The organism is Glycomyces sp. YM15 (assembly GCF_016918015.1).
Lineage (GTDB): Bacteria > Actinomycetota > Actinomycetes > Mycobacteriales > Micromonosporaceae > Glycomyces.
This window is the reverse complement of record NZ_JAERMK010000009.1, coordinates 1-56,951: the sequence shown is the minus strand read 5'-3', so window position 1 is coordinate 56,951 and position 56,951 is coordinate 1. Positions and strand designations below refer to the sequence as shown.

At 69.8% G+C, this 56,951-nt stretch carries 48 protein-coding genes and 1 pseudogene (1 of these 49 running past the window's edge); 25 read left to right on the top strand and 24 right to left on the bottom strand.

All coding sequences use genetic code 11. The features are described from left to right. The 4 genes from JHY01_RS11770 to glnII form a co-directional block, all read right to left on the bottom strand. Positions 1–878, bottom strand: the 5' end (the start) of a protein-coding gene (locus JHY01_RS11770) for a glycosyltransferase (RefSeq protein ID WP_205325839.1). It extends 2,266 nt beyond the left edge of the window; the window shows 878 of its 3,144 coding nt (coding positions 1–878); the start codon lies at positions 876–878; its stop codon lies beyond the left edge, outside the window. 222 nt (positions 879–1,100) lie between these two features. After that, the gene (locus JHY01_RS11765; RefSeq protein WP_205325838.1) at positions 1,101–2,414 is read right to left on the bottom strand and encodes a glycosyltransferase; all 1,314 of its coding nucleotides are present in this window, start codon (positions 2,412–2,414) and stop codon (positions 1,101–1,103) included. Next, positions 2,411–3,781, bottom strand: a complete 1,371-nt coding sequence (locus JHY01_RS11760; RefSeq protein ID WP_205325837.1) for a glycosyltransferase — start codon at positions 3,779–3,781, stop codon at positions 2,411–2,413. The genes JHY01_RS11765 and JHY01_RS11760 overlap by 4 nt, the downstream gene beginning before the upstream one ends. Before the next feature lie 227 nt (positions 3,782–4,008). Continuing rightward, a complete protein-coding gene (glnII, locus tag JHY01_RS11755; RefSeq protein WP_205325836.1) occupies positions 4,009–5,028 on the bottom strand; it encodes a glutamine synthetase GlnII in 1,020 nt (339 codons plus the stop codon). 299 nt (positions 5,029–5,327) lie between these two features. Between glnII and JHY01_RS11750 the strand changes: the two genes are divergently transcribed. The 5 genes from JHY01_RS11750 (at position 5,328) to JHY01_RS11730 (ending at position 8,458) form a co-directional block, all read left to right on the top strand. Further along, the gene (locus JHY01_RS11750) at positions 5,328–6,338 is read left to right on the top strand and encodes a hypothetical protein (protein WP_205325835.1); all 1,011 of its coding nucleotides are present in this window, start codon (positions 5,328–5,330) and stop codon (positions 6,336–6,338) included. 204 nt (positions 6,339–6,542) lie between these two features. Beyond that, positions 6,543–6,884 (top strand): hypothetical protein, encoded by a 342-nt coding sequence (locus JHY01_RS11745; RefSeq protein WP_205325834.1) that lies wholly within the window; start codon positions 6,543–6,545, stop codon positions 6,882–6,884. Between the two features lie 72 nt (positions 6,885–6,956). Further along, positions 6,957–7,298: a hypothetical protein gene (locus tag JHY01_RS11740; protein WP_205325833.1), complete on the top strand. Its 342-nt coding sequence runs from the start codon at positions 6,957–6,959 to the stop codon at positions 7,296–7,298. A gap of 90 nt (positions 7,299–7,388) precedes the next feature. After that, positions 7,389–7,901: a hypothetical protein gene (locus JHY01_RS11735; protein ID WP_205325832.1), complete on the top strand. Its 513-nt coding sequence runs from the start codon at positions 7,389–7,391 to the stop codon at positions 7,899–7,901. Between the two features lie 59 nt (positions 7,902–7,960). After that, entirely contained in the window at positions 7,961–8,458 is a 498-nt protein-coding gene (locus tag JHY01_RS11730) for a hypothetical protein (protein ID WP_205325831.1), read from the top strand. A gap of 68 nt (positions 8,459–8,526) precedes the next feature. On the opposite strand, the gene JHY01_RS11725 is transcribed toward JHY01_RS11730, so the two are convergent. Next, positions 8,527–10,812, bottom strand: a complete 2,286-nt coding sequence (locus JHY01_RS11725) for a glycoside hydrolase N-terminal domain-containing protein (RefSeq protein ID WP_205325830.1) — start codon at positions 10,810–10,812, stop codon at positions 8,527–8,529. 369 nt (positions 10,813–11,181) lie between these two features. On the opposite strand from JHY01_RS11725, the gene JHY01_RS11720 reads away from it, so the two are divergent. The 3 genes from JHY01_RS11720 to JHY01_RS11710 all read left to right on the top strand — a co-directional run bounded on the left by JHY01_RS11720 (position 11,182) and on the right by JHY01_RS11710 (position 15,094). Next, a complete protein-coding gene (locus JHY01_RS11720) occupies positions 11,182–11,883 on the top strand; it encodes a hypothetical protein (RefSeq protein WP_205325829.1) in 702 nt (233 codons plus the stop codon). 396 nt (positions 11,884–12,279) lie between these two features. Then, positions 12,280–13,287 (top strand): LPXTG cell wall anchor domain-containing protein, encoded by a 1,008-nt coding sequence (locus JHY01_RS11715; RefSeq protein ID WP_205325828.1) that lies wholly within the window; start codon positions 12,280–12,282, stop codon positions 13,285–13,287. Between the two features lie 433 nt (positions 13,288–13,720). Beyond that, positions 13,721–15,094 carry an NCS2 family permease gene (locus tag JHY01_RS11710; protein ID WP_275889758.1) on the top strand — a complete coding sequence of 458 codons (1,374 nt, stop codon included), beginning with the start codon at positions 13,721–13,723 and terminating at the stop codon, positions 15,092–15,094. 90 nt (positions 15,095–15,184) lie between these two features. Here JHY01_RS11710 and JHY01_RS11705 read toward each other — a convergent pair whose 3' ends face one another. The 3 genes from JHY01_RS11705 to JHY01_RS11695 form a co-directional block, all read right to left on the bottom strand. Beyond that, positions 15,185–16,372 carry an ABC transporter permease gene (locus JHY01_RS11705; RefSeq protein WP_205325827.1) on the bottom strand — a complete coding sequence of 396 codons (1,188 nt, stop codon included), beginning with the start codon at positions 16,370–16,372 and terminating at the stop codon, positions 15,185–15,187. Continuing rightward, positions 16,369–17,238 carry an ABC transporter ATP-binding protein gene (locus JHY01_RS11700; protein ID WP_205325826.1) on the bottom strand — a complete coding sequence of 290 codons (870 nt, stop codon included), beginning with the start codon at positions 17,236–17,238 and terminating at the stop codon, positions 16,369–16,371. Before JHY01_RS11700 ends, JHY01_RS11705 begins: the two co-directional genes overlap by 4 nt. A gap of 84 nt (positions 17,239–17,322) precedes the next feature. Beyond that, complete coding sequence (locus JHY01_RS11695; RefSeq protein WP_205325825.1) at positions 17,323–18,528, bottom strand: NarK/NasA family nitrate transporter; 1,206 nt, start codon at positions 18,526–18,528, stop codon at positions 17,323–17,325. Between the two features lie 191 nt (positions 18,529–18,719). Here JHY01_RS11695 and JHY01_RS11690 point away from each other — a divergent pair, with 191 nt between their 5' ends. From JHY01_RS11690 to narI, 4 genes are read left to right on the top strand one after another with little or no spacing between them, the layout of a single operon-like run. Further along, complete coding sequence (locus JHY01_RS11690) at positions 18,720–22,403, top strand: nitrate reductase subunit alpha (protein WP_205325824.1); 3,684 nt, start codon at positions 18,720–18,722, stop codon at positions 22,401–22,403. Continuing rightward, on the top strand, positions 22,403–24,103 hold the full coding sequence (gene narH, locus JHY01_RS11685) for a nitrate reductase subunit beta (RefSeq protein ID WP_205325823.1): 1,701 nt from the start codon (positions 22,403–22,405) through the stop codon (positions 24,101–24,103). The genes JHY01_RS11690 and narH overlap by 1 nt, the downstream gene beginning before the upstream one ends. Further along, positions 24,100–24,732 carry a nitrate reductase molybdenum cofactor assembly chaperone gene (gene narJ, locus JHY01_RS11680; RefSeq protein ID WP_205325822.1) on the top strand — a complete coding sequence of 211 codons (633 nt, stop codon included), beginning with the start codon at positions 24,100–24,102 and terminating at the stop codon, positions 24,730–24,732. The genes narH and narJ overlap by 4 nt, the downstream gene beginning before the upstream one ends. Beyond that, positions 24,729–25,469, top strand: coding sequence for a respiratory nitrate reductase subunit gamma (gene narI / locus JHY01_RS11675; RefSeq protein ID WP_205325821.1), 741 nt, complete (start codon positions 24,729–24,731; stop codon positions 25,467–25,469). The genes narJ and narI overlap by 4 nt, the downstream gene beginning before the upstream one ends. On the opposite strand, the gene JHY01_RS11670 is transcribed toward narI, so the two are convergent. Beyond that, positions 25,470–26,438, bottom strand: a complete 969-nt coding sequence (locus JHY01_RS11670) for a hypothetical protein (protein ID WP_205325820.1) — start codon at positions 26,436–26,438, stop codon at positions 25,470–25,472. Positions 26,439–27,672: 1,234 nt separating this feature from the next. Continuing rightward, positions 27,673–28,572 (bottom strand): hypothetical protein, encoded by a 900-nt coding sequence (locus tag JHY01_RS11665; RefSeq protein WP_205325819.1) that lies wholly within the window; start codon positions 28,570–28,572, stop codon positions 27,673–27,675. Positions 28,573–28,730: 158 nt separating this feature from the next. Here JHY01_RS11665 and JHY01_RS11660 point away from each other — a divergent pair, with 158 nt between their 5' ends. Beyond that, complete coding sequence (locus JHY01_RS11660; RefSeq protein ID WP_205325818.1) at positions 28,731–29,384, top strand: hypothetical protein; 654 nt, start codon at positions 28,731–28,733, stop codon at positions 29,382–29,384. 34 nt (positions 29,385–29,418) lie between these two features. Continuing rightward, positions 29,419–29,841 carry a hypothetical protein gene (locus JHY01_RS26625; protein WP_240192675.1) on the top strand — a complete coding sequence of 141 codons (423 nt, stop codon included), beginning with the start codon at positions 29,419–29,421 and terminating at the stop codon, positions 29,839–29,841. Here the strand turns inward: JHY01_RS26625 and JHY01_RS28125 are convergent. Beyond that, positions 29,830–30,111 (bottom strand): annotated as a pseudogene (locus JHY01_RS28125) (DNA polymerase beta superfamily protein); the annotation flags it as partial. The gene JHY01_RS26625 and the pseudogene JHY01_RS28125 sit on opposite strands and share 12 nt — an antisense overlap. Positions 30,112–30,301: 190 nt before the next feature. On the opposite strand from JHY01_RS28125, the gene JHY01_RS11650 reads away from it, so the two are divergent. Further along, a complete protein-coding gene (locus JHY01_RS11650; protein WP_205325816.1) occupies positions 30,302–31,549 on the top strand; it encodes an NAD(P)/FAD-dependent oxidoreductase in 1,248 nt (415 codons plus the stop codon). Here JHY01_RS11650 and JHY01_RS11645 read toward each other — a convergent pair. Next, complete coding sequence (locus JHY01_RS11645; protein ID WP_205325815.1) at positions 31,538–31,969, bottom strand: SRPBCC family protein; 432 nt, start codon at positions 31,967–31,969, stop codon at positions 31,538–31,540. The two genes, JHY01_RS11650 and JHY01_RS11645, sit on opposite strands and share 12 nt — an antisense overlap. Positions 31,970–32,126: 157 nt before the next feature. Here JHY01_RS11645 and JHY01_RS11640 point away from each other — a divergent pair, with 157 nt between their 5' ends. Further along, positions 32,127–32,579 (top strand): Hsp20/alpha crystallin family protein, encoded by a 453-nt coding sequence (locus JHY01_RS11640; protein WP_205325814.1) that lies wholly within the window; start codon positions 32,127–32,129, stop codon positions 32,577–32,579. A gap of 49 nt (positions 32,580–32,628) precedes the next feature. Here the strand turns inward: JHY01_RS11640 and mgrA are convergent, their stop codons facing one another. The 4 genes from mgrA to JHY01_RS11620 all read right to left on the bottom strand — a co-directional run bounded on the left by mgrA (position 32,629) and on the right by JHY01_RS11620 (position 36,522). Then, positions 32,629–33,624, bottom strand: a complete 996-nt coding sequence (gene mgrA, locus JHY01_RS11635; protein WP_307814394.1) for an L-glyceraldehyde 3-phosphate reductase — start codon at positions 33,622–33,624, stop codon at positions 32,629–32,631. 113 nt (positions 33,625–33,737) lie between these two features. Next, positions 33,738–34,424 carry a response regulator transcription factor gene (locus JHY01_RS27740; RefSeq protein WP_205325813.1) on the bottom strand — a complete coding sequence of 229 codons (687 nt, stop codon included), beginning with the start codon at positions 34,422–34,424 and terminating at the stop codon, positions 33,738–33,740. Between the two features lie 12 nt (positions 34,425–34,436). Further along, positions 34,437–35,681, bottom strand: coding sequence for a cell wall metabolism sensor histidine kinase WalK (locus tag JHY01_RS26620; protein WP_205325812.1), 1,245 nt, complete (start codon positions 35,679–35,681; stop codon positions 34,437–34,439). A gap of 88 nt (positions 35,682–35,769) precedes the next feature. After that, on the bottom strand, positions 35,770–36,522 hold the full coding sequence (locus JHY01_RS11620; RefSeq protein ID WP_205325811.1) for a phosphoglyceromutase: 753 nt from the start codon (positions 36,520–36,522) through the stop codon (positions 35,770–35,772). Between the two features lie 344 nt (positions 36,523–36,866). Here JHY01_RS11620 and JHY01_RS11615 point away from each other — a divergent pair, with 344 nt between their 5' ends. Beyond that, entirely contained in the window at positions 36,867–37,286 is a 420-nt protein-coding gene (locus JHY01_RS11615) for a hypothetical protein (RefSeq protein ID WP_205325810.1), read from the top strand. Then, a complete protein-coding gene (locus JHY01_RS11610; protein WP_205325809.1) occupies positions 37,279–38,280 on the top strand; it encodes a hypothetical protein in 1,002 nt (333 codons plus the stop codon). Before JHY01_RS11615 ends, JHY01_RS11610 begins: the two co-directional genes overlap by 8 nt. Before the next feature lie 3 nt (positions 38,281–38,283). On the opposite strand, the gene JHY01_RS11605 is transcribed toward JHY01_RS11610, so the two are convergent. After that, positions 38,284–38,760: a YbjN domain-containing protein gene (locus JHY01_RS11605; protein WP_307814393.1), complete on the bottom strand. Its 477-nt coding sequence runs from the start codon at positions 38,758–38,760 to the stop codon at positions 38,284–38,286. 448 nt (positions 38,761–39,208) lie between these two features. Further along, positions 39,209–40,441: a D-inositol-3-phosphate glycosyltransferase gene (gene mshA, locus JHY01_RS11600; RefSeq protein WP_240192681.1), complete on the bottom strand. Its 1,233-nt coding sequence runs from the start codon at positions 40,439–40,441 to the stop codon at positions 39,209–39,211. Positions 40,442–40,843: 402 nt separating this feature from the next. Here mshA and JHY01_RS11595 point away from each other — a divergent pair, with 402 nt between their 5' ends. From JHY01_RS11595 to JHY01_RS11585, 3 genes are all read left to right on the top strand, one after another. Further along, positions 40,844–41,515, top strand: coding sequence for a TetR/AcrR family transcriptional regulator (locus tag JHY01_RS11595; protein ID WP_240192674.1), 672 nt, complete (start codon positions 40,844–40,846; stop codon positions 41,513–41,515). 105 nt (positions 41,516–41,620) lie between these two features. Continuing rightward, on the top strand, positions 41,621–43,801 hold the full coding sequence (gene tmk / locus JHY01_RS11590) for a dTMP kinase (RefSeq protein ID WP_205325806.1): 2,181 nt from the start codon (positions 41,621–41,623) through the stop codon (positions 43,799–43,801). Next, positions 43,798–44,946, top strand: a complete 1,149-nt coding sequence (locus JHY01_RS11585) for a DNA polymerase III subunit delta' (RefSeq protein WP_205325805.1) — start codon at positions 43,798–43,800, stop codon at positions 44,944–44,946. The genes tmk and JHY01_RS11585 overlap by 4 nt, the downstream gene beginning before the upstream one ends. Positions 44,947–44,967: 21 nt before the next feature. On the opposite strand, the gene JHY01_RS11580 is transcribed toward JHY01_RS11585, so the two are convergent. After that, positions 44,968–45,540 (bottom strand): hypothetical protein, encoded by a 573-nt coding sequence (locus tag JHY01_RS11580; protein ID WP_205325804.1) that lies wholly within the window; start codon positions 45,538–45,540, stop codon positions 44,968–44,970. A gap of 160 nt (positions 45,541–45,700) precedes the next feature. On the opposite strand from JHY01_RS11580, the gene JHY01_RS11575 reads away from it, so the two are divergent. After that, entirely contained in the window at positions 45,701–46,366 is a 666-nt protein-coding gene (locus tag JHY01_RS11575) for a hypothetical protein (RefSeq protein WP_205325803.1), read from the top strand. 106 nt (positions 46,367–46,472) lie between these two features. On the opposite strand, the gene folE is transcribed toward JHY01_RS11575, so the two are convergent. Continuing rightward, positions 46,473–47,114 carry a GTP cyclohydrolase I FolE gene (folE, locus tag JHY01_RS11570; protein WP_205325802.1) on the bottom strand — a complete coding sequence of 214 codons (642 nt, stop codon included), beginning with the start codon at positions 47,112–47,114 and terminating at the stop codon, positions 46,473–46,475. Between the two features lie 113 nt (positions 47,115–47,227). Continuing rightward, positions 47,228–49,207 (bottom strand): ATP-dependent zinc metalloprotease FtsH, encoded by a 1,980-nt coding sequence (gene ftsH / locus JHY01_RS11565; RefSeq protein ID WP_205325801.1) that lies wholly within the window; start codon positions 49,205–49,207, stop codon positions 47,228–47,230. A 281-nt stretch (positions 49,208–49,488) separates the two neighbouring features. On the opposite strand from ftsH, the gene hpt reads away from it, so the two are divergent. Continuing rightward, complete coding sequence (gene hpt / locus JHY01_RS11560) at positions 49,489–50,124, top strand: hypoxanthine phosphoribosyltransferase (RefSeq protein WP_205325800.1); 636 nt, start codon at positions 49,489–49,491, stop codon at positions 50,122–50,124. Between the two features lie 258 nt (positions 50,125–50,382). On the opposite strand, the gene tilS is transcribed toward hpt, so the two are convergent. Together tilS and JHY01_RS11550 are read right to left on the bottom strand one after the other, a co-directional pair. Beyond that, a complete protein-coding gene (gene tilS, locus JHY01_RS11555; RefSeq protein WP_205325799.1) occupies positions 50,383–51,492 on the bottom strand; it encodes a tRNA lysidine(34) synthetase TilS in 1,110 nt (369 codons plus the stop codon). After that, positions 51,485–52,600 (bottom strand): zinc-dependent metalloprotease, encoded by a 1,116-nt coding sequence (locus JHY01_RS11550; RefSeq protein WP_205325798.1) that lies wholly within the window; start codon positions 52,598–52,600, stop codon positions 51,485–51,487. Before JHY01_RS11550 ends, tilS begins: the two co-directional genes overlap by 8 nt. Positions 52,601–52,902: 302 nt before the next feature. Between JHY01_RS11550 and JHY01_RS11545 the strand changes: the two genes are divergently transcribed. Next, a complete protein-coding gene (locus tag JHY01_RS11545; protein ID WP_205325797.1) occupies positions 52,903–54,687 on the top strand; it encodes a carbohydrate-binding module family 20 domain-containing protein in 1,785 nt (594 codons plus the stop codon). 58 nt (positions 54,688–54,745) lie between these two features. On the opposite strand, the gene dacB is transcribed toward JHY01_RS11545, so the two are convergent. Then, positions 54,746–56,185 (bottom strand): D-alanyl-D-alanine carboxypeptidase/D-alanyl-D-alanine-endopeptidase, encoded by a 1,440-nt coding sequence (gene dacB, locus JHY01_RS11540; protein WP_205325796.1) that lies wholly within the window; start codon positions 56,183–56,185, stop codon positions 54,746–54,748. 55 nt (positions 56,186–56,240) lie between these two features. Here dacB and JHY01_RS11535 point away from each other — a divergent pair, with 55 nt between their 5' ends. After that, positions 56,241–56,738 carry an inorganic diphosphatase gene (locus JHY01_RS11535; protein ID WP_205325795.1) on the top strand — a complete coding sequence of 166 codons (498 nt, stop codon included), beginning with the start codon at positions 56,241–56,243 and terminating at the stop codon, positions 56,736–56,738. Positions 56,739–56,951 lie beyond the last annotated feature (213 nt).

Here is a 56,951-nt window from a genome sequence, read left to right as displayed (position 1 = left end):
TTGGGCGCTGCCGCGAGGCGGTAGCGGCGCTGGAGCATGTCGGCGATGTGCGGTGACACCGTCACGACGTCGTCGACCTGCTTGATGTAGCCCGCCTCGTAGGCCTCGAGCGAGGTGCGGAGGCGGGTCGCGAAGTCCTCGAGGCCGTGGATGTACTCGTGCGCGTCGTAGACGACCACGGTATCGCGTCCGCGGAATCGGAGGTGGTTGGCGCACCGCACGGCGATGCCCAGCGGTCGGATGTCGTGTGAGTGGATGACGTCGGGTGCCAGTTCCAGGACCTTGTCGCGGAACGCGAGTTCGAACCGGTGCGCCGTCACGTCGAGCCGGCGCCAGAACGTCTTGGGGCGCAGTGCCCGCCAGAAGGCGACTTCGAACTTCTCGACGTTCGCCTGGCCCGGCGAGGGCTCGGGGGATTTGCGCATGGCGGTGAACTGCTCGGTCGACTGGGCCCGCCGCCGGAGCCATGAGCGGTACAGGGCGCTGGCGGCCTTGGCGCCCAGGTAGCGGGGCGAGAGCAGGCGGCGGGTGCGGGACGGGTAGGCCGCCGCGCGCTCTTCGAGGTCGATCCGGTTGAGCTCGATCCGGTTGCAGGCGTCGACGGCCTGGTACTCGTGCTGGTATGCCAGCGGGTACTTCCGTTTGGGGAGCTGCTGCGCCCAGATCGTCGCGGCCATCCGGGGCACCGGCAGGCGGTGGACCGTGACCTCGTCCATCCGGTACTTCTCGGCCTTGCCCGAAGGCGATACCCCGATGAGGTGGACGTCCCAGCCGGCTTCGCTGAGGCTGCGCGCCGACTTCTGGACACGTGAATCGCCGTCGATCTTGTTGGCGACGAGCATCACAACGCGTCCGCGGTGCTCCACTTGCTGCTTCACTCGGGTTCTCTTTCTTCGGGGGACGACGGGGTTACGGGCACGAAGGGTTCGAGGCACCGTCGGCGGGGGTGGCGGCGGAAGCGGTCGTGGCCGGGCACGGGCGGTGCCGTCGACGCATTCCGAGCAGTACTGTCCATGTTACTGAATCAGCCGCCCAGGTCGGTGCAGCGGCGGTGGCGATCGTGTGGGCGGCGACCTTCGGAGGGCGGGCCGCCCGGCCGGTCAGGGGAGCCGGGCGAGGAGTTCACGGCACTGCCGCTCGAGGGCGTCGACGGCCCGGTCGCGGGTGAAGCGGCGGGCGTAGTCGCGGGCGGCGGCGGTGCGTGCGGGGTCGGGATGCCGCACGGCGTCCGCGGCCTGTGCGAGGGCTTCGGCGACGCGGGGCGCCTCGAGGGATTCGGGCTTGAACCACAGCGGGTACCGCTCCAGGTACTCCTCGGCCGCCGAACCGTCCTTGTGCACGGAGACGATCGGTTTCCCGGTGGCCATGTACTCGAAGATCTTCCCGGAGGTCACGTACCGCGAGCCGCCCGCGAGGAAGACCAGCACGTCGGTGCGCGCGTAGACCTCGCCCACGGCGGTCTTCGACACGGGGCCTTCGTAGCTGATCAGGTCGGGGTCCGGTTCGTCGGCGCTGAGGAACGGCCCGATCCCGAGTTTCCGCTGGAGTTTCTCGGCGCCGTCCGCGAAGTAGCCGAGGTGGCCGTGGATGAGCAGCCGGGGAGTGAACGGCAGGTCCCGCGAGCGCAGTTCCCGGAAGCCCTCGGCCATGCGGATCACCGGCTGCTGGGCGGTGACGGTGCCCACGTATCCGAATCGGACGATGCCCGCGGGTGCGGGTTCGGCGGCGGTCTCGGTCAGGACGTCGGGGTCCCAGCCGTTCGGCACGACCGACATCCGCTCGGCGGCGTCGGGGTAGCGTTTCGCGTGCCAGTCGCGCAGCGCCTCGTTCACGAAGGTGACCGTGGCGGCCGAGCCGATGAAGTCCGCCTCCCACCGGTACGCGGGGTGGTCCGCGGGGAACGCGGGCTTGTTCGTGAACAGGTCCAGGGTCCACGAGTCGCGGTAGTCCAGCACGTACGGCAGCCCGGTCCGCTGGGCGAGGACTTCGGCCGCGGCGAACGCGGAGAACGGGTTCCCGGTGGCGACGACCAGGTCGAACGGCCGTTCGCGGTGGAGCCGGAGGGCTTCGCGGAGCGCGTTGCCCGACCAGCCGGCGTACTTCTCCGGGAAGGCCCCGTACCGGCGCATCGGATCGGCGGCCCCGCGCAGCGGACCCGGCAGCAGCCGGGTCCAGCCTGCGGCGCCTTGGAAGGCGGGGCGCACGACCCGGACCGCGGGGTCGACGGTCGCGGCGAGCGCGTCGTCGAGTCCGCTGCTCGCCGCCGCGAAGTGGTCGACGGGGCCGGACAGGACGGTGACGTCCCAGCCGGTGCGGGCGAAGCGGTTGGCGACGGCGCGGCTGCGGTACACGCCGCTCGCGCGCGAGGGCGGGAAGAAGAACGCCAGGTAGAGCAGGCGGGGCGGGGTCGTCATCGGCCGCCCGCCCGCCCGACGCGGCTGCGGAGCCGGGAGATCAGGCCGCGCCGCGGCTCGGGCTCGGGTTCGGGTTCCGGCATGAGGGACTGGACCAGCCGCACGAGATGAGCGCTCGAGAACGATGCGCGGACCTTCGCGAGTCCGCGGTCCGCCTGTGCGGCATAGGCTTCGCGGTCGGCCACGAGTTCCCGCACGACCTGCTCGACCGCTTCCGGCGCGGCGTAGACCGCGGCGTCGCCGAACGTGGGTTCGAGCCTCGGGTCGAGGACGCACGGCACGCCTGCGGCCATCGCCTCCATCGGCGCTCGGCCGAACGCCTCGACGCCGTCGTCGGCGAGGTGGTAGACGAACACGTCGATCGACGCGAGGAACGCCTCCACGGACAGGGCGTCGAATTCGTGGACGGTCCAGTTGGCGGGGAGGTCGCCGAGGATCCGCCGGGGGGATTCCGCGCCGCCGAGCACGGTGACGCTGAAGTCCTCCGAAGCCGGGAGGCACCCGAGCAGGTCTGCGGCGCTCGACGGCCACTTGATTTTGGAGTCGCGGGAGTGCCGGCCGATCCTGATGGGTCCGCTGCGCGGACGTTCGGGTGCCTCCGTGGCCCAGTGCTCGGGGTCGGTGATGTCGTGCCAGCACTCGGCGCTGATGTCGATCGCAGCGGTCTCGTCGGCGTGGTGGGCGGTGAGCAGGTCCGCGATGACGGGGCTCGCGCAGTACCAGGTGTGCTCCCCGAACCAGGAGGTCATCTGCTCGTGGACCTCGGGCACCCGCCACGAGCGCCGCTGCGGCTCGGCGCCGTAGTAGTAGTACGGGGCCTGGTTCACGACGAGCACGGTGCGGTCGCTCGCGACCTCGGGCCGCTGGTCGACGAGCCGGGTCATGCACGGCGGGAACCGCACGATCGTCAGCCGCGCGTGCACGCGGTCGCGGCTGCGGACTAGGCGCACGCCGTCGTCCTCGGCCGCGAGCGCGAGGATCTTCGCGTTGACGCCGCGGAGGGCGTCGAGCTCGTAGCTGGGGTGGTGCAGGAGCGCCACGGTCAGCCCGGCCTCGCGCAGCGCGCACACGTCGGCGGCGTTCGAGGCCGTGGTGCCGCCGGGCAGGGACAGGTCGGAGACGATGAGCACGTCGACATCGTGGGCGACCGGCTCGGGGCGCGGCTTCGCATTGAGCTCGTGCCACCGCACCAGGGCCTGGAGCAGCGCGATCCGGTAGGCGGGGAGCTCGGTCTCGTCCTCGGAGGAGCGCTTGATCACCTTGCGCGCCTCTTTGTGGAAGCCCCTGAACAGGCGGGAGGTCCACCGCGCGCCGGAGAGCCGCTTCTTCTCGGGGATCTCCGGACCGAACCATTGCGGTGCCGGCATCCGATCGCGATCCATTCGACGACCTCCGGGGCTGACAGGACTGTGGTGCCGCCGTCTACGAGGGGTTCCGCGGCAAGCGCGACGATACCAAGTGTCTCCTGCGGACTTGCGACGCGGAGTGATGAACCTGCTTCGGAAAAGTACGCGATATGCCGCTGAACGGGAGTTATCGGGGGAGAAAACCGTTAGGGGCCCGCGCTTTCGCGCGGGCCCCTAACGGTTCGAGATCAGACGAGGCCCTTCTTCTCCAGGGCGGAGCAGACCGTTTCGACGATCTTGCCGGTGACCAGGTAGGGGTCCATGTTCGCGTTGGGGCGACGGTCCTCCAGGTAGCCCTTCTTGTCCTTCTCGACCTGCCACGGGATGCGGATCGAGGCGCCGCGGTTGGAGACGCCGTAGGAGAACTGGGTGTAGTGGGCGGTCTCGTGCGCGCCGGTGAGGCGGTCGGCGATGCCGTCGCCGTACACGGCGATGTGCTCGGCGGGCTTGTTGTCCTGGCCCAGCGCCTCGCACGCGGCGATGATGGGCTCGTAGTCCTCGCGCATCGCCTTGGTGGAGAAGTTGGTGTGGCAGCCGGCGCCGTTCCAGTCGCCCTTGGCGGGCTTCGGGTCGATGGTGGCGGAGACGTTCCACTCCTCGGCGGTGCGGTAGAGCAGCCAGCGGGCCAGCCACAGGGCGTCGGAGACCTCGAGCGCGGTGGCCGGGCCGACCTGGAACTCCCACTGGCCGGGCATGACCTCGGCGTTGATGCCGGAGATGGGGAGGCCCGCGGCGAGGCAGTTGTCGAGGTGCTTCTCGACGATCTCGCGGCCGAAGATCTCGTCGGCGCCGACGCCGCAGTAGTAGCCGCCCTGCGGGGCCGGGTAGCCGCCCTCGGGGAAGCCGAGCGGGCGGTCGCCCACCATGAAGGTGTACTCCTGCTCGATGCCGAACCAGGACTCCTGGCCCGCGTACTGCTCGGCGAGCTCGGCGGTCTTGGCGCGGGTGTTGGTCGGGTGAGGGGTGAAGTCGGTGTCGAGGACCTCGCACAGGACCAGGATCGAGTCGCCGCCGCGGATCGGGTCCGGCACGACCTTGACGGGGCGCAGCACGCAGTCGGAGGAGTGGCCCTCGGCCTGGTTGGTGCTCGAGCCGTCGAAGCCCCAGATCGGGGGCTCCTGGCCCTCGTCGAGGATCTTGGTCTTGGAACGCAGCTTGGCCGTCGGCTCGGTGCCGTCGATCCAGATGTACTCGGCCTTGATAGCCATCAGGTAGGAGCCCTTCAAACGGTGACGCGGTCCAGCCTGGCTCGATCCGCGCCGTGAAGCAGGGGAGCCGTGAAGCTGTGCTGCCACGCTCCCAAGAAGCAATTTCTCGCTCGTTGAAGTCATGTAAACAGTGTGTTAACCGCTGCTGTGCGTGAGCAATGAAACGCTGTGAGTCCGGCTCACCCTATTTTCGGGGATAAAATCTGTTTCACCCCGTATCCCCGATCAGTCCCTTTTCGTTCTAACAATTGCGAGCGGCGAGAACGCTCGCGCTCAGGATCAGGACGACGGGGGAGACGATGGGACGCATCGCCGGAGGCAGCGAGGTCACTCGCCGCTTCAGCGTGCTCCGATTCTTCCTCGGCGCCGCGCTCACCGCATTCGGCTCCCTGCTTCTAGGGGCCTTCGCGTTGGCTGCATCCGCTTGGGCATCAGACGATTCCACAGCATCGCAGGGCCTTGCCGCGATGACCGACCCCCTCTCCGCAGAGGTGTCCGACATGTCGCGCCTGGCCGCGCGACTGGTCCCGCAGAACCAGCAGGGACATCGGGCGACGGCGGTGCAGGGGGAGGTCTCGAGGCTGGTGTCGGGCCTGGACGAGCCGGTGGGATCCCTGGTGGACGAGGCGGATGGGGCCGTACGCACTGCGTTGCAGGGCGATGCCGTGCCTGGCCTACTCGACTTGGATGACGAGTCCGTCGGAGACCGCACTGCCGAAGTAGTGGCACCGCTGGTGGGAAACCTGGTGAAGGGAACGGCCTCCATTGCGGACGGCCCGGCCCCCGCGGTGCCCGGTGTCTACGAGACTGTCGCGCCCTCGACCGATCCGGTCGACGTACTGGCGCGACTGGTGACCGATGGCCTGCGCCTCGACGATGGGACGACGCCCGGGAGCGTCCCCGTCGGAGCCGCAGGACAACCGAGCTTCACCTCGCTTGCGGCACAGCAGGTCTCCAACGAGGTGGCGGCGTCGCTCCCAGGAGCGAACAGCGGCCGGCCGGCCGCCGCCGCCGAGTGCTCCGCCGAACATGAGCGGGGGACGGAGCGATCCACCGTCGAGGACGTGCGCGGTCTGCCGCGCACCTCGGCCAGACCGTGGCTGTACGACGGCCCCGGACTGCCTGACCTGAAGATCATCCCCGGTGGAGCCACAGGCTCGACCGCAGGTATCAGCGTCGACAGCGGCCACACCGCTGTCTGCGTCTCCCCGTCCGCCGCGGGGGAAGAGGTGTCACTCTCCCGCACGGTGATCGGGGAATTGGGGCGGCCGTTGGACCGCGCCGCCGAGCTGTCCGTCGCCCCAGACTAGGGCCTCCGCGCGTCGGTGCGCGGGGAACTTGAAGTCCGCCTTCAAACTCTCCCTCCGGTTGCAGTGCATGGGGTCTCGATCCCACGCCCTCCGGCGCTCCGACGCGCGGAAGCCAGTCGTACCACCGCTCCGAACGGGGCGGGAAACCAGATCGCAGACGTCCGGGTCCCCGGGCGCGCAACCAAGAAGGAAACGAACAGCATCATGCGCAAAGTTCTTACCGCTGCCACGTTCGCCGCCGGCGTCGCCGTTCTCGGTGCCGCGGCTCCCGCCATGGCCGCTCCCGGCGTCGCCGCGGGCGACCTCAGCCTCGCCAACATCGACGCTTCGGACGCGGCGCACTGGCAGATCTGCGGCCAGAACGTGCTGGCCCAGCCGGGCGGGCAGGACTGCGACAACACCGACGCCGGCAGCGGCGACTCGGGTGTGGACAGCGGCGACCTGTCGCTGGTCAACGGCGACGCCTCGGACGCGGCGCACTGGCAGATCTGCGGCCAGAACGTCGGCGTCTCGCCGCTGGTCGGCCAGATGTGCGGCAACAACTAGACGAGCCGAGGGAGCGGGTCCGCTGCGGCCCGCTCTCGCTTCGAAATCGACCTCAGGAACAAGGGGATCACCATGCGTAAGTCAATCGCTCTCATCGCGGCCGCCGCAGGCATCGCCGCTCTCGGCGCCGCGGCTCCCGCCATGGCCGCTCACGGCGTCGACGCCGGCGAGCTGTCGCTGGTCAACATCGACGCTTCGGACGCGGCGCACTGGCAGATCTGCGGCCAGAACGTGCTGGCCCAGCCGGGCTGGCAGGACTGCGACAACACCGACGCCGGCAGCGGCGACTCGGGTGTGGACAGCGGCGCCCTGTCGCTGGTCAACGCCGACGCTTCGGACGCGGCGCACTGGCAGATCTGCGGCCAGAACATCCTGACCCAGGTCAGCGGCCAGCCCTGCGGCAACGGCAACTGAACTCGCTCGCCGGTGCGCAACCGGCATTGTTCTGGGGACGGGCCGAATCCCGGTCCGTCCCGCCACATCATCGAAAGGAACTGCAACATCATGCGTAAGACCACAGTCGCCGTCGCAATCGCCGCCGGCTTCGCCGCACTCGGATCGGCCGCGCCGGCCATGGCGCAGGTCAACGCGGGCGACCTCAGCCTGGCCAACATCGACGCTTCGGACGCGGCGCAGTGGCAGATCTGCGGCCAGAACGTGCTGGCCCAGCCGGGCGGGCAGGACTGCGACAACTCCGGTTCGGAGGCGGGCGGCTCCGGTGTGGACGGCGGCGCCCTGTCGCTCGTCAACGCCGACGCCTCGGACGCGGCGCACTGGCAGATCTGCGGCCAGAACGTGCTGGCCCAGCCGGACGGGCAGCCCTGCGACAACAGCGACGGGGCCGACTCGGGCTCCGGCACGGGCTCCAGCGACCTGTCGCTGGTCAACGGCGACGCCTCGGACGCGGCGCAGTGGCAGATCTGCGGCCAGAACGTGCTGACCCAGATCAGCGGCCAGGACTGCGGCAACGGCGAGCAGGACGGCCCGAGCAAGGGCGACGACCAGGGTGACTTCTAGCCCGCACGGTCCGAATCCTTCGTCCGTTCGAGCCGGATCCGAAAGGTTAGGTCAGAGGCATGCAATACAAGCCCATGGTCGTGGCTTCGGCTGTCGCCGCCGCCGCTGCGGCGTTCTCCTGCGCGCAGGCCTCGGCTTCGACGCCGGACTGGCTGACAGTGGCCTCGGTCGAGACCGGGCCGACGGCGTTGACCGCCGTCTGCGAGGAGGAAGCCGCCGGGACCTTCGCGGACCCCGCCTGTGCGAGCATCCTCGGCACCGGAGGATCCCCCGGTGCCGAGGCGTTCGATGCGGCGAATGCCGAAGCCTCGGCGGACAACGCCGGCATGTCGGCGGTCAACGTCGACATGCGCGACTTCGCGAAGTGGAACGTCTGCGGCGTCGCGGTCGCGGCCGCGCCCGATGACGTGGAATGCGACAACTCGATCGCGGACAAGCGCGAACCGATGGCGACCGGAAGCGGGGTGTCATTGGTGAACGTCGACGCGACGGGCGCGTTCGACTGGAACGTCTGCGGTGTCGCGGTGCTCCAGAGCGGTGCCGCGGTCGACTGCTGATCCGCTAGGCGACCTTCATACCCATGCGGCCGGAGCCATCAGGCTCCGGCCGCTCCCTTATGTCCTGATCAGATCTCCGCGGACCAGGACTCGCCCTCGGCCAGGCGGACCGCCTTGCCGAGGACCCACACCTCGGTGTCGCATGTGGACACCAAGGTCAGCGCCGTCACCTCGCCGCCGCTCCAGGCCAGCCGCTCGACCGTGACCCCGCCGCGGGCCCGCAGGCCGCGGACCTCCCCTTCGGGCCAGGCGCTCGGGAGCGCGGGCAGCAGCTCGATGACGGGCGCGCCCCCCTCGGTGCGGTGCGACTGGACGAGCATCTCGGCGATCGCGGCGGTCGTGCCGAAGTTCCCGTCGATCTGGAACGGCGGGTGCGCGCACAGCAGCGAGCTGTAGACCCCGCCGTCCGCGTACTCCGCGCCCTCGCCCCGGAATCCCACGGGCGTCAGGAACTCGCCGAGCAGGCGGTGCGCGCGGTCGCCGTCGCGCAGGCGCGCCCACAGCGCGGTCTTCCAGGCGAGGGACCAGCCGGTGCCCGCGTCGCCGCGCGCCTCGAGGCTCCGCTTCGCGGCTTCGAGAAGTTCGGGGGAGTCGGCGAAGGAGTCGCCGGGGTAGACCCCGTACAGGTGCGAGACGTGCCGGTGGTGCGGCTCGGACTCCTCGCGCTCGTCGGCCCATTCGAGGAGGCGGCCGTCGGCGCCGATCTTCGGGCCGGCCAGGCGCGGCATGACCTCTTTGATGCTTTTGACGAGCTGGAGGTCGTCGCCGTGGAGGACCTCGGCGACCACGTCGGCGGCTTCGAGGATGAACGCGAAGAGCTCGCGCACGAGCGTCGCGTCCATCCCGGTGGACTCGTCGACCGCCGAGTTCCCCTCCGGCGTGACGAATTCGTTCTCAGGGCTGGTGGCCGGGCTGGTGACGAGCGTGCCGTCCTTGCCCTCGGAGAGCCGGTCGAACGCGAACCGGGCCGCGCCCAGTGCGAGCGGCAGGTGGTCGGCGAGGAACTCCTCGTCGCGGGAGAAGCGCCAGCGTTCGGCGAGGTGCATCGAGAGCCACAGGCCGGCCATGGGCCAGTTCTGCCAGCACGCCCGGTGCTGCACCGGCGTGGTGATGCGCCAGTAGTCGGTGTTGTGGTGGCAGCACCAGCCGCCCGCGTCGTAGAGGCGGCGCGCGGTCTCCACGCCGGTGCGCGCGAGGTCGCCGACGAGGCTGAACAGCGGCTCGTGGAACTCCGGGAGCGCACAGGTCTCGGCGGGCCAGTAGTTCATCTCCACGTTGATGTTCGTGGTGTAGTCGCAGTTCCACGGCGGGGTGACGTGGTGGTTCCAGATGCCCTGCAGGTTCGCGGGCTGGGTGCCGGGCCGCGAGGAGCCGACGAGGAGGTAGCGGCCGAACTGGAAGGCGAGCACGGCGAGGTCTTCGTCGGTGCCGCCCGCGGCGCGGCGGCGCAGGCGTTCGGCGGTCGTCGCGTCGTCCACAGGGGCCTGTGGACGGAGGTCGAGGCTGACGCGGTCCATGATCTCGCGGTGCGCGGCGACGTGGGTGTCCAGGACGCCGGACCAGCCTGCGGCGGCGGCCCGGCGGGCATCGTCGCGGGCCGCCTCGAGCGCGGTCCGCTCGTCGAAGTCGGAACGGAGGCCGATGTAGACCTCGACGCTGCGGGCGCCCTGGATGCGGTGGCCGCCTTCGGTTTCGGCGATGTCGCCGTCGCAGCGCACCTGGGTGTTGAGGCCGAGCCGGCGCACGCCTTCGCTCTTGGAGTAGTCGGGGTCGCCGCCGACGACGCTGACGGGCGCGATGCCGGTGAAGTCGAATTCGGTGGCGCCCGCGGCGGCGGTGCCGCCTTCGTGGGGCCACTCGAAGCGCAGTTCGAGGTCGAACGGTTCGTCGGCAGTCCAGCGCAGGGCGATGACCTGGTAGTCGGCGGAGGCGAAGGCCTGGTGGGCGACCCGACCCCGCGTGATCGTGGCGAGGCCGTCGCGGAGGTCGAGTTCGCGCCGCTCTGCCGATGGACGGCTCGCAAGCGTCGCCGAGTCCGGCCCGGCGTCGTCGGAGTGGGTCACGACGAAGGCGCCGGCGGGCTGGTAGGCATCGGCTTCTTTGCCGGTCATGCCGGTCACGAGCTGGTCGGCGGCGAAGTAGTCGCCGCGGCGGACCGCTTCGGCGGCCTGGGCCGCGAGGCCTTCGGCGCCTTCGGGAACGCTCCAGGAGCCGTCGCCCGCCCAGAAGCCGTCCTCGTTGAGTTCGATGCGGGGCCCCCACAGCATCGCGCCGATGCGGCCCTCCCCGATGGGAAGGCCCTCGTGCCAGGCGCCGGGAGCGGTGTCATACGTGAGCTTCAATGCTGCTGACATGTACACGATCCTATAGGATCTTTCCGCCGAGGGTCGGAGCGCGACCCGACCGGCGCCGCCGTTCGCAGTCGCGAACGCGCTCGCGGCACACCTGCCCCGGCAAGCAGCATGGCGGGAGTCCAACTCCGCGTTAGCGTTTCGCGGCAACGAGGAGGCCGATCGCCTCCGCGTGACGATCACGGCAGCCGACGCCCCCGCGGCCTTCCTCGCGGGGCGCCGCCGTCTCCGCTCCCCCACTCCTCCGTTCGGCTGCCTTTCGTTACCTGAATGTGCTGCAACCTCATGTTCTCCGGGCGCGTTATGCAAATGCCCATCACGAATCCGGCACGTTCGCTCCTTTGGCAGATGAATAACGGAGAGCTCACTCAAATGAAACTCAAGCAACCCTTCGCGACGTCCGGCGCCATCGGCGCCGCTGCGGCAGCGGGCCTCCTCGGCTCGCTGGCTTTCGCCGGCACCGCGCAAGCCGCCGAAGTCGTCATCTCCATCAACCCCGGCAACGTGCCCACGACCGCCGCGGGTTTCGAGGACGTCTCCTGTGAGAACCTGCCCGACGACCTCACCGCCGATGTGGACGGTTGGGTGTTCGTCCTCCCCGCGGCCGCCGGAGCCGAAGGCAACTTCATCTCGGTCACCGCGACCTACGAGGACGGGAACGGCGATGTCCAGGTGCTGAGCACCGACACCGACGGTGCGATCGTCTCGGGCTCGGGCGACAACAAGGCGTACATCATCACGCCCGCCGGCTGGACCCTCACGGGCGCCGAGGCCCTCGTCAACGACCCCGACGAGGGTGCCAAGTTCAACCTCACCCACGCCTGCCCCGGCAAGCCGGGCGAGGAAGAGCCCAGCAGCCCCGGCGAGGAGCCGTCCTCCCCGAGCGAGGAGCCCTCGTCCCCGGGTGAGGAGTCCTCGACCCCCGGCGAGGCCTCGACCTCCCCGGTCGGCTCGAACCTGCCGGTCACCGGCACTCCGCTGACGGTCGCCCTGGTCTCGGCCGCGGCGCTCGCCGCCGGTGGTGCCGCGCTGTACATGATCCAGCGCCGCCGCCGCGAGGCCCAGGACTGGTAGTCCGCCGCCCCGCAGCATGTCGACCGGCGGTGCACCGACCTGGTGAGGACCAGCGGTCGGTGCCCGAACCGGCAACTCCGCCAACGGGTCACGACGGCCCGGGTCCCACAGCCCGGCCCGGACAGCTCTGACGACGCCCCCGAGACCGGGTCTCGGGGGCGTCGTCGCGTCCGCCGCCGGTTGCCCGAATCCACCACGTTTGCGCAGGTCAACCGTTCGGCTGATGCCGTGATCATCCGAATGCGGCGCAACGCGGACCCCGCCGCGGGCGTGGATGCAATGCCCACTTCCCGGTCGGGCACCTCCCTTCCGTCCGAACCGGACACCGTCGCGCACGGGCGTCATCGAGACCGGCATCTTCGATCACTCCGGCCACCCATCACTGAGAGCAAACCCATGAACCTCACACGCCGTCAGAAGCGACTCGGCATCCTCGGAGCCGCAGGCCTCGCTGGAGCGACTGCGCTCGCGATCAGCATCCCCGCCTTCGCCGGCAACGGCGGCGGTGGCGGCGGTGCTGAAGACATCGACAGCACCGTCACCCTCGACCTCAAAGACGCGCACACGAACAAGGCTGCCGACGACGAGGAATTCGAGACCAAGTGCGGCGAGGACCACCAGATCCCGGGCGACAAGCCCGCCGACTACGACGGCTGGGTCTTCGTGCTCCCCAACAAGGCCGGCGACGAGTTCGTCTCGGTCACGGCCGTGTTCGAGGACGAGGACGGCGACGAGCACACCGAGCAGGCCACGATCGTCTCCGCTGGAAACAGCGGCAGCGCCAAGCACGCCTACGTGGGCGTGCCGGCAGGTTGGATCCTCGTCGACGCTTGGGCTGAGGTGAAGAACGGGGACGAGGACGAGAACTTCAACGTCACTCACACCTGCCCGGGCGAGACGGAGGAAGAGCCCACGACCGACGCCCCGACTTCGGACGCACCGACTTCGGACGCGCCGACGTCCGATGCGCCGACCTCTGACGCCCCGACCTCGGATGCCCCGACCTCCGACGAACCGACGAGCGACGCGCCGACCTCGGATGCGCCTACGAGCGACGCCCCGACCTCCGACGCTCCCACGTCCGATGCCCCGACCTCTGACGCACCCACTTCGGAGCCCGAAACCAGTACCTCCCCGGCAGAGTCCAGCCCTGCGGAGTCGAGCCCCGCCGAGTCCAGCTCCGCGGCACCGTCTTCCGAGGCGCCGTCGTCTGCAGCGCCGTCGTCTGCAGCACCGTCGAGCTCCACCCCGGGCCAGGCCTCGACCTCCCCGGCCGGGAGTGCGCTGCCCACCACGGGTTCGTCCCTGACCTACGTCCTCGCCGGCGCGGGCGCACTGCTCGTCGCGGGCATCGTCCTGCTCGTGCTGATGCGTCGCCGCGCCGAGGGCACCGAAGGCGCCTGACCCGGGATCGGCGCGGGGCCCACGGCGGTCCCGCGCCGAAACCCGGGCCGTTACCCAACTGTTATGCAACCGGTCGAGCCGCCGTCGCGTTTAGCAGTTGTCTCAAGACAAGAAGCCCGATTCGTCGGGTAGAGGCACCTCGACTACCGCCCGCTGCTTGACGGTGCGGTCCTTGTCGGGCCCCCGGAATCCTGCCACCGGGGGCCCGACCCTAAGTCGACGCCCCGGAGCCGTCCCCCCCTTGGCTCCGGGGCGTCGCCTGTTTTCCAGCTCATAGCGAGTGCGTAAAACTCACATTCGCGAGGCCCGAATACTTTCCTTCAGCCGGCGGACCCGGTACATTACCGGCAGGTTCAGACCTGCCCCGTTACCCTGTTTCCCGAGGTGCCAGCTGCCCGGCATCGCACCGCGCCCGCACAGGAGTGCCCGCCACATGGCCACTGACGCCACAGAGAAGAAGGACGCGCCCACCGGCCGCGTCGACAAGTTCTTCGGCATGACCGAGAACAAGACCAACTGGAAGCGCGAGGTCCTCGCCGGGACCACGACCTTCCTCGCGATGGCGTACATCCTCGCCGTCAACCCCGGCATCCTCAGCTTCGGGCTCTCCGACGCCGGGGTCGACGCGCCCAACCCGGGCGCGGTCTTCACCGCGACCGCGCTGGCCTCCGCGCTCGGCTGCCTCGTCATGGGCCTGTGGGCCCGCTACCCGATCGCCACGGCTCCGGGCATGGGCCTGAACGCGTTCTTCGCGTTCACCGTGGTCCTGACCCTCGGCATCCCGTGGCAGACGGCGCTGACCGGCACGCTCGTCTCCGGTGTGCTGTTCCTGATCCTCGCCGTCACCGGTGCGCGCGAAGCGATCATCAACGCGATCCCGGTGCAGCTCAAGCTCGCCGTCGGCGCGGGCATCGGCCTGTTCATCGCGTTCATCGGCCTCAAGGGCGGCGGCATCGTCGTCGACTCCCCGGCCACGCTGGTCACCATCGGCAGCTTCAGCGGCGAGGGCTCGGGCCCGGTGCTGCTCACCGTGTTCGGCCTCATCGTCACCGCCGTGTTCATGGTCCTGGGCTGGAAGGGCGGCGTCTTCTACGGCATGCTCGCCACGCTGGCCGTCGGTCTCCTGACCGGCGTCATCGACCTGGAGCTCACCGACGGCTTCACGCCGAACCTCGACTCGTTCGGCGCGGCCTTCACGGGCTTCGAGGACGCGTTCACGGTCCACATGATCGCGGTCATCCTGACCATGCTGTTCGTGGACTTCTTCGACACCGCAGGGACACTGTTCGCCGTCGCGGGCCAGGCCGGGCTCACCAAGGACGGCAAGCTGCCCCGCGCGGGCCGCGCCCTCGCCGCCGACTCGATCGCGACCTCGGCCGGCGCGGTCCTCGGCACCTCGACCACCACGGCGTACATCGAGTCCACTGCGGGCGTCTCGGTCGGCGGCCGTACCGGTCTCACCGCGGTGACGACCGCTTTCTGGTTCGTCGTGTCACTGGTGGCGTTCCCGGTGTTCGGCCTGGTCGCCAACAACCCCGAGGTCACCGCGCCCGCGCTGATCGTCGTGGGCGTGCTCATGGCGAAGTCGCTCGGCCAGATCGCCTGGGACAAGCTGGAGTACGCGATCCCGGCGTTCCTCATCGTCGCCGCGATGCCGCTGACGTACTCGATCTCGAACGGCATCGCCCTGGGCCTGGTGTTCTTCCCGGTCATGATGGCCGCCAAGGGCCGCTGGCGCGAGGTGCACCCGATCGCGTGGGTGCTCATGCTCGCCTCGATCGGCTACTTCCTGTTCTTGACGGAGTAGCACCGCCTCACGGAACAGCACCGCTTGACCGAGCAAGCGGGACAAGCGAACAGGGCCCGGGATCGAATCCCGGGCCCTTGCTGTCGTGGTCTACGCCGCGCGGCGGAGCGCCTCGCTGAGCTTCATGCGCGAGCCCGTGTACAGGACGCTGCGCTTGTACAGCTGCGAGCCGAGCGCGAGCGCCCCGCCCGCCGCGAGCGCCAGGAGCACGCCGGAGAGGACGATCTGCCAGGCGGGCACCTCGGCGATCGCCATGCGGGTGGGCATCGCGATCCCCGAGAACGGCGGGACGATCGAGAGGACCTCCGCGAACGTGCTCGTGGGGGCGTTCAGCAGGAAGATCGCGCCGAGATAGCTGAGCGTCAGCGACATGATGAGCGGGGTCAGGACCGACCCGGACTCCTCTTGGCGCGAGACGAGCGAGCCGACGCCGCCGGCCAGGGTGCCGAAGAGCGCGAACGCGAGCAGCCACCAGCCGATCGTGGAGACGGCCGCGGAGGAGGTGCCCGGCGGCAGGTCGGCGAGCATGCCGGTGGCGGCGGAGACGCCGAGGCCCACGGCGATCATGGCGACGAGGTTGACCAGGGAGATGACGCCGAGGCCGATGACCTTGCCGCCGAGAAGCTGCCACGGTTTGAGGCTGGTGAGGAGGATTTCGACGATCCGGCTGGACTTCTCCTCGACGACGCCCATGGCGATGTACTGCACGGGGGTCATGAGCATCATGAACATGATGATGGAGATGATCAGGCCGGTGAAGTAGTCGAGCGGGCCGGTGACGCCGCTCGCCGACTCCAGGGTCACGAATTCGAGCGGCTGCACGGTGAGCGCGCCGGTGATCTCCTGGTCGCTGAGTCCGGCGGCCGCGAGGTTCGTCTGCACGCTCGCGGCCTGCCAGGCGGCGTCGATCTTCGTCTCGACCTCGTTGGCGACCCCGTCGAGGCTGTAGAGCGCCCCGTCGGTCACGGCCGCTTCGACGGTCTCGTCCTCGACGGCCTGCTCGGCCTCCGCGGCGGAATCGTAGATCGTGATGTCGAAGCCGCCCATGGCGTCGAGCTGGGCCTGCATGGCGGGTGCCGTCGACCCGGCGAGGCCGATCTTCTCGTCGCTGTCGTCCCCGCCGATGAGGCTCGGGAGGGCGGCGAGGACGCCGACGATGACGACGGTGACGATGAGGCTGATGAGGTTGGCCTTGGAGAGGCCGCGGACGCGGATCTCGCGTCCGGCCACGAGCAGGAGGCCGCGCATGCGGGAGGCCTGGGGAGTCTGGGCGCTCATCGGGTCACGGCCTCTCGGAAGATCTCGGCGATGGTGGGCTGGTCGTAGGCGAAGTGGGTGACGCGGCCGGCGGCGACGGCGACGCGCAGCACCTCCTGGTCGTCCGCGTCCTCCACGAGGTAGTCGTCGCCGTCGCGGGTGACGGTGCCGGGGAGGGCGTCCGTGAGGTCCTCGGGGGTCTGGACGCTCACGCGCAACTGCTTGACCTCCTTGGCCTTCAGCGCTTCCACGGACCCGGCGGCGATGATCCGCCCGCTGCCGATGATGACCACGGAGTCGCAGAGCCGCTCGATGAGGTCGAGCTGGTGGCTGGAGAAGATGACGGGCGCGCCGTTCGCGGCGCGGTCCTTGAGGGCGGTGCCCATGACGTCGACGGCGATCGGGTCGAGGCCGGAGAACGGCTCGTCGAGGATGAGCGCTTCGGGGTCGTGCACGAGCGAGACGGCGAGCTGGACGCGCTGCTGGTTGCCGAGGGAGAGGTCTTGGACGAAGTCGCCGGCGCGGTCGGCGAGGTTGAGCTGCTCCAGGAGTGCGGCGGCGGCGCGTTTGGCCTCGGCGCGGCTCATGCCGTGGAGCTCGCCGAAGTAGGCGATCTGCTCGGCGGTCTTCATCTTCGGGTAGAGGCCCCGTTCCGAAGGCATGTAGCCGAATCGGCGGCGCGTCTCGACGTCGAGAGGGGTGCCGTCGTAGACGATCTGCCCGCTGTCGGCGGCGAGGACGCCCATGGCGATGCGCATGGTGGTGGTCTTCCCGGCGCCGTTCGCGCCGACGAATCCGACCACTTCTCCGGGGGCGGCGGTGAGCGACACCCCGTCGAGGGCCACGGTGTCGCCGAACCGCTTGTGCAGGTCCTTGATTTCGAGCATGGTGTCACCCTAGGACGCGGATCGGGCCGGATCCTCCGCCTTGAGGGGGATTCCGGCCCTGCCGCGTTCATTCGCGAGGAGTAATCAGGTCGGCGCGGGGGCCTTCCGGAACGACTTGAGGGTGAACAGCCCGACCAGGAGCGCCGTGACCGAGAGCAGCAGCAGCCCGATCGTGTAGTCGCCGTTGGCCTGGTAGTTCGCGCCCATGATGAGCGGCGGGAAGTAGCCGCCGAGGCCGCCGGCCGCGCCCACGATCCCGGTGACGCCGCCGACGCGGGCGGGGTCGACCAGTTCGGCGACGAGTGCGAACACGCCGCCGGTGCCGAGGCCGAGGAACAGGGCCATGAGGACGAACGAGGTCCCGGCCGGGATCTCCAGCGGCGGTTCGAACGCGAGGATCACCGCCATGAACGCGGCCCCGAAGAACGAGGTGAGGCAGACCTTGAGCGGTCCCACGCGGTCGGAGAGGATGCCGCCCGCCGGGCGGGCGATGACGGCGGCGAGGCTGAACCCGGCGGCGCGCAGTCCCGCGTCGGTCTGCGCGAGGTCGTAGGCGGACACCAGCATCGTCGGCAGGTAGGTCGAGAACGCGACGAAGCCGCCGAACGCGATCGCGTACAGCAGCGACATCTGCCAGGTGACCTTGAGCTTCATGACGGCTTTGAGGCGCGGCAGCGCCGGTTCGCTCGAGGCCCGCCACTGCGGGGCGTTGCGCGCGAACGTCCAGGTGATGAGGCCCATCGCGCCGAGCGCGGCGCACATGAGCAGGTGTGTAGGCAAGAGCCCCATGCCGTCGACGAGCCGCGGGGTGAGGAACGCCGAGAGCGCGGTGCCGCCCATGCCGGCGCCGAAGACCCCGGTCGCGAAGCCGCGCTTCGCGGGCGGGTACCAGGCGTTGACGAACGGGATGCCGACCGCGAACGAGGTGCCCGCGACGCCGAGCAGGAAGCCCGAGACCAGCAGTGCCGCATAGGAGTTGCCGGAGAGGCCCACGAGGAGCACCGGGACGATCGCGACGAAGCAGGAGGCGGTGAGCATGACCCGGCCGCCGAGCCTGTCGGTGAGGATGCCCGCCGGGATGCGCCCCACCGCGCCCACCAGCACCGGGAACGCGACCAGGATCGAGACCTGCGTCGGGTCGAGGTCGAGGCGGTCGGCGTAGGTCTTCGAGAGCGGGCCGATGAGGTTCCACGCCCAGAACGTCAATGCGAACGCGGCGGTCGCCAGGGCGAGATTGGACCCGGCCCCGCGCTGCGCGGCGGTGGTCCGGTCCGGGGTGGCGATGCTCATCTGGCCTCCTAGTCGCGGCGGATCGTCAACCGCCGCAACTCTCCCAGCGTTTGCGATGCGCTGGACCGGGTATCGGGTCCCTGGACAGTATGCCGATTAGTCCTCTTCGGCGGGACCAAAGACCCTAATCTGAGCAGCGGACTCCTGCTTCGATACAGAAGTCAGCCAGACGCTCGAAGGGAGCCAGCCGCATGCCGCGAACCGACGAGGCCGCCTCCGCCTCCGATCTCCTCCTGCGCACCGGACTCTTCCTCACCCGCTCCGAATCCACAGAGGACCTGCGGACGGTGTTCAAGGAGGGCGGCCGCGAAGGCGACGTGTTCTACCGGGACCGCTGGAGCCACGACAAGGTCGTGCGCTCCACCCACGGCGTCAACTGCACCGGCTCGTGCTCGTGGAACGTCTACGTCAAGGACGGCATCATCACCTGGGAGACCCAGGCGACCGACTACCCCTCGGTGGGCCCCGACCGCCCCGAGTACGAGCCGCGCGGCTGCCCCCGCGGCGCGGCCTTCTCCTGGTACACGTACTCGCCCACGCGGGTGCGCTACCCGTACGGTCGCGGCGTCCTCGTCGAGATGTACCGCGAAGCCAAAGCGCGCCTTGGCGACCCGGTCGCCGCCTGGGCCGAGGTCACCACCGACCCCGAGAAGCGCCGCCGCTACCAGTCCGCGCGCGGCAAGGGCGGCTTGGTGCGCATCACCTGGGACGAGGCGGTCGAGATCGCCGCCGCCGCCCACGTCCACACCATCGGCGCCTACGGGCCCGACCGCATCGCCGGGTTCAGCCCGATCCCCGCGATGTCGCAGGTCTCCCAGGGCGTCGGGGCGCGGTTCGTGAACCTGCTCGGCGGCTCGATGCTGTCGTTCTACGACTGGTACGCCGACCTGCCGGTCGCGTCCCCGCAGGTCTTCGGCGACCAGACCGACGTCCCGGAGTCGGGGGACTGGTGGGACGCCGCGTACCTCATGCTCTGGGGCTCCAACGTGCCCGTCACGCGCACCCCGGACGCGCACTGGATGGCCGAGGCCCGCTACCGGGGTCAGAAGGTCATCACCGTGGCGCCCGACTACAACGACGCCGCGAAGTTCGCCGACGAATGGCTCGCCCCGCACCCGGGCACCGACGGCGCCCTCGCCATGGCGATGGGCCACGTGATCCTCAAGGAGCACTTCGCGGACGAGCGCACGGAAGCCTTCGACGCCTACGTGCGCAAGTACACCGACCTGCCGTTCCTGGTCGAGCTCGTCGAGCGGGACGGGAACCTCGTGCCCGGCAAGTTCCTGCGCCGCGACGCCCTGCCCGGCGAGGAACCGTACGCCGAATGGAAGCCGGTCTTCATCGACGCGCGCACCGGCGAGGCCCGCGCCCCGCACGGCACCCTCGGCCACCGCTGGGACGAGGAGCGCCAGGGCAACTGGAACCTCGACCTCGAAGGCGCCAAACCGCTGCTCAGCTTCCATGAGGAAGGCTGCGAGAGCGAGACGATCGCCCTGCCGCGCTTCGACGACCCCGCCGACGACCCCGATGGGGACGTCTCGCTGCGGGGCGTCCCGGTCCGCCGGGTCGAGGGCCGCCTGGTGACCACCGTGTTCGACCTCCTCCTCGCCCAGTACGGGGTGGCCCGGCCGGGCCTGCCGGGCCGGTGGCCCACCGGCTACGACGACGCATCGCAGCCGTGCACCCCCGCCTGGTCCGAGTCGGTCACCTCGGTGAAGGCCGACCGGACGATCCGCATCGCCCGCGAGTTCGCCGCCACCGCAAGGGATTCGGGCGGCCGGGCGATGATCGTGCTCGGCGCGGGCACGAACCAGTGGTTCCACGGCGACACCATGTACCGGGCGTTCCTCACCCTCCTGCTGCTCACCGGCTGCCAGGGGAAGAACGGCGGCGGCTGGGCGCACTACGTCGGCCAGGAGAAATGCCGCACCCAGACCGGTTGGGCCACCTACGCATCGGCGATGGACTGGACCCGGCCCGCCCGGTTCATGGCCGCGACCCCGTACTGGTACCTGCACACCGACCAGTGGCGCTACGACACCTACAAGTCCGACGCCCTCACCTCCGCCACCGGCCCCGGCCGCCTCGCCGCCACCCACACGGCCGACCTCGTCGCCGCCTCCGCCCGCATGGGCTGGATGCCCTCCTACCCCACGTTCAACCGCAACCCCCTGCTCATCGCGCAGGAGGCGCGCGAGGCCGGGCTCGAGCCGGCCGCCTACGTCGCCCGCGAACTCGCCTCGGGCGACCTGCGATTCGCCTGCGAGGACCCGGACGCGCCCGAGAACTGGCCGCGCCTGCTCACCGTCTGGCGCGCGAACCTGTTCGGCTCCAGCGCGAAAGGCGACGAGTACTTCCTCAAGCACCTGCTCGGCACCCAGAACTCGGTGCAGGGCGATGAGGCCGGACCGGACGACCGCCCGGCCGACGTCGTGTGGCACGGCGAAGCGCCCCAAGGGAAACTCGACCTCCTCCTCTCGCTCGACTTCCGCATGACCAGCACGACGCTCCTCTCCGACATCGTGCTCCCGGCCGCCACCTGGTACGAGAAACACGACCTGTCCACAACGGACATGCATCCGTTCGTGCACGCCTTCTCGCCCGCGATCGACCCGCCCTGGCAGGCCCGCACCGACTTCGAGGCCTTCCAGGCCCTCGCCCGGCGCTTCTCCGAACTCGCCGAAGACCACCTCGGCGTCGCCACCGACCTGGTCGCCGCCCCGCACCAGCACGACACGCCGGGGGAACTCGCCCAGCCCGGCGGCATCGCCCCCGACTGGAAAGCCGAAGGCGTCCCGCCCGTCCCGGGCAGGACCGCGCCCGCGATCCTCAGCGTCGAACGCGACTACCCCGCCGTCGCCGCCAAGATGCAGGCCCTCGGCCCGCTCGCCGAGACCAAAGGCCTTCCCGTCAAAGGCGTCTCATTCACACCCGACGTCGAGATCCCCTGGCTCGCCGGACGCTGCGGCACCTCCACCGAAGCGCCCGCCACGGGCCGGCCCCTCCTCGACACCGACGTCAAAGTCTGCGAGACGATCCTCGCGCTCTCCGGCACCAGCAACGGACGCCTTGCCGCCCAAGGCTTCCAGCGCCTCGCCGCCCGCGTCGGCACCGACTTCGACGAACTCGTCCACGGCTCCCAGGAACGCCGCGTCGTCTTCAGCGACACCCAGCACGGCCCCACCCCCGTCGGCGCCAGCCCCGAATGGTCCGGCAAGGAAGCGCACGACCGCCGCTACTCGCCGTTCACCATCAACCTCGAACACGACAAGCCCTGGCACACCCTCACCGGCAGAATGCACTGCTACCTCGACCACGACTGGATGCACGAGTTCGGCGAGGCCCTGCCCGTCTACCGCCCACCCCTCAACATGCACCAGCTCTTCGGCGAACCCGAAGTCGGCCCCACGGGGGAGCGGGCCGTCGCCGTCCGCTACCTCACCCCGCACTCCAAGTGGTCCATCCACTCCGAATACCAGGACAACCTGCTCATGCTCACGCTCTCGCGCGGCGGCCCCAACATCTGGATGAGCCCCCAGGACGCCGAAGCCATCGGCGCCGAGGACAACGACTGGGTCGAGGCCGTCAACCGCAACGGCGTCGTCGCCGCCCGCCTCGTCGTCTCCCACCGCATGCCGCAGGGGACCGTCTACATGTACCACGCGCAGGAACGCGTGGTCGACGTCCCGAAGACCGAGACCACCGGCAAACGCGGCGGCATCCACAACTCCCTCACCCGCCTCCTCGTCAAACCCACCCACCTCATCGGCGGGTACGCCCAGTTCTCCTACGCGTTCAACTACATCGGCCCCACCGGCAACCAGCGCGACGAAGTCACCGTCGTCCGCAAGCGCACCACGGAGGTCCAGTACTGATGGCCCAGCGCATCGGCAAGGTCATGGCCCAGGTCGCCATGGTCATGAACCTCGACAAGTGCATCGGCTGCCACACCTGCTCCGTCACCTGCAAACAGGCCTGGACCAACCGCTCCGGCGTCGAATACGTGTGGTTCAACAACGTCGAGACCCGCCCCGGCCAGGGCTACCCGCGCCGCCACGAGGACCAGGAGCGCTGGCAGGGCGGCTGGAAGCGCACGGCAACCGGCAGGCTCAAGCCCCGCGCGGGCGGCCGCCTCAAGAAGCTCGCCACGATCTTCGCCAACCCCAAGATGCCGTCGATCCAGGACTACTACGAGCCCTGGACGTACGACTACGAGCACCTCGTCTCCGCCCCGCTCGGCGACGACATCCCCGGCGCGCGGCCCCGCTCGCTCATCACCGGCGACCCGATGCAGATCGAATGGAGCGCCAACTGGGACGACGACCTCGCGGGCGGCGAAGAGCTCGGCTCGCAGGACCCGATCGTGCAGAAGATCGGCGACAAGGTGAAGTTCGAGTACGAGCAGAGCTTCATGTTCTATCTGCCGCGCATCTGCGAGCACTGTCTCAACCCCAGCTGCGTCGCCTCCTGCCCTTCCGGCGCGATGTACAAGCGCGCCGAGGACGGCATCGTGCTCGTGGACCAGGACAAGTGCCGCGGCTGGCGCATGTGCGTCACCGGCTGCCCCTACAAGAAGGTGTACTTCAACCACAAGACCGGCAAGGCCGAGAAGTGCACGCTCTGCTACCCGCGCGTCGAGGTCGGCATGCCCACGGTCTGCTCCGAGACCTGCGTCGGGCGCCTGCGCTACCTCGGCGTCATCCTCTACGACGTCGAACGCGTCGGCCGCGCCGCCGCCGTCAAGGACGAGCAGGCCCTCTACGCGGCCCAGCTCGACACCTTCCTCGACCCCGACGACCCCGACGTCCAGGCCGCAGCCCTCCGCGACGGCATCCCGCAGCGCTGGATCGACTCGGCCCGCCGCTCACCGGTCTACATGCTGGCCAAGCGCTTCCGCGTCGCGCTGCCGCTGCACCCGGAGTACCGGACGATGCCCATGGTCTGGTACATCCCGCCGCTCTCGCCCGTCGTCGACGCGCTTAGCGAGACCGGGCACGACGGCGAGGACGCCGGCAACCTCTTCGCCGCGATCGACACCCTCCGCATCCCGGCCGAGTACCTCGCCGAGCTGTTCACCGCGGGCGACGTCGAACCGGTCAAGCACGTCCTCGCGAAGCTCGCAGCGATGCGCTCCTACATGCGCCGCATCAACCTCGGCGAGGAACGCGACGAGTCCATCGCCGCCGCGGTCGACCTCACCGGCGACGACATCGAGGCGATGTACCGCCTCCTCGCCCTCGCCAAGTACGACGACCGGTACGTCATCCCGACCGCCTACGGGGTGGACGAGGCCGACCGCGGCGTCATCGAGGAGATCGGCTGCTCTCTCGACTTCGAGGGCGGCCCGGGCATGGGCGGCATGGGAGGCCAGGTCCCGTTCGGGGAGGCCTCCGGGCAGCCGCAGCCCGCGAGCGTCGAGACCTTCCACGCCCTCCGCGACCGCCAGACCAGCGACGGCCACTCCGGGCCGGCCCGTCGCCTCAACCTCCTCAACTGGGACGGCAAGGGCCGCCCGCCGGGCTTGTTCCCCGAACGCACCGGCCAAGGCCAGGACCAGAACAAGGAGGCGAAATGAACGAGGTGATCCGCCAAGCCGCAGCGATGCTCCTCAGCTACCCCGACCGGGCCTACTTCGAACGCCTCCCGCTCGTGCGGGTCGCCGTCGCCGAGACCGAACCGGGCGAGGCCCGCGAAGCCCTCACCGCATTCTGCGCGTACGCGAACGGCAAGACCGACCTCGAGCTCGGCGCGGAATACGTGCGCACCTTCGACCTGAAACGGCGCAGAGCCCTGCATCTCACCTACTACACCGACGGCGACACACGACGACGCGGCCACGCGCTGGCCCGGATCAAGGAGATCTATGCGGCCTGCGGATGGCATCTCGACCCCGGCGAACTCCCCGACCACCTGGGGGTGGTCCTTGAATTCACGGCCAGAGGCGATGCCGCCCAAGGGCTGCGGCTCCTCGAAGCGTTCCAGCCCGGCATCGAGCTGCTCCGCGCCGCCCTCCACGACTGCGGCAGCGTCTACGCCGCTGTCCTGGACGCCGTGGCCGCAACCCTCCCGCCCTCCGACGAAGCCCGCCGCGAGGCCACGCGGATGGCCGCCGCCGGACCCCCGGTCGAGGACGTAGGCCTCGACCCCTACGGCACCGGCGCGGTGCCCCTCGGCATGCCGGTCGCGATGGGAGCCAAGCGATGAACCCGACCGCCCTCGACTACCTGCTGTGGGGCGCACTGCCCTACGTCGTGCTCGCGATCCTGATCGGCGGCACGCTCTGGCGATACCGCTACGACCGCTTCGGCTGGACGACCCGCTCGTCCCAGCTCTACGAGTCCCGCATACTGCGCATCGCCAGCCCTGTGTTCCACTTCGGACTTCTGGTGGTGATCATCGGGCACGTCGTCGGCCTGCTGATCCCCGAAACCTGGACCGACGCCGTCGGCATCTCCGACGACATGTACCACGTGACCGCACTGTCCTTGGGCGCCGTCGCAGGCGTGACCACCCTGGGCGGGATCGCCCTGCTCATCTACCGCAGACGCACGAACGGCCCGGTCTTCAGCGCAACGACCGTGAACGACAAGGTCATGTACCTCGTCTTGGTCGCGGCGATCCTCGCGGGCCTGACGACAACGCTGCTGTCCGCGGTCGCGGGTCTGACCGGCGGCCACGAGGTCGACTACCGCGAGACCGTCTCGCCCTGGTTCAGGAGCATCTTCATCCTCCAACCCGACGTCACCGCCATGACCGCCGCCTCGGGAGCCTTCAAGGTCCACGTCCTCATCGGCCTGGCCCTCTTCGCACTCTTCCCGTTCACCCGGCTCGTCCACGCCTTCAGCGCCCCAGTCTGGTATCTCTTCCGCCCCTACGTCGTCTACCGCTCCCGCGACGACTACAAGCCCCTGACCAGGCGGGTCCCCCGAGGCTGGACCTGATCAGCGGCGCCCGGGCCTGAACTCGGACAGCCCGCGGATGCTCTTCACCGGACTTGCGGCGGCCGAATCGAAGAAGCGACCGAAGCAGTAGGCCGCGGGCAGCAGACAGATCATCCAGATGGCGATCGCCGTACTCGACAACTGAGGCTGATGGGGCTCACCGTCACCGGCGACGGCCGCCACCCAGACGATGCCGATCACCCACAGGACGCAGGGGATGGCGAACAGGAGCCAGAGAGAAGCGGGTGTCCGATCGATGGGATCCAAGAATCGCTCAGGAAAACTCCGAGAGCGCACGCGCAGCCGTTGCACCGCCCAGCAGCACGCCGCGATGACCAGCACGAACGGCAGAAGCGGCTCCATCGGTCGATCGATCACCGTTTGGGCGTCCGCACGACTGCGCACCACCACCAAACCGGCGTCGAGGTCATCGGGATCGAAGACGGCCCACACCTCGACTACGGCGAGGTCGACCTCCTCCTCGGCGTCCTCGAAATCGACCGGCTCGGAGAAGAACTCGTAGCGCACGCCGTCGATCGTGGAGTAACCGTCGAGGTAGCCCGTCCAACCCACCTCCTCGTTCTCCCAGTCGGTCATCTCGGTCGCGACGGCCCGCTTGATCTGTGGGTCGCCATCAGTGAACCGCTGCCACGACAGGTCGTTCCCCTGGATGCCCGCCGCGAGTGCGACTGAGGCGCATCCCAACGCGTAAGAGATGAGCAGCGCCAGTCGCCGGTACCGCATCTGCGCCCTGGTCGAGACCAGCTCCCGCCGCTCCTCCGAAAGCATCGCCGTCGCACGGAACCACCACCACGCGATCGCCGCGATCCCCGTCGCGAACAGCGCCGAGGCCGCCAATGTCGGAAACCGGTACTCGCCGGGCCCGATCGAATACCAGTACAAGCCGACCACGCCGTGCAGTGCGAGCGCGGCCAGCCACATGGGCAGGAGGAGCCGAGGGGTCGCCATCTGGGCGGGCACCTTCAATTGTCGGGGCGGGTATTCGAGAGTCTACCGGTGTGGGACGGTGTTGCGATGTCCGAGAAAGTGGCAGTGCGGAAGCGGTTGCGGCACGTCTATCGGATCGGCGGTGGCAGCGGGGCTGGGAAGTCCACTGTCGGTGCTGCGCTCGCCAACCGATGTGGGTTGCGGCTCTGGGACAATGCCTCATCTCCTCTTCACCTCCTTTCGCTGTCTCGGTAGCTGGTCCGCGATCGACGCAGTCTCAGACCGGTGGTCGTCTCGCCCACCCTCGCGGCCTTGCCGACACGGCTGGCGTGTCCGGTGTGGACGTATCGTCCTGCCAGCTCCACCACCTACCCGAGGGCCTGGGGGCCCTTACGGTCGCTGCGTCGGTGGCCGTTGCTGCCTCCCGCCCGGGAATCCTTCCTCCTTTCCTCCTCTTCTCCTTCTTGGCCGCTGTCCCTGCGTGTCCGCTCTCGGAAGGTTGCCTCCGGGAGGACACCCCAGTTCCAGGGCGGTCGGGGTCGCTTACCCGTGCACCTTGAACTCAGGTGCGGGTTCATGCATCCGGGGCACACCGTGGTGTACCGGCCGGAATGGTCCTTCCCATGCGCACCAAGCAGATGCGAGTGCGGGAGGACGGTGCCGCCGTGCGGTGGCGTTGCCGAGCCAGGTCCTCGATTGCCTGGTCTGACATTGCCGCTCGCGCTGGCGGTCCTAACAGTGTGTGCCTCGTTCTGGACACTGCCTCCGGTCGAGGTGATCCCGCCCGGCGATCTCCCACCCAGCACGTCCCAAGGAAGGGCCGTGGTCCGCTGTGGATCCCGATAGCACGCGGGGATTGAGCGCGATGCCCTGAGAAGGAGCGTCGGCTCGGAATCGGTCCGGTTTGGGTTTCGGCCAGAGGCTTGGCTTAGTCTGCTTGCACCTACTCGCCACCTGTACGTTTTCCGTATCCCTGTGCGTACATCAATCATCCCTCGCGCAGCCCCTGACTGTCATCACCCACAGGGATAGAAGGTCCTCATATTCTGCGCCCAATCCACCTGCGCCCCAAGGAAACAGGCCATCCACGCCCCCGCGGCCGGGAGTGTCACCCGCCGCCCACGCCACACCCGCCACCCGCGAACCAACCCCACCCCGAATCCCACCTCTCCGTCGCCGCCCGCCTGAACCGCAACCAAATCCAACCGTCACCACGCCAACGGCGGCCGCGCACCGCCTGCCTCATCGAAGGGAATCAGCGGTGATGGGAGTTTCGGACTTCTGAAAGACCCCCGAATCGGGTGACCGCAGCCGAGGCAGCGGCGCTGAAGAAGCGACCGGCGCAAGCGACGCCTGGCAAGAGAAAGACCAGCCACAACACCAGGCCGACGACATGCGAGGGCTGATAAGACCGATCGGAACCAGCGATCACCGCCACGCATACAATGCCGAATATCCATAGGGCGCAAGGGATCGCGAACAACATCCACAGCAAGCCGGGTATCCGGACGATCGGATCGAGATGCCGCTCTGGGAACTGCTCGCGGCGCACTCGCAGGCGTTGCACGGCCCAGCAGCATGCCGCGACTACGAGCCCCACAGGCAGCAGTGGCAAGATCGGTCGCTCGAGGAGCGACGCAAGCTCGGAACGGCTCTGCATGACAACGATCCCGGTGTCTGTGTCATCGGGATCGAGCATCGCCCACACTTCGACAGTCGCCGGATCGACCGAATCGCCGGCGCCGAAGTGGACCGGCTCGGAATGGAACGGGTAGTGCACCCCATCGAGCGTCGCGTAACCATCGAGGTAACACGTCCGGCCCCACTTGTCCACCCGCCCCTCGACCAGGTCGGTCACGACGGCCCGCCTGATCTCCGGGTCGCCGTCGGTGAACCGATGCCATGATGCGTCGCTCCCCTGTATGCCCGCCGCCAGGGCAGCCGAGGCGCTGACCAGCGCGTAGGAGATCAGCAGCGCCAGCCGCCGGTACCGCATCTGCGCCCTGGTCGAGACCAGCTCTCGCCGCTCCTCCGAGAGCATCGCCGTAGCCCTGACCCACCACCAAGCGATCCCTGCGATCCCTATCGTGAACAACGCCGAGGCCGCCAAAGAGGGGAACCGGTACTCGCCGAATCCGATCGAGTACCAGTACAACCCGACGACGCTCTGCAGCGCAAGAGCGGACAACCACAGGGGCACAAGGAGTCGAGGGGTTCCCAAGGCAGGCACTTTCAGTTGTGGGCGGGTGCTCCTGATCCTACCGAGGTGAGGGATCATGCACCGGTCACCGATCCGGAAGGGGCGGCCCGCGAATGGCGAACGATCGGGAGGTCCGCGCGCGACTGCGGCACGCGTACTGGATCGGGGGCGGCAGCGGAGCCGGGAAGTCCACGGTCGCCGCTGCGCTCGCCGACCGATATGGGTTGCGGCTCTACGGCACCGACGAGTCCATGCAGGACCACGCGCGGCGGACCACGCCCGCCGAAGCACCGCACCTCCACGAGTTCATCTCGATGAGCATGGACGAGCGCTGGCTGAACCGCTCACCCGAGATCATGCTGGAGACCTTCCACTGGTTCAGGGGCGAGGGCTTCCACCTCATCGTCGAAGACCTGCTCGCGATGCCCCCGGGGCAGAAGGTCGTCGTCGAAGGGTTCCGGCTCCTGCCCGCGCTCGTCGCGCCGCTGCTCGCCGACCGGAGCCGGGCCGTGTGGCTGCTGCCGACCGCTGACTTCCGAGAGTGGGCGGTCGACAAGCGGGCGAAGGCGACGAACCGGCCGGGGTTCATCTATCAGACCAGCGAACCTGATCGGGCCGCCCGCAACCTCGCCGCGCGCGAGCGGCTCTTCGTCGAGCGGCTCCGCAATGAGACTCGCGGGCTAGGACTGCAGGCGATTACAGTCGACTCGGCCGTGGACGAGAGCGAATCGATCCGGCTCGTGAGCGAGCAGTTCGGGCTTTCCTGAAGCGGCCCAGCCGAACCCCCTTGGAAGGAACCCCATGCCTCAGGTCGTCATCGTCGACATCGACGGGACCGTCGCGCTTCGCCTCGGCGAGAAGCCCCGGTCGCCGTTTCATTTTCACCGGGTCGGCGAGGACGCGCCGAACCCGTCGGTCATCGCCGTCGTCCAGGCGCTGGCCCGGTGCGGGCACAAGATCGTGTTCCTCTCGGGCCGGGACGAGGTGTGCCGCACCGAGACCCTGACTTGGCTCAAACGGCACCTCGGTTTGGCCGACTTCGAGCTGTACATGCGCAAGGCCGGTGACAACCGCCGCGACTCGACCGTCAAACGCGAGCTCTACGAAGCCCACCTGGCGCACCGCGATGTCCTTTGTGTACTCGACGACCGCGACCAGGTCGTGCGCATGTGGCGCGAGGAGCTGGGCCTGACCTGCCTGCAAGTCGCCTACGGCGATTTCTAGCGAGTACATGACCAGGTCGGTGTCGCCGTGGCCCGAGCGGTGCCCTTCGGGCTGGGTCCGCCACACGTAGTGGTCCATCGGGCCGCGCAGGCCGATCGCGCATTCGGGCGGTTCGACGAAGACGCCCATCTCGTCGTGGTCGTCGGTCCCTGCGATCGCGATGCCGTGCAGGCCCGAGCCGACCTCGGTGCGGAGGATCTCGCCGTCGCGTGCGATCGCGGCGTCGCCGTGTTCGGTGTGCGCGGCGGAGTGGGGGAGGGTCCCGGTCATGCGGTCAGCTTGCCAAGCCGCGCCCGGGGAAGCGAGCGAGATTCCCCTCGGGCGGGGATTGCGGGGCGCGCTGGTGGGAATCCGCCGAACGGACCCGATCGCGCCTGATCGCGGGACAATGGGGCCGACCCGCCGCCCGTCGAGCCGGAGGCGCTCAGGAGCGGACTTGTCGATACTTGGGGGGACGCAGATGAACAGTGCACCGTACAGGGAGTCGCCCGGCAACGCGCCGTACGTCATCGTCGGGGGCGGGCTGGCCGCTTCGAAGGCCGCGCAGACCTTGCGCGACGAGGGCTTCGAGGGCGATCTGGTGGTCGTCACGGGGGAGGCGCACCGGCCGTACGAGCGGCCGCCGCTCTCCAAGGACTATCTGCGCGGCGAGGCGAACCGCTCGGCCGTGTTCACCGTCGACGAGAGCTGGTACGCACAGAACGCGGAGGTGCGCACCGGCGAGCCCGCGACCGGGCTCGACACCGCGTTGCGGCGGCTGGCCTTGGCGGACGGGTCCACCATCGACTACAAGAAGCTGCTCATCGCCACCGGCTCCAGTCCCCGCCCGCTGCCGATCCCGGGCGCGGATCTCCAGGGCGTGCACCTGCTGCGCACCGTCGAGCAGTCCGATCTGCTGCACGCCGCGATCAAGGACGCCGAGCACGTCGCGATCGTCGGCGACGGCTGGATCGGCATGGAGGTCGCCGCCTCCGCGCGGCAGCTCGGCCGCGAGGTCACGGTGTTCGGGCTCGGCGCGCAGCCGCTCGAACGGGTCCTCGGCCCGGAGATGGGGCTCGTCTTCGGCCGCCTGCACACCGACCACGGCGTGGAGCTGCTGCGGCGCACCCAGGTCGCGAAGATCCTCGGGGAGGAGGGGCGGGCGGTCGGCGTGGAGACCGATGAGGGGAAGCGCGTCGACGCCGACGTCGTGCTGCTCGCGGTCGGCGCCACGCCCAATACGGGGCTCGCGGTCGAGGCTGGGATCAACTTGCGCCCCAAGGAACTCGGCGGCGGCATCGCGGTCGACGGGACGCTGCGCACGAGCGGTCCGGACGTGTGGGCCGCCGGTGACGTCGCGAGCATCCCGTCCCTCCACTACGGACGCCCGATCCGGGTGGAGCACTGGCAGACCGCGCTCGATTCGGGACCGCACGCCGCGAAGGCGATGCTCGGGGACGAGGCGCCGTACGACAAGCTGCCGTACTTCTTCACCGACCAGTACGACCTGGGCATGGAGTACCTCGGGTTCGTGGCCGGGCCGGACGCCTACGACGAGGTCGTGGTCTCCGGGAGCATCGAGTCGCTGGAGTTCGTGGCGTTCTGGACCAAGGGCGGCCGCGTGCTCGCGGGCATGGCCGTGAACTCCTGGGACCGGACGGCCGAGATCGAGGCGCTCATCCGCGCGGCCGACCCGCCGAGTTCCGAAGCGCTGCAGTCATTCCGCTGAGTCGCGTTCCAGGATCTCCTTGAGGTGCCGGTGGCTCACGGGCGCGCCCTTCTCGGCGGCGCGGCGCACCATCGGGAGCAGCACGGCGCCCATGCCGTGGCCCTCGAAGTCGAGCGTGAACACGACCCTCGAGTGGGCGCCGTCGTCGCGCGGCGAGACGGTGACGGTGGCGTGGGGCCGGATGGCGCCTTCGACGCCTTCGGCGGCCCAGTGCCGAGGCGGGTCGTCGGCGGTGATCCGCTGGAGCGTGGTGCGCTCGGCGCCCACGAAGCGGCGGACGGTCATGAACTCCTCGTCGTCGAGGATCTGGACGCGGATGACGTCGCGCTGCCATTCGGGGAAGCGGGTCGGATCGGTGGCGTAGGCGAACACGACGTCGGGGGGCCTGTCGATGTCGATCGTCGAGATCAGCGGGGCCATGATGCGTTCCTCGTCGTTGCAGGGCCGGTTGCTCCCTCCAGCGTCTCACCGATCGGGGCGGGTGTCGCCCCTCCGGCGGTGGATTAGGCCGCACCTGGGCGGGCATCCTCTGACGCGGCGGCACGAGCGGCCGCCGAACGATTGGAGGAGGAGAACGATGGCCAGGCTTCCCATGCGCAGGGGCGCGATCGAGCGCTCCGATCCGATGTCCGTTCTCGATGATTTCGCCGGGTACATGAACCGGATGATGGGCCCGTACTTCCCGTCCGCGGACGTGGGCGATCAGGCGTGGACACCGCTGGTGGACATGTCGGAGAACGACAAGGAGTACCACATCGACATCGAGGCGCCCGGTGTCAAGCGGGAGGATCTCTCGATCGACATCGAGGGCCAGCAGCTCTCGGTGAGCGGCAAGTACAGCAGCGAGGACCACCACGAGGGCAACGACGTGCGCCGTTCGAGCCGGCGCAGCGGCCAGTTCGAGTACACGGTGCGCCTGCCGCACGCCGTGGACGCGGACAAGTCGAGCGCCGAGCTCAAGGACGGGGTGCTGTGCATCGCGATCCCGAAGAAGGAGTCCGCGGAGCAGAAGCGCATCACGATCAAGTAGCGCTTGCTCGACCGGGGCCGCCCGCCAGGGCGGCCCGGCCGCGGTGCGTCTAGCCGATCGCGTGCTCGTCGATGGCGGCGAGTTCCCCGTCGGAGAAGTCGAGGTTCCCGAGCGCGCCGATGTTGTCCTCCAGCTGCTCGACGCTGCTGGCGCCGATGATGACGCTGGTCATGCGCTCGTCGCGCAGCGCCCAGGCGAGGGCCATCTGGGCGAGGGACTGGCCGCGTCCGGCGGCGATGTCGTTGAGGGCGCGCACGCGCGCCATCTTGGTCTCCTCCAAGGCGTCCTCGTTGAGGAAGACGCTGGTGCGCACGCGCGAGTCCTCGGGGATGCCCCCCAGGTAGCGGTCCGTGAGGAGGCCTTGCGCCAGGGGGCTGAACACGATGCAGCCCGCGCCGACCTCCTCAAGGGCGTCGAGGAGGCCGTCGCGTTCGGTCCAGCGGTTGAACATCGAGTAGGACGGCTGGTCGATCAGGAGCGGCGTGCCGAGGTCCTTCAGGATCGCGGCGGCCCGGCGCACCTGTTCGGCGTTGTAGTTCGAGATGCCCGCGTACAGCGCCTTGCCCGAGCGCACGATCGCGTCGAGCGCGCCCATGGTCTCCTCGAGCGGGGTCTCCGGGTCGGGCCGGTGGTGGTAGAACACGTCCACGTAGTCGACGCCCATGCGCCGCAGGGACTGGTCGAGCGAGGAGACCAGGTACTTGCGCGAGCCCCAGTCGCCGTAGGGGCCGTTCCACATGTGGTACCCGGCCTTGGAGGAGATGACGAGCTCGTCGCGGTAGGGCCCCAGGTCCTCGGCGAGGACGCGGCCGAAGTTCTCCTCGGCGCTTCCGGCCGGCGGGCCGTAGTTGTTGGCGAGGTCGAAGTGGGTGACGCCGAGGTCGAAGGCGCGGCGGATGATCGCCCGCTGGGTCTCCAGGGGCCGGGTGTGGCCGAAGTTCTGCCACAGGCCGAGGGAGATCGCGGGGAGTTTCAGGCCGCTGCGTCCGGAGCGGCGGTACTGCATGGTCTTCTCGTAGCGGTCGTCCGCGGGAAGGTAGGTCACGAGTGCAGCCTATCCGGAGGGGCAAGCGTTGTCACTGCCCTCGGTGACGCTTGCGAGCCGCAGATTCACCAGGCGAACGGCAGGTGAACGACCGGCCGTGGCCGCAGGGCGCGCTAGGCGTGCGGGTCGAACTTGTAGCCGAGGCCGCGCACCGTCACGAGGTGGCGGGGCTTGCCCGGCTCGGGCTCGATCTTGGAGCGCAGGCGCTTGACGTGCACGTCGAGGGTCTTGGTGTCGCCCACGTAGTTCGCGCCCCAGACGCGGTCGATGAGCTGGCCGCGGGTGAGCACGCGACCGGCGTTGCGCAGCAGCATCTCCAGCAGCTCGAACTCCTTGAGCGGCAGCTGCACGTCGGCGCTGTTCACCGTGACGGTGTGGCGGTCGACGTCCATGCGCACCGGCCCGGCCTCCAGGACGGTGACGATCGGGTCGTCGGGCTCGGCCGAGCGGCGCAGCACCGCGCGGATGCGGGCCACGAGCTCGCGGGAGGAGTAGGGCTTGGTGATGTAGTCGTCCGCGCCCAGCTCCAGACCCACCACTTTGTCCACTTCGGAGTCGCGGGCGGTGACCATGATGATCGGCACGTTCGAGTTCGCCCGCAGCTCACGGCAGACCTCGGTGCCGGACTTCTCCGGCAGCATCAGGTCGAGCAGGACGACGTCGGCCCCGGCGCGCTCGTACTCCTTGATGGCGGCGTCGCCGTCGGCGGCGACGGCCACCTCGAAGCCCTCCTTGCGGAGCATGTAGGAGAGGGCATCGGAGAACGATTCCTCGTCTTCAACTACGAGCACGCGGGTCACGAGTGAACCTTTCTACAGGCCGGCTTGCTGGGTTGTTCCGATTGCATCCGATTCCGGTGCCGCGGCGTCGGACGGAAGGGAACGAGCAGGCAACATCAAGGTAAACACTGATCCGGCTTCGGGCATACTGGACACTTCGACTCTACCCCCGTGATTGACCGCCACGTGCTTGACGATCGCCAGGCCGAGGCCGGTGCCGCCGGTCGAGCGCGACCGCGCCGCGTCCACCCGGTAGAACCGCTCGAAGATCCGGTCGAGCTCCTCGGCGGGAATGCCGATCCCCTGGTCGCGCACGGCGATGCACACCATCTGGACCCCCGCCAGATGCCCGGTCGGGGAGGTGATCGAGGTGGAGACCTCGACAGTGGTGTCCTCAGGTGAATAGGAGATGGCGTTGCCGACGAGGTTCTTCACCGCGGTCACGAGTTGGGACTCCGAACCGAGCACCTCCGCGCCGCGCACGCCCGAACAGGTGAGCTCGATGCCCTTCTCCTCGGCCGCTATCCGCGTCTGGTCGAAGGCCTCGGCGATGATCCGGTCGACCTCGACGGGCTCGGGGTCCGGCAGCTTCTCCGCACCCTGCAGCCGCGAGAGCTCCAGCAGGTCGGTGACCAGGTGGTTCATGCGCTTCGACTCGGACTGGATCCGCGCGGCGAACCGCGCCGACGCGTCGGGGTCCTCCGCGGCGTCCTTGAGCGCCTCGGCCAGGATCTGCATCGCGCCGACCGGGGTCTTCAGCTCGTGGCTGATGTTCGCCACGAAGTCGCGGCGCACCCGCTCGACCCGGTGCAGCTCGGAGATGTCCTGGAACTCGGCCACGGACACGCCGTCGGGCAGCGGCGTGATCCGCACGCTCACCGCGCTCGGCTCGCCCATGACCTGCTTGGGGACCTCGATCTCGGCGTCCCGGTAGCGGCCGGAGCGACGGGCCTGCGCGAGCAGCGCCCGCAGCGTCAGCGAGATGATCTCGTGGTCGTCCACCAGGCCCAGGTCGCGGGCGGCCCGGTTGGTGTAGAGGACGCGGTTGTGGTCGTCGACCAGGCACACGCCGGTGCGCAGCAGGTCGGTCGCGGCCTCCCACGGGCGGGAGTCGGCGACGGCGGCGGTGCGGACATCGGGGCGGGGGGTGCCGCGCTGCCGGGTGCGCAGGAGCGCTGCGGCGGCGGCGCCGAAAGCGGCTCCCGCGGCCAGGCCGGTGAGGACGCGACCTGCGCTCTTGCGCAGGCCCGCGAGCGGCGGCGAATCATGGTGGGCCACGACCCCAGCGTAAGCGCGAAACAGCCCGGCGTCGAACGCCGGGCCGCAACGCATGTCACCTTCTGTTAACCCAGAGTGCGCATCCGGGCTATTTCTTGCCCTGCGCGGCCACCGCGGCGGCGGCCTCGGCGGCGGCCTCGGGGTCGAGGTACTCGCCGCCGGTCACGGTGGGCTTGAGCGTGGCCTCGTCCAGCTCGTAGCGCAGCGGCATCCCGGTGGGGATGTTCAGCTTGACGACGGCCTCGTCGGACATGCCGTCGAGGTGCTTCACGAGCGCGCGCAGCGAGTTGCCGTGCGCTGCGACGAGCACGGTCTTCCCGGCCTTGAGGTCGGGAACGATCCCGTCGTACCAGTAGGGGAGCATCCGCTCGAGGACGTCCTTCAGGCACTCGGTGGCCGGCAGGATCTCGGGGGCGAGGTCCGCGTAACGGGCGTCGCCGTCCTGCGAGAACTCGGAGCCCGCCTCGATCGCGGGCGGCGGCACGTCGTACGAGCGGCGCCAGGTCATGAACTGCTCCTCGCCGTACTCGGTGAGCGTCGCGGCCTTGTCCTTGCCCTGCAGTGCGCCGTAGTGGCGCTCGTTCAGGCGCCAGGAGCGCTTGACGGGGATCCAGGAGCGGCCGGCCTCGGCCAGCGCCAGCTCGGAGGTGTTGATGGCGCGGCGCAGCAGCGAGGTGTGCACGACGTCCGGCAGCAGGTCGGCTTCGGCGAGCAGCCGCCCGCCGCGGCGGGCCTCGTCCTCGCCCGAGGCCGACAGCCTCACGTCGACCCAGCCGGTGAACAGGTTCTTGGCGTTCCATTCGCTTTCGCCGTGGCGAAGCAGCACGAGAGTAGCGGTCATACCCCTATCCTGCCGTCTCGCCCGCTGCCCTGCCGCCCGGTCAAGCCACAGGTGTGGCCGAGGTCGCCTCCTCACGGGCGGTCGTCCCCGCCGGTGAGGAGCGCGGGCCGGCTCGAACCAGGCGGAAACCGGGCGCGAACCGCTCGGCCCGCGACCGCGTACGCAGGTCGTTCGCGTTGTGCCGGTTCGTGATGGATGGTCCACGTCATGGGACGGTGTGCCATATCTGCAACTGCACCTTGTGGACGACCGAAGGTGCCGATAGCGTCTGGTCAGCGCGCGGTCACAGGCGCCAACCGAGATGACCGCGCGCCGTGAATCACCCTGCCCTGGAAGGAGTCCGAATGAACAGGGGACCTCGGTCCACTCTAACCCTCGCGCTGCGCCGGATCGGAGCGACGGCCGCACTGGCCGTGCTCGTGGCGGGCGGCATGGCCGCGCTGCCGTCCACGGCGAGCGCCGGGGGCGTGTTCTACACGATGACCTGCGACGACTGGTGGTCGGGCGTGTCGACCACGAACGGCGACGACTACGGCGAGACGGTGCGGTGGCGTTCGCGTTTCACCACGTGCGGCTCGCACTACGCCTGGGTCAACGTCTACTACGCCAACTCCAGCGGCGGGGGGAGCACCGGCAAACGCCAGTCCTCCAGCCAGGCGACGGTGGGCAATCCGGTGACGCTGCGGTACTACCGCAACGGCGTCTACAAGTCCTGGCATTCGGGCTGCGGCTCGGGCTGCCACACCGAGATGTCCTATGCCTGACCTTCGCGGTCGCCTGGGCCGGGCCGCTCTCGGCGTCCCGGCCCTGCTCGCGGCGGCGCTGTCGGCCGCCTGCGCCGAGCCTCCCGAACCGATCGACCGCGCGACCGCCGAGGCCGTGCTCGCCGACAACATGGCGTCGGCCGACCAGGTGCAGCAGGCCATGGAGCGGGTCGCGACGCTCTGCGTCGAGAACCGGGGCTTCGCCGTGCACCCCCTCGCGGTCGAGTACGAAGCGTCCCCGGGCCTCGACGACCTGCTCGGCCCGTGGGTCTACTCCGAGCCCGACCTCGCCCTGCCGCCCGAGGAGATCTACGGCATCCGGGTCGACGACCCCGCCATCACGCTCGTCTACGAGGGCGCGGACGGCGAGGACGTCTACACTGAACCGGACCCGTTCTCCGATCTGCCGCGAGCGGACCAGGACGCCTACTACGAGGCGTACTACGGCTCGCCGGGCATGGAGGCCGAGACCGTGCTGCTGCCCGACGTGGGCGAATCCGAGCGCGCCGGGGGCGGGTGCATGCGCGAAGCGGAGGACGCCCTCGCCGAGGGCGCCTACCCGGACTACCTCAACCACGCCGGGCTCGCGGGCGCCCGCGGCAGCACCGGCTGGGAGCGCGACGACCGGGTCGCCGAGGCCCTGACGGCCTGGGCCGACTGCATGGACGAGCGCGGCCACGACTACGGCGAGCCGATCCAGCTGCGCGGCGCACTGTTCAGCAGGGCCGGGGACCTCAAGGCCGCCTGGCAGATCGAGCATTCGATGTCCCTTGAGGAGGCCGAGGCGAGGTTGGCCGAGGAGGTGCTGGCGACCGCCGGGGACGACGCCGCGTGCCATGCCGAGTCGCGGCTGCAGGAGGTGCGGGAGGACGTGTTCTGGGAGTACCTGATCGCCTACGTGAGCGGCCACGAGGAGGAGTTCTACTCGTTCCACCGGCGCGCCGAGGACATGCAGGCGCGCGCCCAGGAGATCCTGGCCGACGGGCGCCTGTGATCCTCAGTCGCGCGGGCGGAGGTGCTCGAACGCCTCGAGGTTCTTCGTGGACTCGCCGTGGGCGAGGCGCCAGGCCCATTCCGCTTCGATGGAGGTCCTGAAACCCAGTTCGAGGATCATGTTGAAGCTCTCGTCGGCCGCTTCGAGGACCTGGCCGAGGACGCGGTCGAGCTCCTCCGCGTCGATCGAGGCGTGCGGGAGGCGGCCGACGAGGTGGATGTCCTCGTTCTCGTCGGTCGCGAACGCCACCGCGTACAGCTTCCCGTTGCGGCGCAAGAGCTCTGCCCAGACCGACTCCCGGTCCTCCTCGGGCCTGCGCGCCACGAACGCCTCCACGCGCAGGGCATGGTCCTCGACGACCAGGACGCACGCGATCGCGAGCTTGCGCCGGCCGGGGAGCGTGACGACCGCCGAGCGGGGGCCGTCCTGCCGGTAGTCGGCGCCGATCTCGTCAAGGGCCGCGGTGAGTTGCTCGATCACCGGTTCAGGGTATCCACCGAAGGGACCCAGGCTCTTCATGCCTGGTGGAGATCGGGGCGGTGAACCGAATCGCACAGGTCGCGTTCGCGCATCGGGACGGTGCCACCGGGCAGGTCGAGCGAATACGCCGCTGCGGGGCCGGGTGTACGCCGAGGCGAAGGCGGCCGGGATTGGCTCGCAGCCGGCACGACACGCGGTCAAGGAAGTCCGTGACGCCTCCGCGGTCGTCGATGCCCAACGCAAGGCCGGTCTGCTGCGCGGGCACGCGCGGCGAAGGCGATGTCGAAGCCGGTTGCCTTCAAACCCGTTGCGGCGCAGGCGTTCGACGACCGGTGCCTGTCACGGGTCGTCAGCGCCCGGGCGGTTTCGATCCGGACCGTCTACATCTGACGGTGTGAGCTTCCAGGGGATGAGCCTTGAGCGGCGAACCTCCGGATGCATCCGGAGGTCACTTGACGGTGATCGCCTGGGAGCGGGCGAGGAGCGCGCGCCGGTAGGCGCCGCTGAGCCCTTCGGCGGTGGACTGCCAGGAGAAGCGCGCGGCGTGGGCGCGGGCGCCGGCGGCGAGGCGTTCGCGCAGGGCGCCGTCGCCCATGAGGCGGCCGAGCGCGTCGGCCCAGTCGTCGGAGGAGTGGGAGTCGACGAGGAGCCCGGAGGCGTCCTCGCTGACGGCGGTGGTCAGGCCGCCCACCCGGGCCGCGAGGACCGGGGTGCCCGCGGCTTGGGCCTCGAGGGCGACGAGGCCGAACGATTCGTTGTAGCTGGGCACGGCGACGGCGTCGGCGGCCCGGTAGACCTGGGCGAGCGCCTCGCCCGAGCGCGGGGTGCGCCATTGGACCCGGTCGGCGAGGCCGAGTTCCCCGGCGAGTTTGGGGAGCCAGTACAGGTCGGTGTTGGAGGGCCCGCCGACGAAGACCGGGACGATGCGCTCGGCGAGCGGCGGATCGGTCTCCCGCAGCCGCGCGAGGCCGCGCAGCAGCACGTCGGGGGCCTTAGCGGGCTGGATGCGGCCGACGAACGCGACGACGAGGGCGTCCTGCGGCAGGCCGAGCGCCCGGCGGGCCTCGTACCGGTCGCCGGGTCGGAAGACGCCGAGGTCGACGCCGGGGTGGATGACCTCGACGCGGCGCTCGTCGGCGCCGTAGTAGCGGTGCAGCTCTGCGGCTTCGGCGGCCGTGTTGGCGATGAGGAGGTCCGCTTCGGTGGTGATCTGCTCCTCGCCGACGACGCGGCCGATCGGCTCGGGCGAGTCGCCTTCGGCGAGTTGCGCGTTCTTCACCTTGGCGAGGGTGTGGAAGGTCTGGACGAGCGGCACGCCCCACCGGTCGGCGGCGACCCACGCGGCCTGGCCGGAGAGCCAGTAGTGGGCGTGGATGAGGTCGTAGTGCCCGGGCCGGTTGCGGGCCTCGGCGCGGAGGAGGCCGCCGGTGAACGCGCACAGCTGCGTCGGGAGGTCGTTCTTCGACAGGCCCTCGAAGGGCCCGGCGGGCAGGTGGTGGACGAGGACGCCGGGGGCGGCTTCGACGGTGGGGGGCTCCTCGGAGCTGGTGGCGCGGGTGAAGACCTCGACTTCGACGCCGGAGCGGGCGAGTTCGCGGGCGGTGTTGAGGACGTAGACGTTCATGCCGCCCGCGTCGCCCGTGCCGGGCTGCGCGAGCGGCGAGGTGTGCACCGAGACCATCGCCACGCGACGGACGTTCTGCTTTCGGCATCGTGCCCTGAAGGCCGGCGTACGCCGCTGCTGCATGTGGTCGTCCTCTCCCACGGGGCCCGGTGAAAGCCCGCTCGCCACTCTTGGCGACGCTCGCGAGCCGTGAATCGGCCCTGCTCGTCCCCTGAAGCAACGCGCAAAACCCTCGCAATCCTTCCGTGTCCGGGTGTTCATGCACAACCGCCGCAACCGTGAGAGTGATGAACTCCGCATTTCGTCAAGCCGTTTCGCGACATGACGGTCGAGACCGCCTGATCGCACCAGCAGGGGTGAAGTTGGAATTTCCCTCGCGACACGGCCGGGAATGAGCCTCAAATCCGGGCAAGTCGTCCATGATGGGGAGACTTGTCATCACAGGGGGGAGACAACACCATGAGCACTGCTACCGTGCCGGCCGCAAGGCAGCCCACGATGTCACCGGTGTCCAAGTTCGGTGCCACGCATTCACTGCGGCGCCTGCCCGTCCAGGAGCGTTCGGCCGCGCGCGTGCGCCGGATGCTCGACGCCGCCGCGGACCTGATCGAAGAGGTCGGCTACGACCGGCTCTCGACCACCGCCATCGCCCAGCGCGCCGACGTCGCCATCGGCTCGGTCTACCAGTTCTTCGGGGACAAGCGCTCGCTCGCCGAAGCGCTCAGCCAGCGCTACATCGACCTGTACTTCGAGCGCCTCGCCGCCCGCTTCGACGCCGAGCCGCCCGCCGACTGGCGCGGCGGGGTCGAAGCCGCGATCGACGAGTACGTGCAGATGTACCGGACCGCGCCCGGCTTCCGCGTGCTCCACCTGGCCGACGCCATCGACCCGGGCCGGGCCGACGCCGTCACCACCGGCGGCGACGTGATCGCCGACCAGATCCTCGCCGGGCTCGCCCAGCGCTTCGGCATCGGCGGCGACGACGAGCTCAACAAGACCGTCACCGTCGCCGTCGAGACCGGGCAGGCCCTGGTCCGCCTCGCGTTCCGCCGCGACCCGGAAGGCTGCTCCGCGTCGATCGCCGAAGCCGCCGACGTCGTCTGCGACTACCTCGGCCGCCGCCTGCCGTAAGAGGGGTCCCAGGCCACTCAAACGACCGCGCCGGGGCATGCGACCGCACCGGGCCGACTAGTCTCGTAGTCGACCCGGTGCGGTCTCTGACTTTCGAGGAGCAGCATGGCGAACACCCTTGGCGACATCCAGACGGTGCTGCGGATCCGCCCGTTCAGACGCCTGTGGACCGTCCTCGGACTGGCCTCCTTCGGCGACTGGCTGGCCATCTTCGCCACCGCCGGTTTCGCCCAGTCCCTGTTCGACGACCCCGCGGCCAAGGGCGCGGCCTTCTCGGCCACCATCGTGCTGCGACTCCTGCCCTCCCTGGTGCTCGGCCCCGTCGCCGGCGTCTTCGCCGACCGCTTCGACCGGCGCAAGACCATGGCCGCCTGCGACACCGCCCGCTTCCTCCTCATCGCCTCCGTCCCGACGGTCTACCTCATCACCGACAACACCGCCGTCACCGTCGCCTGGCTCGCCATCGCCCAGCTCTGCATCGAAGGCGCGGTCCTCATCTGGTCGCCCGCCAAGGAAGCGGCCGTCCCCAACCTGCTCCCGCCCGAGAAGTACGAGGCCGCCAACCAGCTCAGCCTCGCCACCACCTACGGCATCGCCCCGCCCCTCGCCTTCGCCGTCCTCGCCGTCCTCGAACGCGGCTCCGCGGTCTGGTCGAACCTCGGCACCTGGGCCGAACCGATGGTCATCGCGCTCTACCTCACCGCCGCGATGTTCGCGATCCTCGCCGTCACCGTCTACTTCTTCATCCCGCAGATCTCCGGCCGCATCGGCCGGGCCGCCGCCAAGACCTCCAGCGTCTGGCACGACTTCGTCGAAGGCTGGTCCTACCTGCGCACCTCCGAGCGCGTCCGCGGCCTCATCGTCGGCATGCTCGGCGCGTTCAGCGGCGCCGGCATCCTCATCGGCGTCGGCACCGTCTACGCCACCACGCTCGACGCGGGCGAAGCCGCGTTCTACACCCTCGCCGTGTTCCTCTTCCTCGGCCTCGGCTGCGGCATCGCCTTCGGCCCCAAACTCATCGGCGAGCTCTCGCGCCTGCGCTGGTTCGGCATGAGCATCGTCCTCGCGGGCAGCGGCCTCGCACTCGACGCCGTCGCCCCGCACATCGTGTTCTCCCTCATCGGGTCCGTCGTCATCGGCCTCGGCGCCGGCATGGCCTTCCTCGCCGGGATCACCCTCCTCCAACGCGAGACCGAAGACGAGATCCGCGGCCGCATGTTCGCGTTCATCGCCGTCTCCGCCCGCGTCATCCTCATGGTCTCGATGACCGTCGCCGCGCCCCTCGCGGGCTGGCAGGCCGCCCGGCAACTGGACCTCGGCTTCACCGAGATCCAGATCTCGATGAGCCGCATCCTCCTGTTCGTCGCCGCCGCCCTCGTCGCCTGGCTCGGCGTCACCGCCTTCCGATCCATGGACGACAAGCCCGGCGTCCCCGTCTTCGCCGACCTCTGGTCCTCCCTGCGCGGCCGCCCGCTCACCGCCCCCGACCCGGTCGCGGGCAACGGCTTCTTCGTCGTCTTCGAAGGCGGCGAAGGCGCCGGGAAATCCACGCAGGCCGTGAAACTCGCCGCCTGGCTGAAACTCCGCGGCTACGAAGCCGTCCTCACCCGCGAACCGGGCGCCACCGACATCGGCGCGCGCATCCGCTCCCTCGTCCTCGACGCTCCCTCCCAAGACCGTGGCGGCGACTCCGCACCCGCACCCCGCGCCGAAGCGCTCCTCTTCGCCGCCGACCGCGCCCAGCACGTCGACAAGGTCATCCGCCCCGCCCTCGAACGCGGCGCCGTCGTCGTCTCCGACCGCTACATCGACTCCTCCATCGCCTACCAGGGCTCCGGACGCGCCCTCGGCAAAGACGAGATCGCCTGGGTCTCCGCCTGGGCCACCGGCGGACTCAAACCCGACCTCACCGTCCTCCTCGACGTCGACCCCGTCAACGGCCTCCACCGCGCCAAAGCCGGCGGCGCCGGCGACCGGCTCGAACAGGAGCAGCTCGACTACCACGAGAGGGTCCGCGAGACGTTCCTCCAGCTCGCCGCCGCCGAACCCCGCCGGTACCTCGTCATCGAAGCGGGCGGCACCCCCGACGAGATCGCCGCCACCGTGCGCGACACCGTCGCCGAACGCCTCGACATCCGCGCCCAGACCGCCCGCACCGAAACCGGCTGGCCCGGCCTCGACAGCGCCAAGGACGCCACCGGCAACGGCGACGACCCCACCGACTCGACCACCGCCGCCAAGGACTACGGCTGGGACACCGTCGCCGAGGAGGCCGGACGGCCGTGAGCGTTTTCGACGAGCTCGTCGGGCAGGACGAGGCCCAGCGGGTCCTCGCCGAGGCCGCGGGCGGCCTCGGCATGACCCACGCCTGGCTCTTCACCGGCCCGCCCGGCTCCGGCCGCTCCACCGCCGCCGTCGCCTTCGCCGCCGCACTCCAATGCGACGCAGGCGGATGCGGCGAGTGCCACACCTGCCGCACCGTGCTCGGCGGCACCCACGCCGACGTCACCCGGGTCATCCCCGAAGGCCTGACGCTCGGCGTCGACCAAGTGCGCCGCCTCATCCTCGAGGCCAGCCGCGCCCCCACGGCGGGGCGCTGGCAGATCCTCATCGTCGAGGACGCCGACCGCTTGACCGAGGCGGCCGCGAACGCGCTGCTGAAAGCCGTCGAGGAACCGCCGGAGCGGACCGTGTTCCTGCTGTGCGCGCCGTCCACGAACCCGGCCGAGATCTCCGTGACGATCCGCTCCCGCTGCCGCGTCATGGGCCTGCGGCAGCCGCCCGCCGGGGCGATCAGTGACCTGCTCGTGCACCGCGACGGCCTGCCACGGCGAGAGGCCGAACTCTATGCCGCTGCGGCGCAAGGGCACGTCGGCCGGGCGCGGCGGCTCGCCACCGACGCCGAAGCGCGGGCGAAACGCCATGACGTGCTGCAGATCCCGCGCCGCCTGACCGGCCTCGGGGCGTGCTTCACGGCGGCGGTCGAACTGATCGAGGCGGCCGAAGCCGAGGCGTCGGGCGTGTACACCGAGCGGTCGGCGGCCGAGAAGGAAGCGCTGGAGACCGCGCTCGGCAAGGGCGGCACCGGGAAGGGCGCGTCGAAGGCGGCGCGCGGCTCGGCGGCGGCCCTGAAAGAGCTTGAGAGGCGCCAGAAGACGCGTGACACGCGGGCGCAGCGCGACTCGCTCGACCGGGCGCTCGTCGACCTGGCGGCGTTCTACCGGGACGCGCTCGCGGCGGGCTTCGGGGCGCGGGTCGACCCGATCCACATCGACATGGCGGACACGACGAGAGCGGCGGCCGCGAAGCTCAGCGCCGAGTCGCTGCTGCGCAGGATCGACGCGATCCTGGAGTGCCGCAAGGCGATCGAAGCGAACGTCCGCCCGCGCATCGCGGTCGAGGCGATGATGACGAGGCTCTGGCAGAGCTAGCGCCCGGGAGCGCCCGGCTTGTCAATGCGTCCACAAGTGCTGGATGAACGCGTCCTGCGCCTTCGGGATCGTGCCCGTCCGCCGCCAGCGGTACCACGCCCGCTCCTCGACCACCCGCACGCAGAAGTCCCCGTCGATCTCGAATGCCTCTGAGATGCAGCGGAAGTCGTCCCTGTAGATCCCGTCCGTCCAGTACCAGACCCGCCGTCCGATCAGCCCCGGCACGTCCGACGCCGGGTACGGCCGCCGGATCGGCGGCGAGTCCGGGTCGGACAACCGCTCGATCAGGTAGCCCGGTCGCGGCGAGCCCGTGCCGGGTTCGGGCTGCTGCACGTACACGTCCTCGGCCGGCACGAGGCTCGCGTACGCGTCCCCGTCGCCGTCCACCGCCCGGTAGTAGTCCGCCTCGGATATCAAGGGCACCAGCAGCATCCCGTCGCGCATGAACGGGTCGTCGGCGCGCAGGTCGAACTGCCATCCGCAGCCCGCCGCGCCCGTGATCACCCGCGAGGAGTGCAGGTCGAACGCCCTGGTCGCGGGCACCGGGACCAGCGCCGGAGGCGGCTCGGGAACGCTGAATGCGTTGTCGGACATGCCCAAAGGGAACTCCAGACCTCGTGTGGCGCGCTGTTGCCAGGGTGACCGGAGGAAAGCATAGGGGGTTGGCACACTCTGGGGATTCACGGCCCTCGCGGGGATCGTAGAGTTCTCTTCATCAAGCACGGAACACTTCTCGACTAAGGATGGAAGAGCTATGAGCGAGTACGACGAAGCCGCGGTGGACGAGACCGTCGAAGAGGACTACACCGCCGAGGAGGAGACCTACACCGACGAGGCCGCCACCGAGGACTACACCGCTGAGGAAGACCTCTACGCCGAGGACGACTCCTCCGTCTCCACGGTCACCGAGAGCTTCGACATCGACGGCGACGGCTACGCCGACGACACCATGACCGTCGACGGCGTCACCATGATCGACACCGACGGCGACGGCGTCGCCGAGGGCGTGGCCGTGGACTACGACGGCGACGGCATCTCCGACGAGCTGTCGGTGGACGCCGACGGCAACGGCACCATCGAGTCCTTCGCTTCGGACACCGACGGCGACGGCATGCTCGACACCTTCGAGTCGGACACCGACGGCGACGGCATCACCGACCAGGTCTCGGTCGACACCAACGCCGACGGCTACATCGACTCGGTCGCCACCGACTCGAACGGCGACGGCTACGCCGACACCGTGGCCACCGACTACAACAACGACGGCCTGGTCGACGAGATCTCGGTCGACTCGAACGCGGACGGCACCGCCGACACCGTGCTCGTCGACTCCGACGAGGACGGCTTCCTCGACACCGCCTACACCGAGGCCGTGCCGGAGGGCGACTCCTTCCAGTCGCAGACCGGTCAGGTCATCTAACAACCGAGCGTTCCGATGCCTGGACACCCCTAGGCTCGCTCGCCCTCATAGCGAAGGCCGGATGCCACCGCATCCGGCCTCTTCGCGTTCCCCGGTCCGGGCGGTCTCAGCCGGTGGTGCCGCGCAGGAGCGCCATCGCCTCGGCGCGGGTGCGCGCGTCGGACTGCATGAGGCCGCGCACCGCCGACGTGACGGTCGTCGACCCCTGCTTCCTGATGCCGCGCATGGACATGCAGGTGTGCTCGCATTCGACGACGACGATGACGCCGCTCGCCTCGAGGGAGGCGAACAGCTGGTCGGCGATCTGGCTGGTGAACCGCTCCTGCACCTGCGGGCGGCGCGCGTACACCTCGACGAGCCGGGCGAGCTTGGAGAGGCCGACGATCTTCCCGGCCGGGCCGGGGATGTAGCCGACGTGGGCGACGCCGGTGAACGGCAGCAGGTGGTGCTCGCAGAAGGACTGCACGTCGATGTCGCGCACGAGCACGAGCTCGTTGTGGTTCTCGTCGAAGGAGGTCTTGAGGACTTCGGCGGGGTCGACGCGGAGGCCGGCGAAGAGTTCGGCGTAGGCGCGGGCGACGCGGCGGGGGGTCTCCTGGAGGCCGGGGCGGTCGGGGTCGTCGCCGATCGCCGTCAGGATCTCTCTGACGGCGGCTTCGATGCGCCCCAGGTCCACCGCGTCTTCGACGGGGCTGCCGTTGATGCGGCCGTCGATGAGTCGGGCGGCCAGGTTGTCGAGTTCAGCCATCGCACAAGCTTACGGGTTTCCGCCGACATCCCCAGTGGGCTTCGCCACCAGGTGGACACGGTAACGGGCCTCCCGACCAGGTCGGAAGGCCCGTGAACGATGTCACTGCCGGTTCACGCCTGCGGGGTCTGCCCCTCGGTGCCCGGTCCGACCTCGATGCCCTCTTCGGGGCCCTCGGCGGGCTTGGAGCCGTTCGGGGTCGAGACGGGCGGTTCGCCGAGCTTGCGGGAGGCGGTGCCGTTGAACGGGGACATCGGCGGGCGCTTGACCACGCGGGTCGCGATCCGCTCGAGGTCGTCCTGGTTCAGCGTCTCCTTCTCGAGCAGCTCGACGACCATCTGGTCGAGGACGTCGCGGTACTCGGTGACGATCGCGTACGCCTCGTCGTGGGCGATCTCGATGAGCGCCCGGATCTCGGCGTCGACGGTGGCGGCGACGTCGTCGGAGTAGTCGCGCTGGTGGCCGTAGTCCTTGCCGAGGAACGGCTCGGAGCCCGAGGTGCCGTATTTGATGGCGCCGAGCTTGGCGGACATGCCGTATTCGGTGACCATGGCGCGGGCGACCTTGGTGGCCTTCTCGATGTCGTTCGAGGCGCCGGTGGTCGGGTCGTGGTAGACGAGCTCCTCGGCGGCGCGGCCGCCGAGCGCGTAGGCGAGCGTGTCGATCATCTCGGAGCGCGTCTGCGTGTACTTGTCCTCGGTGGGCAGCACGAGCGTGTGGCCGAGCGAGCGGCCGCGCGGCAGGATCGTGAGCTTGTGGACGGGCGCGGCGTGCGGCAGCGCGTGGGCGACGAGCGCGTGGCCGGCCTCGTGGTAGGCGGTCATCTTCTTCTCGGCGTCGCCCATGACGCGGCCCTTGCGTTCCGGTCCGGCGATGACGCGGTCGATGGCCTCTTCGAGGGCTTCGGCCGAGATCGCCTTCTGGTTGTGGCGGGCGGTCAGGAGCGCGGCCTCGTTGATGACGTTCTCGAGGTCGGCGCCGGAGAAGCCCGGCGTGCGGCGTGCGATGGTCTCGAACTCGACGTTCGGGACGAACGGCTTGCCCTTGGCGTGGACCGACAGGATCGCCTGGCGCCCTTCCTTGTCGGGGGCGTCGACGGGGATCTGGCGGTCGAAGCGGCCGGGCCGCAGCAGGGCCGGGTCGAGGATGTCGGGGCGGTTCGTCGCGGCGATGAGGATGACGCCGCCGCGCGTGTCGAAGCCGTCCATCTCGACGAGCAGCTGGTTGAGGGTCTGCTCGCGCTCGTCGTGGCCGCCGCCCATGCCGGCGCCGCGGTGGCGGCCGACGGCGTCGATCTCGTCGACGAACACGATCGCGGGTGCGTTCTCCTTGGCCTGGGTGAACAGGTCGCGGACGCGGCTGGCGCCGACGCCGACGAACATCTCCACGAAGTCGGAGCCGGAGATCGAGTAGAACGGGACGCCGGCCTCGCCGGCGACGGCGCGCGCGAGGAGGGTCTTGCCGGTGCCGGGGGGACCGAACAGGAGGACGCCCTTGGGGATCTTCGCGCCGAGCTCCTGGTACTTCTTCGGGTCCTCGAGGAAGTCCTTGATCTCGCGGAGCTCCTCGACGGCCTCGTCGGCGCCGGCCACGTCGTCGAACGTGGTCTTCGGGGTGTCCTTGGACACCATTTTCGCCTTGGACTTGCCGAAGTTGAGGACCCGCGAGCCGCCGCCCTGCATCTGCGACATGAAGAACAGCAGCAGGAGGACGATGAGCACGATCGGGAGGAGGCTCAGCAGGAACGAGACGAACACGGAGGTCTCGTTGACCTCGGTGTCGAACTTGACCCCCGCCTCGTCGAGCTCGGTGGCGACGGTCTCCATCATCCCCGCGGGGAGATAGGCCTCGACCTGCGTCTCGTCGTTCAGGGTGAGCTGGACCAGCTGCTCCTTGTCGAGGAGGTTGGCCTCCTTGACGTTCCCGTCGGTGATGTCCTTGAGGACTTCGGAGGTCGTGGCCTCCTCGTAGTCGGAGCCGCCGGACCAGAAGCTGCCGATCAGGACCGCGATGAGGGCGATGAGCACGATCCAGACGAGCGGCCTGCGGAAGAACCGCTTCCGCTCAGGTGTGGGTCTCCCGGCGTCGACCACTCGTTTCCTCCTGCGTAATTCGCGTTCTCGAGAGCGATGCTGTCCTCGTCGCGGCGGTTAGCCTCACCGCGGCCCCACAGGGTTTCCTGAGCTGCAGGGCGAAGACAACTCGAACGTACACGGTAAGGAGGTTCAACGTCCCGCAGCGTCGGCACCGCCGGCCCTTCGCGACGGACACCGCCCATACCCCGCCCGCTGATAGACCGTAATTAGTACCACGGGCGGATTGAGTTCGCCCACCCAAGCCAGCGCCGCGGACGATCGGGTGGCACCCTTGTTACATGACGTCGGAGCTAGCCAGCCCACCTTCCGTCCCGTCCGCTGCAGCGCGGGACGCGGTGTTCGATCCTGATTCGTGGTACGCCGAGGAGATCGAGCGCACCATCATCACCGAAGACGAGATCCGAGCGAAGGTCGCCGAACTCGGCGCCCGCGTCTCGGCCGACTACGCCGACGGCGTGCTCGCGGACGGCGACGAGCTGCTGCTCGTGGGCGTGTTCAAGGGGGCGGTCATGTTCATGGCCGACTTCGCGAGGGCGTTGAGCGTGCCGGTGAAGATGGAGTTCATGGCGCTGTCCTCCTACGGGAGCCACACGACCTCCTCGGGGACCGTGCGCATCCTCAAGGACATCGACTCCGATGTCACCGGGAGGCACATTCTCGTGGTCGAGGACATCATCGACTCCGGGCTCACCCTGGACTGGCTGCTCAAGTACCTCGAGGGCCTGCACCCGGCCTCGGTCTCGGTGGTCTCGATGCTCCGTAAACCGGGCGTGCAGCGGGTGGACATCCCGGTCAAGTACCTGGGTTTCGACATCCCGAACGAGTTCGTCGTCGGGTACGGCCTCGACTACGCCGAGCGCTACCGCGAGCTCCCGTTCATCGGCGTCCTCGATCCGGCGGTCTACCAGAAGTAAGCGCCCCCCGGGGCGCCGCTGAGCCCCGCACTCTCGTCCCCGACGGCCCGCGCGAACGCGCGGGCCGTCCTCGTCGGTACGGCCCGCGGTGCTCATCGATTTCGCTACAAGCGGAACGCGTCCGCTCCGGACGCCGGATTGTCGTACCCGTCTGTCAGGGTTCTGCCGAGGGGCGCCGAGAACGCGGGCGCCTGAGGCTCGGTGCTGCCCGGCCCCGACCGGTCCGCGGCGAACCGACCGCGGTGCGCCGCACCGCGGTCACCCGAAGCGCCGCTGCCCCTGCGCCTCGTCGGTCCGGGCCGCCGTGAGCCGGCCACCGCTGCGCCGCACCGCGATCCCTCCAGGGAGGAATGTCGGGCCCTGGCCGCGCCAGTCCGCCACGAGCGCGTCCACTGCGTCGAGGTGCCGGTGGTTCAGCGCCGCCCCGTCGGCCCCCGACTCGAGGACCCAGGTCCGCAGCACCCGCTGCCGCACCGGCCCTGCGAGTGCAGCGAGCCGTTTCGCGTCGAGCCCGCCGTCGCGATCGCGGCCCTCGCCGCTCCCGCCTGCGCTGCTGCGCGAACCGCCGTCCTCGCCGGCGTTCAGGTCGGCGTCGCCTTTCGCGCTGCCGCGCCCGGCGCCCCCGGTTTCGGCCCGGCACGCCTCCAGCGTCTCGCGGGCCAGTCCGTCGAGGAAGTCCGTGTCGGCCCCGACGAGGGCCGCCGTCCGCGCGAGGTTCGCCACCACATCCTCGCCGAGGGTCTCGACCAGCACTTCGAGCGCCGGACGCAGCGCCGACCGCAGGAACCGCGGGTCGGTGTTGTGCGGGTCGGTCCAGGGCTTCAGCCCGCGTTCGGCGCAGGCCGCGTGCGTGTCCGCCCGCGCGATGGCGAGCAGCGGCCGCCGGTACCGGCCGCGCACGGCCCGCATTGCGGCGATGCCGCGCGGCCCGCCGCCGCGCGCGAGCGCGAGCAGCACGGTCTCGGCCTGGTCGTCCCTGGTGTGCCCCAGGAGGATCGCGTCGGCGCCGTGCCGCTGGGCGGCGGCGTCCAAGGCCGCGTACCTGGCGGTGCGCGCCGCCGCTTCGGGGCCGCCGTCGCTGCCGACTTCGACCGCGACTTGCAGTGCGGGTTCGAATCCCACACGGTTCGCCCAGTCGGCGACTTCGGTCGCGCGTTCGTCCGAGCCGTCCTGCAGGCCGTGGTCGACGGTGACGAGTCCGGCCCGCAGTCCCATCCGGGGGGCGCAGAACGCGAGGGTGTCGGCCAGCGCGAGCGAGTCGGGTCCGCCGGAGCAGGCGACGAGCGCGAGGGATCCGGCGGGGAGGTCGGCGAGGGCGTCGCGGACGGCGATGCGCAGGCGCGCGACCGAGGGCGGCAGCTTAGCCATGCCCGGCGGCGAGGCCCGGCGCGGTGAGGCCCTGGCCTTGGAGCACGCGCGCGACCCACTGTTCGGGGTGGTCGATCTCGGTCTCGGTGGGCAGATGCTCGGGGCGTTCCCAGACGCGGTTGAAGCCGGTGACGCCGTGTTCGGCGACGACTTGGTCGACGAAGCGGCGGCCGGCGGCGTATTGGCGCATTTTGGCGTCGAGGCCGAGGAGCTGGCGGAGGAACCGCTGGAGGGTGGTGGGGTTGGCGCGGCGGCGGTCGAAGCGGCGGCGCAGGAGTGCGACGTGGTTGATGGCGGTGCGGCCGACGCCGTCCATGACGGATTCGGCGTGGCCCTCCAGGAGGGTCATGAGCGCCTGGATCTGCGAGATCGCCTCGCGCTGTTCGGGGCTGGTGACCGCGGACATGACGTCGGCGCCGGGCCTCTCGTCCCGGGGGCCGTGCTGCTCCTCTTCGCGGGCGGTGGCGAGGGCGCGGCGCACGGCGCGGGCGAGGCCGGAGGCGGTGGACCGGTCGGGTTCGGCGGCGTCGAAGAAGGTGTGGATGAGGTGGTGGAAGTGCTCGCGCATCCAGGGGACGGCGGTGAACTGGTTGAGGTGGGCGGCCTCGTGGACGGCGATCCAGAGACGGAATTCGCGCGAGGGCAGGCGCAGTCGGCGTTCGACTTCGACGATGTTGGGGGCGACGAAGAGGAGTCGGCCGGTGTCGGTGGAGAAGGTCTCGAACTGGCCGAGTACGCGGGAGGAGAGGAACGCGAGGACCGCGCCGGTCTGGACGCCGGTGAGCTTGGCGGCGGCCGAGACGGGGGCGTTCGCTCCGGCGTCCTCGGCGCCGAGCTCGATGAGGAGGCGGCGGAACCCGGCGATGTTGATCCGGCTCCAGCGGACGCGGTCGACGACGTCGACGGCGACGGTGGTGGCGGGTACGAGTCCGGTGTAGTCGGTGACCAGGTCGATCGCGGTGCGGGCGTGGCGGTGGAGGTCGGCGACGACGTCGAGGGCGCCTTCGGGGCTCATGCGGGGGCCGCCGCGGCTGAAGGCCCGGGAGCAGGAGGCGGCGGTCTGCCAGTCGACGGACGGCAGCATCGGGTTTCCTGCGGGCGGCGCCATCGGCCAAGCCTATCCATAGCGCAGTTGCCGCGCCACTCTCCTGCGCAAGTGGGCGCGAACCGCCGCGTTTCAGACCTGGGGTTCTCGGTGGTCGCGCTCGTTTGCCGCCTTGCCGACGCCGCGCGGGCCGCGTCGAGGACCGGTGCGGTTTGCGATGATTCGCCCGCACGGGTGACTACGCCACGTGACCGTACGGATTCAAATATCGAGCATCTTGAAATTATCGGACCATCGGTGCTACGTTCTTCTCGAGCCCGCAACATCTTGCAGTAATGCGGGCAGAAATTGCAAAGGGAGCAACGATGCCTCACCACCTCCGCCGCCGCGCACTGCCCGCCATCGGCGGCGCCGCCCTCGCGGCCCTCATCGCCGCAGCAGCCATCCCCACCACCCCGCCCGAACCCGCCCCCGAACCCCTCGACGCCGCACCCGCCGCCGCCCTCACCGGCGGCGACTCCATCCTCAACATGTTCGAATGGAACTGGAACTCCATCGCAGCCGAATGCGAAGGCCCCCTCGCCGACTCCGGCTACACCTACGTCCAGACCTCCCCGCCCAACGAGCACATCCGCGGCGACGACGCCACCCCCGGCGAAGCACACGCCTGGTACATCCACTACCAGCCCGTCAGCTACAAGATCGAATCCCGCCTCGGCACCCGCGCCGAATACCAGCACATGGTCGCCACCTGCCAGGCCAACGGCATCGGCGTCATCGCCGACGTCGTCATCAACCACATGGCCGCAGGCTCCGCCACCGAGGACCGCACCGGCTGGGCCGGCAGCACCTACCGCCAGTTCAACTACCCCGACGCCGGCTACGACCCCTCCGACTTCCACAACACCGGCGGCGACTACTGCGAAATCGACGACTACCAGGACCGCGACGAAGTCCAGACCTGCCACCTCGTCGGCCTCAACGACCTCGACACCTCCCAGACCGACGTCCGCGAGACCATCGCCGCCTACCTCGACGACCTCCAGAGCCTCGGCGTCGCCGGCTTCCGCATCGACGCCGCCAAACACATCGCCGCCACCGACCTCGCCGCCATCATGAACCTCGTCGACGGCGACCCCTACATCGTCCAAGAAGTCATCGGCGCCCCCGGCGAACCCATCACCGAATCCGAATACACCGGCATCGGCGACGTCCAGGAATTCAGCTACGCCTACGACCTCAAGAACCACATCAACGGCGGCTCCGACGCCCGACACCTCACCACCATGGGCACCGGCTGGGGCTACACCGCACCCGCCGGCGTCTTCGTCGCCAACCACGACACCGAACGCGGCTCCCAGACCATGAACTACCAGTACGGCCAGGACTACCTCCTCGCCGAAGCGTTCATGCTCGCCCACCCCTTCGGCACCCCCGCCTCGTACACCGGCTACGAATTCACCAACGGCCACGCCGCCCCGCCCCTCAACCCGGACGGCTCCGTCGCCGACGCCGTCTGCGGCTCCGGCGCCTTCACCTGCCTCCACCGCTCCCCGTACATGAGCGGCATGGCCGGCTTCCGCACCGCCACCGCCGGCGAACCCGTCGTCAACACCTGGGGCTCCGGCGACGCCCTCGCCTTCGGCCGCGGCGACACCGGCCACGCCGTCGTCAACGCCGGCACCTCCTCGATCACCCAGACCTTCACCACCTCGCTCCCCAACGGCTCGTACACCGACGTCATCTCCGGCGGCACCGTCACCGTCTCGGGCGGCGCCTTCACCGCCACCGTTGCCGCGAAGACCGCGCTGGCGATCTACGTCGGCAACGGCTCGGGCGGCGGCACCACGAGCGACTGCGTCGACGTGAACGCCACGGTGAGCGGCACGAACGTGGGCGACGAGGTGTACATCGTCGGTTCGATCCCGCAGCTCGGCAACTGGACGGCGATCAGCTCGGCGCACCTGTCCGGAGCGACCTACCCGGTCTGGAAGGGCACCGTCTCGGTCCCGGCCGGCACGACTTTCGAGTACAAGTACGTGATCGTGCGGTCCTCGGGGACCTACACCTGGGAGTCGATCGGCAACCGGACGGCCACGGTGCCGGCCTCCGGCTGCCTGAGCCTCGACCAGACCTGGAACGTCGCCTGACCCTGAGCGGCATGAAGGGCCCCGGGCATTCGCCCGGGGCCCTTCGCGGTCCGTCGCGCTAACAGCCGCACTGCGACACGGCCGCGGTGACCTCGTCCATCGCCGCCTCGACCGCTTCGGGGCCCGTGGTGTGCCCGTTGGAGATGAGCGAGAAGATCACCTGCCTGCCGTCCGCGGTGGTCAGCGTGCCGGTCAGGGAGATGACCCCGGTGGGCTGGGTGAGCGTCCCGGTCTTGGCCCGCACCACGCCTTCGCCTTCCTCGGCGGTCCCGAAGCGGTCGTCGAGCGTGCCGGAGTATCCGGCCACCGGCAGGGACTCGAACACCGACGACGCCTGTGATCCGGCCGCGCCGAGCAGCATCCGCGTGAACGCCTTCGCGGTCATCCGGTCGGTCGGCGAGAGCCCGGACCCGTCGTTGAACACCAGTCCGGCCGTGTCCACGCCGAGGCCTTCGAGCGTCGACGTGTGCACGGTGGACATGGCGGCCCAGGTCATCTCTCCTTCGACGGCCAGCGCCGTCTGGAGCGCGACCGCGTCCGAGAGGAGGTTGTCCGAGGTCAGGATGAACGAGTCGACGAGCGCCGACAGCGGCGCCGAGTGGACCACGGCCAGTTCGGCCGCGCCCTCCGCGGCGGTGCCCGCCTCCACCGTGGTGGCGCCGAGGAGGTCGGCGAACTCCTGGGCGGCGACCATCGCCGGGTCGGTGTGGTGGGGGGCGTACTTCTCGGTCGTGTTCGTGCGGCCGCCGTCGAGCATGATCGGCGCCATCGGCCCCGTCGAGTCGTCCAGCTCGGCCATCCCGACACCGGGGGCGTTGACGCTGTCGGTGAACACGCTCGTGTCGAGGTACAGGGTGGTCGGGGCGGTGCCGCCGCGCGCCTCGAGCACGAGTCCGGCGAGTTCGGTGAGGCTCGCTCCCGCCGCGTACGGGGTGTAGTAGCCCTCGCCGTCGACGGTGAGGGTCGGGTCGCCGCCGCCGACGAGCACGACGCTGTCGTCGGTCGGGCCCTCGACCACGGTGGTCGGGATGCGGTATTCGGCGCCGAGGTGCTGGAACGCGGCCACGGCGGTGACCACTTTCATGGAGGAGGCCGGTGCGAGCGGGGTCGTGTCCTCCTGCTCGAAGAGGACCTCCCCGGTCAGGGCGTCGGCGAAGGACGCGGAGAGGCTGCCGTTGAGCCGCGGGTCGGCGAGCAGGCCCGGCAGGACCGAGGCGAGGTCGGGCAGGGGCGCGTCGGCGTCGGATCCGGCCAGTACGGGCGCGGGTTCGGCCGGGGGATAGGCCTCGGGGGCGGTGATCGTCCCGGTCCGAGGGCTGGTGACGGCGGAGATCTGCCACACCAGGCCCCCTGCGGCGGCTACGGTGACCACGATGGCGAGGGTGGCCAGGACCCACGTGAGCGCCCGTCGACGGCGTGCCGGGCGTTGCTTCTGGGCGGGTGCGGCGTGTGGCGTACTACTCGCGACCTTGGGGTCGGCGTTGTCACTGAGGGACATGCACAGAGACTAAGGCATCAAGAGCACTGCATTTGAGCCTGGAGGAGGTCGGCCAGTGGAGTTCGACGTGACCGTGGAGATCCCGAAAGGGAGCGCCAACAAGTACGAGATCGACCACGAGACCGGGCGGATCCGTCTGGACCGGACGCTGTTCACCGCGACGGTGTACCCGGCCGACTACGGCTTCATCGACGACACGCTCGGCCAGGACGGCGACCCGCTGGACGCATTGGTGCTGGTGGAGCCGACGTTCCCGGGTTGTGTGATCCGCGCGCGCGCCATCGGCATGTTCCGGATGCGCGATGAGAAGGGCGTGGACGACAAGGTGCTGTGCGTCCCGGCCGAGGACCCCCGCAAGGACCGGTTCAAGGACATCGCCGACGTTCCCGAGTTCGACCGCCTGGAGATCCAGCACTTCTTCACGGTGTACAAGGACCTGGAGCCCGGCAAGAGCGTCGAAGGCGCGACCTGGACCGGACGCGCGGAGGCCGAGGAAGAGGTGCGCCGCTCGTTCGAGCGCGCCAAGGCCAACGGATACCACTCGAACCACTAACGATACGAAGGAAGGGCCCGGACGCGATGCTTGGGTTCTAGGAGTCGTTGCAACACCTTGATCTACAAGGGATTGCGATGGACTTCCAGATCCGTCAGAACCGGACCAAAGCTCAGGGCCCGAAAGGGATTGCGATGGACTTCCAGATCCGTCAGAACCGGACCAAAGCTCAGGGCCCGAGGAAGCTGACCGCGGAGCGGCATGCTTTCCTGC

Excerpts from the sequence above, each read along its gene's own strand:
- JHY01_RS11765 (WP_205325838.1), bottom strand. The coding sequence starts at position 2,414 with ATGACGACCCCGCCCCGCCTGCTCTACCTGGCGTTCTTCTTCCCGCCC.
- JHY01_RS11760 (WP_205325837.1), bottom strand. The coding sequence starts at position 3,781 with ATGCCGGCACCGCAATGGTTCGGTCCGGAGATCCCCGAGAAGAAGCGG.
- glnII (WP_205325836.1), bottom strand. The coding sequence starts at position 5,028 with ATGGCTATCAAGGCCGAGTACATCTGGATCGACGGCACCGAGCCGACG.
- JHY01_RS11750 (WP_205325835.1), top strand. The coding sequence starts at position 5,328 with ATGGGACGCATCGCCGGAGGCAGCGAGGTCACTCGCCGCTTCAGCGTG.
- JHY01_RS11745 (WP_205325834.1), top strand. The coding sequence starts at position 6,543 with ATGCGCAAAGTTCTTACCGCTGCCACGTTCGCCGCCGGCGTCGCCGTT.
- JHY01_RS11740 (WP_205325833.1), top strand. The coding sequence starts at position 6,957 with ATGCGTAAGTCAATCGCTCTCATCGCGGCCGCCGCAGGCATCGCCGCT.
- JHY01_RS11735 (WP_205325832.1), top strand. The coding sequence starts at position 7,389 with ATGCGTAAGACCACAGTCGCCGTCGCAATCGCCGCCGGCTTCGCCGCA.
- JHY01_RS11730 (WP_205325831.1), top strand. The coding sequence starts at position 7,961 with ATGCAATACAAGCCCATGGTCGTGGCTTCGGCTGTCGCCGCCGCCGCT.
- JHY01_RS11725 (WP_205325830.1), bottom strand. The coding sequence starts at position 10,812 with ATGTCAGCAGCATTGAAGCTCACGTATGACACCGCTCCCGGCGCCTGG.
- JHY01_RS11720 (WP_205325829.1), top strand. The coding sequence starts at position 11,182 with ATGAAACTCAAGCAACCCTTCGCGACGTCCGGCGCCATCGGCGCCGCT.
- JHY01_RS11715 (WP_205325828.1), top strand. The coding sequence starts at position 12,280 with ATGAACCTCACACGCCGTCAGAAGCGACTCGGCATCCTCGGAGCCGCA.
- JHY01_RS11710 (WP_275889758.1), top strand. The coding sequence starts at position 13,721 with ATGGCCACTGACGCCACAGAGAAGAAGGACGCGCCCACCGGCCGCGTC.
- JHY01_RS11705 (WP_205325827.1), bottom strand. The coding sequence starts at position 16,372 with ATGAGCGCCCAGACTCCCCAGGCCTCCCGCATGCGCGGCCTCCTGCTC.
- JHY01_RS11700 (WP_205325826.1), bottom strand. The coding sequence starts at position 17,238 with ATGCTCGAAATCAAGGACCTGCACAAGCGGTTCGGCGACACCGTGGCC.
- JHY01_RS11695 (WP_205325825.1), bottom strand. The coding sequence starts at position 18,528 with ATGAGCATCGCCACCCCGGACCGGACCACCGCCGCGCAGCGCGGGGCC.
- JHY01_RS11690 (WP_205325824.1), top strand. The coding sequence starts at position 18,720 with ATGCCGCGAACCGACGAGGCCGCCTCCGCCTCCGATCTCCTCCTGCGC.
- narH (WP_205325823.1), top strand. The coding sequence starts at position 22,403 with ATGGCCCAGCGCATCGGCAAGGTCATGGCCCAGGTCGCCATGGTCATG.
- narJ (WP_205325822.1), top strand. The coding sequence starts at position 24,100 with ATGAACGAGGTGATCCGCCAAGCCGCAGCGATGCTCCTCAGCTACCCC.
- narI (WP_205325821.1), top strand. The coding sequence starts at position 24,729 with ATGAACCCGACCGCCCTCGACTACCTGCTGTGGGGCGCACTGCCCTAC.
- JHY01_RS11670 (WP_205325820.1), bottom strand. The coding sequence starts at position 26,438 with ATGGCGACCCCTCGGCTCCTCCTGCCCATGTGGCTGGCCGCGCTCGCA.
- JHY01_RS11660 (WP_205325818.1), top strand. The coding sequence starts at position 28,731 with ATGGCGAACGATCGGGAGGTCCGCGCGCGACTGCGGCACGCGTACTGG.
- JHY01_RS26625 (WP_240192675.1), top strand. The coding sequence starts at position 29,419 with ATGCCTCAGGTCGTCATCGTCGACATCGACGGGACCGTCGCGCTTCGC.
- JHY01_RS11650 (WP_205325816.1), top strand. The coding sequence starts at position 30,302 with ATGAACAGTGCACCGTACAGGGAGTCGCCCGGCAACGCGCCGTACGTC.
- JHY01_RS11645 (WP_205325815.1), bottom strand. The coding sequence starts at position 31,969 with ATGGCCCCGCTGATCTCGACGATCGACATCGACAGGCCCCCCGACGTC.
- JHY01_RS11640 (WP_205325814.1), top strand. The coding sequence starts at position 32,127 with ATGGCCAGGCTTCCCATGCGCAGGGGCGCGATCGAGCGCTCCGATCCG.
- JHY01_RS11620 (WP_205325811.1), bottom strand. The coding sequence starts at position 36,522 with ATGACCGCTACTCTCGTGCTGCTTCGCCACGGCGAAAGCGAATGGAAC.
- JHY01_RS11615 (WP_205325810.1), top strand. The coding sequence starts at position 36,867 with ATGAACAGGGGACCTCGGTCCACTCTAACCCTCGCGCTGCGCCGGATC.
- JHY01_RS11610 (WP_205325809.1), top strand. The coding sequence starts at position 37,279 with ATGCCTGACCTTCGCGGTCGCCTGGGCCGGGCCGCTCTCGGCGTCCCG.
- mshA (WP_240192681.1), bottom strand. The coding sequence starts at position 40,441 with ATGGTCTCGGTGCACACCTCGCCGCTCGCGCAGCCCGGCACGGGCGAC.
- JHY01_RS11595 (WP_240192674.1), top strand. The coding sequence starts at position 40,844 with ATGAGCACTGCTACCGTGCCGGCCGCAAGGCAGCCCACGATGTCACCG.
- tmk (WP_205325806.1), top strand. The coding sequence starts at position 41,621 with ATGGCGAACACCCTTGGCGACATCCAGACGGTGCTGCGGATCCGCCCG.
- JHY01_RS11580 (WP_205325804.1), bottom strand. The coding sequence starts at position 45,540 with ATGTCCGACAACGCATTCAGCGTTCCCGAGCCGCCTCCGGCGCTGGTC.
- JHY01_RS11575 (WP_205325803.1), top strand. The coding sequence starts at position 45,701 with ATGAGCGAGTACGACGAAGCCGCGGTGGACGAGACCGTCGAAGAGGAC.
- folE (WP_205325802.1), bottom strand. The coding sequence starts at position 47,114 with ATGGCTGAACTCGACAACCTGGCCGCCCGACTCATCGACGGCCGCATC.
- hpt (WP_205325800.1), top strand. The coding sequence starts at position 49,489 with ATGACGTCGGAGCTAGCCAGCCCACCTTCCGTCCCGTCCGCTGCAGCG.
- tilS (WP_205325799.1), bottom strand. The coding sequence starts at position 51,492 with ATGGCTAAGCTGCCGCCCTCGGTCGCGCGCCTGCGCATCGCCGTCCGC.
- JHY01_RS11550 (WP_205325798.1), bottom strand. The coding sequence starts at position 52,600 with ATGGCGCCGCCCGCAGGAAACCCGATGCTGCCGTCCGTCGACTGGCAG.
- JHY01_RS11545 (WP_205325797.1), top strand. The coding sequence starts at position 52,903 with ATGCCTCACCACCTCCGCCGCCGCGCACTGCCCGCCATCGGCGGCGCC.
- dacB (WP_205325796.1), bottom strand. The coding sequence starts at position 56,185 with ATGTCCCTCAGTGACAACGCCGACCCCAAGGTCGCGAGTAGTACGCCA.